A 57,671-nucleotide genomic window follows, 5' to 3' on the forward strand; every position below is an offset into this window, starting at 1 on the left:
GGCCCTTCATGACGGGGTCGGTCCAGGTGCCGGTGCCGGCCATCCGGTCGGCCACTCCGAGGGACAGCAGGATCTCGGTGGAGCCCTGGTTCAGTGAGACGATGCGCTGCGGCGCGGACTCGACGGTGGTGGTGCGGCCGCAGTTCTCGAGCGTGCGGGGGTAGCCGTCGGAGGAGGCGCGGTCGGGATCGGTGTCCTCGGACGCACAGGCGCCGAGGGTCAGCAGGCCTGCGGAGAGCAGGACGAGGGTACGGCGGACAGAGGTACGCACGGGCGTGATCCTTCGAGGTCTGGGGCTCGTTCGCGAAGCCCGGTGGGACCAGACGGCGGTTGCCGTGAGGGCCAGCAGGTCTTCGGACTCGGGATCGACCGGACGGAGCGCCTTCCCAGACCTCTCGGTCCAGTGGCTGTGTGCCCCGCCCGTCACCCTCACCGCTGCGCGTCAGTCCCGGACTCTCACCGGGTTCCCTGGCTCATCGCTGAGTTTGACTGGCGAGCCGACCGTAGCAGTCCCGCGGCCGGACGTGCGGCGGCAGGGCCGGATGGCACCATGTCGGCGTGACCGAACGGACCCGCCGCGACCTGTGCCCCGGCCTGCTGCGCCCCTGGATCGCCGACGACGGCGCCCTGGTGCGCGTGCGAGTGCCGGGCGGCCGCCTCACGACCGGCGCATTGCGCGGACTGCACGAGGTCGCCGAGTCGCACGGGGACGGCGCCGTGCACCTGACCTCCCGAGCCAACCTGCAGGTCCGCGGCATCGCGCACGACGACGGCTGCCTGCCCGACGCCGTCGTCGATGCCGCGATGGCGACCGGCCTGATGCCGTCGGCCTCGCACGAGCGGGTCCGCAACATCATGGCCTCGCCCCTCACCGGGATCGTCGGAGGCCGCGCCGACCTGCGACCTGCCGTGCGCGAGCTGGACGAGCGTCTGTGCGCCGATCCCATGCTCGCCGCGCTCGCCGGTCGCTTCCTGTTCGTGCTCGACGACGGACGCGGCGACGTCGCGGGCCGCGACCTCGACCTGGGTCTCGTGGCGGTCTCGACGACCGAGGCGCAGCTCCGTGCCGGGCGCTCGGCGTGGGGTCGGACCGTGCCCGTCACGGAGGCCGCGGAGGCGCTCGCGGGCCTCGCCCGGAGGTTCGTCGCGGCCGCCGGCGCCCAGCCCGAGTCGCCGTGGCACGTCGACGAGCTGCCCGGCGCCGGAGCCGGCCTCCTCGGGCACGTCCACGAACGCCGTGACGAGACCCGGGTGTCGGCCGAGCCGCCGCCGCTTGGCAGGATCACGCAGGACGACGGCCGGCTCGCGCTGCACCTGGCGGCACCGGGCGGACGTCTCGACCGGCGGCTGATGGACGACGTCCTCGCGCTGGACGCCCCGCTCGTCGTGATCACGCCGTGGCGCACCCTGATCGTCCCCGACCTGGAGAACGCATGACCCTCGCCCCACCCGCCCGCCGGTACGCCTACGAGACCGACGGCGCCCAGATCTACGTCGACTCGTTCGCCACGATCCGCGCCGAGGCCGACCTGACGGGCGTGCCGGCGGGCGCCGAGAAGGTCGCCGTGCGGATGATCCACGCCTGCGGTCAGACCGACCTCGCCCGCGACCTCGTGATCCACCCCGCGCTGGTATCGGCCGCGCGCGCGGCGCTGGAGTCGGGCGCGCCGATCCTCACCGACGCGCACATGGTGGCCTCGGGCGTCACCCGCGCTCGGCTCCCCCGCGACAACGAGGTCCGGTGCCTGCTGCGCGACGAGCGGGTCCCGGAGCTGGCCAAGGCGTGGTCGACCACCCGGTCGGCCGCCGCGGTCTCGCTGTGGACCGAGCACCTCGAGGGCGCCGTCGTGGCGTTCGGGAACGCCCCGACGGCCCTGTTCCACCTGCTCGAGATGCTGCGCGACGGGGCCCCGCGTCCCGCCGCGATCATCGGGACGCCGGTCGGCTTCATCGGCGCCGCGGAGTCGAAGCAGGCCCTGATCGACCTCGCCTCGGACGTGCCCGGGCTCGACGTCCCGTACCTCGTCGTCACCGGGCGCCGCGGCGGCTCCGCGATGGCCGCCTCGGCCCTCAACGCGCTCGCCCAGGAGCGCGAGTGACCGGGCGGCTGTACGGCGTCGGCGTCGGCCCCGGCGACCCCGAGCTGATCACCCTCAAGGCCGCCAGGCTCATCGAGTCCGCGGACGTCATCGCCTACCACCAGGGCGTCGGCAAGCAGTCGAACGCGCGCCGCATCGCCGCCGGCCTGTTGCGCCCGGGCGTCGCGGAGGAGGCGCTGGTCTACCCGGTCACGACGCAGGTCAGCGACCATCCCGGCGGGTACGCCGGCGCGATGGCCGACTTCTACGCCGACTGCGAGCGTCGGGTCCGTGAGCACCTCGCCGCCGGCCGCGACGTCGTCGTCCTGGCCGAGGGCGACCCGATGCTCTACGGCTCGTTCATGTACCTGCACGACCGGCTCCACGGTGAGTTCGAGACGCACGTCGTCGCCGGCGTTCCGGCCTTCGCCGCGGCGACCGCGACCACCGCACTGCCGCTCGTGCGGCAGACCGACGTGCTGACCGTGCTGCCCGGGACGCTGCCCGAGCCCGAGCTGGCCCGGCGCCTCGCGGACACCGACGGCGCCGTGATCATGAAGCTCGGCCGGACCTTCGCGAAGGTGCGCTCGGCCCTCGAGCAGGCCGGCCGCGTCGAGGGCTCCTGGTACGTCGAGCGCGCGTCGATGGACGCCGAGCGGGTGCTGCCCGTGGCCGAGGTCGACCCCGAGACCGTGCCGTACTTCTCGATCGTGCTCGTTCCGGGCGACACCCGCCCCGGAGTCGCGCGGTACGAGAGCCCGGCACCCGAGGCCGTCGCGCCCGCCGTGGACGCCGAGGTCGTCGTCGTGGGCCTGGGCCCCGGGCCGGACGCCTGGCTCTCGCCCGAGGCCACGCAGGTGCTCGCCGAGGTCGGTCACGTCGTCGGCTACGGCCCCTACGTGGAGCGGGTCCCCCAGCGCTCCGGCCTGGTGCGTCACGCGTCGGGCAACACGGTGGAGGTCGACCGCGCTCGTGACGCCCTCGAGCTGGCGCTCGCCGGCGAGCGCGTGGCCGTCGTGTCGGGCGGTGACGCCGGCATCTTCGGCATGGCGTCGGCCGTCTTCGAGGCCGCGGAGGACCCGCGCTACGCCGACGTCGCCGTGCGCGTCGTCCCCGGCATCTCGGCCGTCCAGGCGGTCGCCGCGCGCGCCGGAGCACCGATCGGCGCGGACTTCGCCGTCATGAGCCTCTCCGACCGGCTCAAGCCGTGGGAGGTCGTCGAGCAGCGGCTCCGCGCCGTGGCCGCGGCCGACCTCGTGCTCGCGCTGTACAACCCCCGGTCGCGCTCGCGCACCGAGCAGGTCGCGCAGGCACAGGCAGTGCTGCTGGAGCACAAGTCGCCCGACACCGTGGTGGTCGTCGGACGCGACGTCGGCCGTGCCGAGGAGAGCCTCACGGTCACCACGCTCGGCAAGCTCGACCCCGAGACCGTCGACATGAAGTGCCTGCTGCTGATCGGCGCGTCGTCCACGCGGGTCACGCCGTCCGGACGCGTCTGGAGCCCGCGCTTCGTGCAGTGACGGGTGAGCGGTGAGCTGGCAACCCCACGAGGCCCGGATGCGGTTGCTGACTCACCGCCGCCCCGGCCGAGGTCGCCGCAGGGGTGGTCCTAGGGGCGCTGGCGACGCTCGCGGCTGGCCGCGTAGAGGTACGACTCGCCGCCTCGCACGTCGGGAGCCAAGGCGGGGCCGACGAGGATCACCGCGGCCTGGCGCAGCCCGGCGGCCTCGACCTGGTCGGCGATGTCGGCGAGCGTGCCGCGCAGCACGAGCTCGTCGGGCTGGGTGGCCTTCGACACCACCGCCACGGCGCAGTCGGCGCCGTAGTGCTCGGCCAGCTCGGCCGCGAGCTCGCGCGTGCGCGTGATCCCCAGGTGCAGGGCGAGCGTCGCGCCGGTCGCGGCGAACGCCGCGAGCTGCTCACCCGCCGGCATCTGCGTGGAGCGCGCCTGCGTGCGGGTGAGGACGACGGACTGCGCCAGCTCAGGGACGGTGAGCTCGGCGCCGACGATCGCCGCGGCGGCGGCGTAGGCGGGCACGCCGGGAGTGACGTCCCACGCCACCGAGGCGGCGTCGAGCCGGCGCGCCTGCTCGTGGACGGCCGAGTACAGCGAGGGGTCGCCGGAGCACAGACGCACGACCTCGAGTCCCTCACGGTGGGCGTCGACCAGCGCGGCGGTGATCTCCTCGAGGTCGAGGTGCTGCGTGTCGACCAGCCGCGCCCCGTCGCGGCAGTGGCCGAGGACCTCGGCGTCGAGGTAGGTGCCGGCGTACAGGACCACGTCGGCCCGCTCCAGCAGCCGCACCGCGCGCAGGGTGAGCAGGTCGGCCGCGCCGGGTCCGGCGCCGACGAAGTGGACGGTCATGAGTCTCCCTTGACGATGGACCACTGGCTGACGGCGCGGGCGGGCGTCCAGCCGGTGAAGGTGCCGAGCGGCTCGGCGCGCTCGACGTGGAGGCGGACGAGGTCGCCGCCATGTCGACGGTACCGATCGAGGAGGACGGCCTCGGTCTCGGCCGTGACGGCGTGGACGACGAGCCGGCCGCCGGGCAGCAGCGCCGTCCAGCACGCGTCCAGCACGCCGTCGACCGTGGCGCCACCCCCGACGAAGACCGCGTCGGGTCGCTCGAGGCCGGACAGCGCGGCGGGTGCGTCGCCCTCCACGACCTCGAGGCCCGGGACACCGTGGGCGTCCGCGTTCCGGCGCACGCGGGTCGCCCGGTCGGGACGGGACTCGATCGCGATCGCACGGGCGCTGGGCCACGCGCGCATCCACTCGACGCCGATCGAGCCGCTTCCGGCGCCGACGTCCCACAGCAGCTGACCGGGAGCCGGAGCGAGCCGCGCGAGGGCGCTGGCGCGCACGTCGCGCTTCGTGATCTGGCCGGCGTGGTCGAAGGCGTCGTCGGGCAGCACGCCGCCGACGGCCCAGCCGGGTCCGGCGCCACGGACCTCGACGGCCAGCACGTTCAGGCGCGGGGCGGTCGCGTGCCAGGCGTCCGCGGTGCCCTCGATCCGGGTCTCGTCCGCGCCGCCGAGGTCCCCCAGCACGACGAGCCGCGAGGCGCCCCAGCCGAGGTCGGTCAGCAGCGTCGCCACGGCCGCGGGGGTGGACTCGTCGCTCGACAGCACGAGCAGGCGGCCGTGCGCGGACAGGGCAGGAACGACGAGTCGCACGTCCCGTCCGACGACGCTGACGACGCCCACCGACTCCGCGGGCCAGCCCATCCGGGCGCGCGCCAGCGCCACCGACGACACCGCCGGCACGATCACGACGCGCTCGGTCCCGAGCAGGTCGATCAGCGTCGTGCCGATGCCCGAGACCAGCGGATCACCGGACGCGAGCGCCACCACGGGACCCTCGGCCGCCGCCACGAGATCGGGCAGTCCGTCCCGCAGCGGCGACGGCCACGGACGGCGGATCTGGCCCGGGATCGCGGGGACGCCGGCCAGGTGCCGGTCGCCGCCGAGCAGCGTCCGCGCGCCCTCCACGATCGCCCTCGACGAGGCCGGCAGACCGGCCCAGCCGTCGGCCCCGACGCCGACCACGGTCACGTGCACGCTCATGGTCGAGGACCCTAGCCCGGTCGTCCCGGCCACCGGGCCCCCCCGTCCGGTCCGCCACGGATGCGTCTAGGGTGATCGCGAAGGTTCGAGGTGCCCCACGGCCGTTTGGCCACGGGGAGAATCTGGGAAGCCGGTGAGAATCCGGCACAGGGCCCGCTGCGGTGACTCAGGCACAGATCTGGGAAGTCCGAAGACCGGCCTCGATCCGACCCGGGGCGCAATCCGCGTCCCGGACCGACATGGCAGATCGAGCGGGAGCCCTACATGCCAGCGCAGTATCCGTTTTGTGCCGTCGTCGGCTCCGACGACATGACCCTCGCCCTCACCCTGGTCGCGATCGACCCGCTCATCGGCGGCGTCCTGGTCCGCGGGGAGAAGGGCACCGCCAAGACCACCACGGTCCGCGGCCTCGCCGAGGTGCTGCCCCCGGTGCGCGCCTATGACGGTGATCGGTTCTCGATCGATCCCGCGGACCCCGACGCCGTCTCGCCCGACGGTCCGTTCGGCGCCGTGACGCCGGTCGTCGAGCGCCCGGTGCGGCTGGTCGAGCTGCCCGTGGGTGCGAGCGACGACCGGGTCACCGGATCGCTCAAGCTCGACTCCGCCCTGCGCGACGGCCGCGTCGAGCTCGAGCCCGGCCTGCTCGCGCGCGCCCACCGCGGCCTGCTCTACGTCGACGAGGTCAACCTGCTGCACGACCACCTCGTCGACCTGCTGCTGGACGCTGCCGCCACCGGCCGCGTCAGCATCGAGCGCGACGGCGTCTCCGCCGAGCACGCCTCGCGGTTCGTGCTGATCGGCACCATGAACCCCGAGGAGGGTGAGCTGCGCCCGCAGCTGCTCGACCGGTTCGGCCTCACGGTCGAGGTGGCCGCGCCGCGCGATCCCGCCCTACGGGTCGAGGTGGTGCGCCGCCGGCTGGCGTTCGACACCGACCCCGAGGGCTTCGCGGGGCGCTGGGCCGCCGAGCAGGAGCTGCTCCGCACTCGCCTCGCCGACGCCCAGGGGCGGGTCCGCGACGTCGTCCTCGACGACGAGACCCTCACCACGATCGCCGAGATCTGCGCCGCGTTCGACGTGGACGGACTGCGCGCCGACCTCGTGACCGCCCGCACGGCCGCAGCCCACGCGGCATGGCAGGGCCGCACGCAGGTGACCCGCGAGGACGTCCGGGTCGCCGCGCGCCTCGCTCTCCCCCACCGCCGCCGGCGCAACCCGTTCGACGAGCCGGGCCTGGACGAGGACCGCCTCGACGACCTGCTCGGCTCCGACGAGCCCGACCCCGGTCCGGACGGGCCGGACGACGACGGCCCCGGTGGCGACGGCGGCTCCGACGACTCCCCGCCCGACGGCACCCCACCCGAGACTCCCCCGCAGGAGAGCTCCGAGTCGCCCGACGACGAGCGCCGTCCCGCGCCGGCCGGTGCCGGCTCGGTGGCGTCCGCCGGCGAGCCCAGCCGCGCCCGGCTGCTCGTGGTCCGCGGCACGGGCGAGGGCCAGTCCGGGCGCCGCTCGCGCGCTCGCACCGCGCAGGGGCGTGTCGCCGGCGTCCGGCACGACGGCGAGCCCACCGGCCGGCTCCACCTGCCCGCGACGATCGCCGCCGCGGCTCCGCACCAGCTCGCCCGCCGGGGACTCGTCGACGGCCGGGGACTTGCACTCGACATCTCCGACGTGCGCCGCGCCGAGACCGTCGGCCAGGAGTCGAACCTCGTGCTGCTGTGCGTGGACGCCTCCGGGTCGATGGCCGCGCGCCGCCGGATGGAGCAGGTCAAGACCGCGGTGCTGTCACTGCTGCTGGACGCGTACCGCCGCCGCGACAAGGTCGCCCTCGTGACGTTCCGCCAGCACGACGCCGAGATCGTCCTGCCGCCCACCGGGTCGGTCGAGGTGGCGTCCCGCCGGCTCGCGGACCTGCCAGCCGGCGGCCGCACGCCACTGGCCGAAGGGCTGCACCGGTCCGCCGAGGTCGTCCGCCGCGAGGCGCTGCGCGACCCGTCCCGCCGTCCTCTGCTCGTGGTCGTCACGGACGGCCGCGCCACGTCCGGCCCGAATGCCCTCGCCCGGGCCCACCACGCCGCCCGCCACGTCGCCGCGGCCGGGATCCAGAGCGTGGTCGTGGACTGCGAGTCGGGGCGCTTCCGGCTCGGGCTCGGAGTCGAGCTCGCCACCCACCTGCAGGCCGAGCACGTGCCGCTGGGCGAGGTGACCGCCGACGGCCTCACCGGCGTCGTCCACGCGGCCACCGCGCCGCGCGAGGGGGTGGCCTGACATGCCGCAGGGTCAGCCCCTGGTCGTCCCGGACGACGGCCTCACCACCCGCCAGCGCCGCAACCGGCCGCTGCTGATGGTCCACACCGGGAACGGGAAGGGGAAGTCGACGGCCGCGTTCGGCCTCGCCATCCGCGGCTGGAACCAGGGCTGGGACATCGGCGTCTTCCAGTTCGTGAAGTCCGCGAAGTGGCGCATCGGCGAGCAGACCGTGCTCGAGCGCCTCGCCCGACTCCACGAGGAGACCGGCGAGGGAGGACCGGTCGAGTGGCACAAGATGGGCTCGGGCTGGTCCTGGAGCCGCAAGGGCGGCACCGAGGCCGACCACGCCGCGGACGCCGCCGAGGGCTGGGCCGAGGTCAAGCGCCGGATCCGGGCCGAGCGGCACCGGCTCTACGTCCTCGACGAGTTCACCTACCCGATGCAGTGGGGCTGGGTGGACGTCGACGACGTCGTCGAGACGCTCGCGAACCGTCCCGGCAGCCAGCACGTCGTGGTCACCGGACGCCGTGCCGACGCCCGGCTGGTGGAGGTCGCCGACCTCGTGACCGAGATGACCCACGTGAAGCACCCCATGGACGTGGGCCAGAAGGGTCAGCGAGGCATCGAGTGGTGACCCTGCCACGGGTCCTCGTGGCAGCCCCGGCGTCGGGGCACGGCAAGACGACGATCGCGACCGGCCTGATGGCCGCGCTCGCCGCCCGCGGGCACGTCGTCTCCGGCCACAAGGTGGGCCCCGACTACATCGACCCCGGCTACCACGCGCTCGCGACCGGCCGTCCCGGCCGCAACCTCGACCCGCACCTGACCGATCCGTCCCTCATGGTCCCGCTCCTGCTCCACGGCGCGCGCGGGGCCGACCTCGCCGTCGTCGAGGGCGTGATGGGGCTGTTCGACGGCCAGATCGGTGGCGACGGCTTCGCCTCCTCGGCCCACGTCGCCGCGCTCACCCGGACGCCCGTCGTCCTGGTGGTCGACGTCTCGCACGCGTCGCGCAGCATCGGCGCCGTCGTCCACGGGATGGCCACCTTCGAGCCCGGCGTGACCATCGCGGGCGTCGTGCTGAACAAGGCAGGATCGTCGCGGCACGCCACCGAGGTCGTGCGGGCCGTCGAGCGCACGGGAGTCCCCGTCCTCGGCGTGCTGGGTCGCGACCAGGGCGTCAGCGCTCCCTCGCGCCACCTCGGGCTGGTGCCCGCGGCGGAGCGCGACGAGGCCGCCGCCGCACTCGACCGCCTCGCCGAGCAGGTGACCGCGGGCATCGACCTCGACGCGGTGCTCGACGTCGCGCGGACGGCTCCCGCGCTGACCGAGGACCCGTGGAGTCCCGCGGACCACATCATGCGGGTCGCGGACAACTCGCCCGTCGTCGCCGTCGCGGCCGGTCGCGCCTTCACGTTCCGCTACGCCGAGACCACCGAGCTGCTCGAGGCCGCCGGCTGCACCGTCGTCCCGTTCGACCCGGCCCACGACCGACGCCTGCCCGACGGCACGCGCGGGATCTACCTCGGTGGCGGCTTCCCCGAGGTGCACGCCGCCGCCCTCAGCGCGAACACGAGCCTGCGCGCGGACCTGCGCGAGGCGGTCCTGGACGGCGTGCCGACGGTGGCCGAGTGCGCCGGCCTGCTGTACCTCTGCCGCTCGGTGGACGGTCACCCGATGGTGGGCGCACTCGACGCGGACGCCGTCATGACGCCCCGCCTCACGCTGTCGTACCGGCGTCCCACCCTCCACGGCGATCAGCTGCTGGGCGCCGCCGGCACCGAGGCCACCGCGCACGAGTTCCATCGCACGACCGTGACGCCCGTGCACGGCGACCGACCGGCGTGGTCCGTCGACGGGAGCGCGGTCGGCTTCGCGGGGCCCACCCTCAGCGCCTCGTACCTGCACCTGCACTGGGCCGGTCACCCGCAGCTCGCGCAGTCCTTCGCCGGGGCGGTGGCGGCGGCCGGTCCCCACACGGGCGCCGTGGCGGTCGACGTGCTGCCGCAGGAGCCCGCGACGACCGAGCGCCTCGACGACCCGCTGCGCCACCACGGCGACGCGGAGCTGGGCGACGGCCTCGTCGACCTCGCCGTCAACGTGAGCCGGCTCCCCCGCCCGGACTGGCTGGAACGTGCCCTGGCGGAGGGCGTCGCCGCGTCGACCTCCTACCCCGACGCGACCGCGGCCCACGCGGCGGTCGCCCGTCGTCACGGGCGCGGGATCGACGACGTGCTCGTCACGGCCGGCGCGGCAGAGGCGTTCCTGCTGATGGCTCGCGCGCGCAGGTGGCGTCGACCTGTCGTGGTCCACCCCCAGTTCACCGAGCCGGACGTGGCGCTGCGCTCCGCCGGGCACGACGTCACGCACGTCGTGTGCCGTGCCGAGGACGACTTCGCCCTCGTCCCCGAGGACGTGCCCGAGGACGCCGACCTCGTCGTCGTGGGCAATCCCACGAACCCGACCGGACGCCTCCATCCGGCCGCCGTGCTGCGCGCACTGTGCCGTCCGGGTCGCGTCGTCGTGGTCGACGAGGCGTTCATGGACTTCGTCCCGGGCGAGACGCAGAGCCTGGCTGCGCACCGCGTTCCCGGCCTGCTGGTCGTGCGCAGCCTCACCAAGCTCTGGTCGATGCCGGGCATCCGCGCGGGCTACGTCGTCGGGGATGCCGCCGTCGTCGCCGACCTGCGGGTCCAGCAGGCTCCGTGGTCGGTCAGCACGCCCGCGCTGCACGCCGTCGTGGCCGCCACCGGGCCGCAGGCCGCGGCCGAGACCTACGGGCGCGCCCGCCAGGTGGAGGTGCACCGTCGCGTCCTCGTCGACGGGCTGGCCGAGCTCGGCGTGCCCACCGCGGCGTCCTCCGGCCCGTTCGTCCTGGCCCGCGCCGGGACGGGAGCCCACGCACGCCTGCGCGAGGCGGGGATCGCCGTGCGCCGCGCCGACACCTTCCCGGGCCTCGACGACGGCTGGGTGCGCCTCGCCGTCCGCGAGCCCTCCGTCACCCGCCACCTGCTCACCACGTGGGGAGTCCACACCGCATGCACCTGAACGCCACCGGCCTGTCCGTCCTCGTCCTCGAGGGCGCCGAGCATGCCGTCCCCACCGTCGCGAGCCTCCTCGGCGACGGCGCGTCCGTCACGGTGCGCGCTCCATCCGTCTGCACCGCCCTCCAGGACCTGGCGCAGCGCGGCCACCTGCGCTGGACGCGCGACGAGGTCGATGAGGGCTCGTTCGACCTGGTCGTCCGCCACCTGGCGAGGCCGGTCGCCCGCGAGTCCGCCGGTGCGACGACCGGTCGCGTCACCCTCGTCGGCGCCGGGCCCGGCGATCCCGGTCTGGTCACGGTCGCCGGACGCGCCGCGATCGAGACCGCCGACGTCGTGGTCGCCGACCGGCTGGCGCCGTGGGAGGCCCTCGCCTGGGCGCCCGCCCACGCCGAGGTCGTCGACGTCTCGAAGATCCCCTTCGGACGGTCGACCAGCCAGGACGAGATCAACCGGATCCTGGTCGACCACGCCACGGCCGGGCGCCACGTCGTCCGGCTCAAGGGCGGCGACTCGTACGTGTTCGGCCGCGGCTTCGAGGAGGTCCAGGCCTGTGCCGCCGCCGGCATCGCCACGACCGTCATTCCCGGCGTCACCTCCAGCGTCGCGGCGCCCGAGCTCGCCGGCGTCCCGGTGACGCACCGCGGACTCGTCCAGGGCTTCACCGTGATCTCCGGCCACGTGCCTCCGGGCCACCCCGACTCGACGATCGACTACGCGGCGCTCGCCCGCTCGGGCACCACGCTCGTCGTCCTGATGGGCGTGCGCACGCTTCCCGCGATCACCGAGGCGCTCCTGGACGCGGGACTCGACGGCGGCACGCCGTGCGCGCTCGTCGCGGACGCCAGCCTGGCCGGCCAGCGCAGCCTGCGCACCACCCTCGCGAAGGCAGCGTCCGACGCCGCGACCGCAGGGATCGGGGCACCGGCCGTCGCGGTGATCGGTCACGTGGCGGCGCTCGAGCCGTGATCCGTTGGCTGCGGCACGGCGAGTCGACCTGGAACGCCGCGGGCCGGCTCCAGTACGGCAACCCCACCCCACCCCTGACCGAGACCGGACGACGCCAGGCGCGTGACGCCGCCGACCGGCTGCAGGGCGCACCCGTGTGGATGCTGCTGTCCTCCCCCGCTCGGCGTGCGGTGGAGACCGCTGAGATCGTCGCCGAGGTACTCGATCTCCCGGTCGAGCTGGACGACCGGCTCGTCGAGCGCGGACGGGACGAGACCGTCGAGTCCGTCCGCTCCCGCCTCGCCGATCTGCTCCACGAGCGCGGCGACGGACTGCTGGTCGTGAGCCACGGCGACACCATCGCGATCGCGGTCGAGCAGCTGACGGGGGTGCCGTGCGCCGTCCCGCAGAACGCGCAGGTCCACGTCACGGACCCTCTGGTCGAGGGTCCCCCGGGGCTGCTAGCCTCGTCACGCCTTGCTGACAGGAAGCCGGTGTGATTCCGGCGCAGTCGCGCTACTGTGACGCCCCTTGGGGCGGAGCCAGACCCTCCAGCCGGGCGAAACATCCATCGATGGGACGCAGCATCCCCAAGGAGTGTCACATGCCTCAGGCAACCGCGGCCGTTCCCGCCGCCCTTCCGCAGATTCCCGTCACGGCCCTCGCGCCCTGGACGGTCTTCTTCTCCCTGCTCACCGTCGTGGTGCTGTTCTTCGTGGGCGCCGAGCAGGGTGCGTTCTCGGTCCTCGAGGGAACGCTGGTGCACGAGTGGGTCCACGACGCACGTCACGTCATGGGCTACCCCTGCCACTGACGCGCTCGCGCGTCCTCCTCGCCCGGCTCTCGCCCGGGCGCCCACCGGGACCTCTCCCGGATCCACCCAGCTCCACCGGTCGCGGCGACTCGTGCCGCCGCGACCGGTCCACGAACGGAACCCTCATGAACCCTCGCACCTTCCTGGTCCACGGCCTGATCGCCGGTCTCGTCGCCGGCTTCGCGGCCTTCCTCGTCGCCCACGTCGTCGCCGAGCCCCAGATCGACGCCGCCATCGCGCTGGAGGAGGCCGCCTCGGCCGAGCCCGCCGAGCACGGTCACGACGGCGACGCCGCCCCGCACTCCCACGACGACGAGGCCGGAGGCCACAGCCACGGCGAGGAGGCCGAGGTCTCGCGCGGCACGCAGTCCACGTGGGGGCTGGCCACCGGCACGATCCTGCTGGGCACCGTGCTCGGCGGCGCCACGGCGCTCGCGGCAGCCTTCGCCCTGGGACGTCTGGGCTCGCTCGGCGCTCGGGGGTCCACCGCGGTCGTCGCCCTCGTCGGCTTCGTGGCCACCGGCCTCGTGCCGTTCCTGAAGTACCCGTCGACGCCACCTGCCGTCGGCAGCGGCGACACGATCGGAGAGCGCACCGCTCTCTACTTCGGCTTCTGGGCCGTCAGCCTCGTCGCGGCGATCGTCGCCGTCGTCGTCGCCCGTCGCCTGGCCGACCGACTCGGCGGCTTCAAGGCGGTCGTCCTGGGCGCCCTGGGCTACCTCGTGGTGGTCGTGGCCGTCGGGCTGGCGCTGCCGACGGTCAACGAGGTGGGCGACTTCCCGGCCGACACGCTCTGGTACTTCCGCCGCGAGTCGCTCGTCACCGTCGCCGTGCTCTGGGCGGTCCTCGGAGTCGTCCTCACCGGTCTCGTGGGACGCGACGCCGACCGTGCCATGCACGACCGGCGTCGTCGCGAGGCGGCCGCGGCCCTGTGAGCCGGGCGCGCGCCACCGGGATCCTCCTCGGCTTCCTCCTCGACCGGGCACTGGGCGACCCCGCCCGGCTTCACCCCGTCGCGGGACTCGGCCGGTTCGCCGCCACGGTGGAGCAGGTGAGTCATCGCGACCACCGCGTCGCCGGGGTGGTGCACCACGCCGCCGTCGTCGGCCCGCTCGTCGTCGGGGCGGTCGCCGCGGAGCGGGTCTGTCGCCGGCCGTGGCAGCGCGTCCTGCTGACGTCCGCGGCCACGTGGGCGGTCCTCGGTGGCCGGTCACTCGTGCGCGAGGGCGAGACCATCGCGGCGCAGCTGGAGCGCGACGACCTCGCGGCGGCACGGCGTCAGGTGACGCACCTGGTGGGCCGCGACCCGAGCGGACTCGACGCGGACGGCGTGAGCCGCGCAGCCGTGGAGTCGTTGGCCGAGAACACCTCCGACGCCGTCGTCGCGCCGCTCCTGTGGGGCGCGGCGCTCGGGGTGCCGGGCCTCGTCGGCTACCGAGCGGTCAACACGCTCGACGCGATGGTGGGCCACCGCAGCCCGCGCTACGAGCGGTTCGGCTGGGCCAGCGCGCGGGTGGACGACGTCGCGAACCTGGTCCCGGCGCGGGTCTCCGCGGCACTCGCGGTGGTGCTCGCACCGGTCGTCGATGGGCGTCCCGCGGACGCGTGGACGGCCTGGCGGCGCGACGCCCGGAGCCACCCGAGCCCGAACGCCGGACCGGTCGAGGCGGCCTTCGCCGGAGCGCTCGGGGTGACGCTGGGTGGCGTCAACGACTACGCCGGACGGCTCGAGGACCGGGCGCGGATGGGCGACGGGCCCGCTCCCGACGTGGCCGACCTCCCCCGCGCGACGCGGCTCGCCACCGCGGTGGCGTGGGCCTCGGCCTGCGTCAGCGTGCTGCTCGCGCTCGCACCCAGGCGCGGGCTGCCGCGGCGTCGCGCACGACGCTGACGCCTTCCGGCGCCCCGGCGCGACGCACCACCACCACGGGGACCCCGCGCTCGGCGGCGACGTCCAGCTTGGCCTCGGTGTGGGAGCCGCCCGAGTCCTTCGTGACCAGCACGTCGGCCCCGGTCATCGCCTCGCGCTCGTGCTCGAGGGTGTACGGACCGCGGCTCTGGACGAGCGTCCACGTCGCGGGCAGCTCGATCTCGGGCGGGTCGACGACGCGCACCACACAGGCGAGGTCACGCAGCGGCTCGACGAAGCGGTGCAGGGACTGACGGCCCACGGTCAGGAACGGGCGCTCGCCGAGCGTGGCCGTCACCCGGGCGGCCTCGTCGTGGTCGTCGACCCAGTGCCACGCGCCGGCGTCCGCCCGCGCCGACCAGCCCGGACGCTCGAGACGCACCAGTGGGACGTCAGTGCGCCCGCACGCGGCCGCGGCGTTGCCGCTGATGGTCTCGGCGAACGGGTGGGTGGCGTCCACCACGACGTCCACCCTTGCGTCGCGCAGGTGCGAGGCCAGCCCGTCGATCCCGCCGAAGCCGCCGATGCGGACCTCGCCCTCGGGCAGTCGCGGACGGGCCACCCGGCCGGCCAGCGACGTCACGACGTCGTCGCCGTCCTGCACCAGCAGCTCGGCCAGGGCGCGGGCCTCCCGCGTGCCGCCCAGCACGAGGACCCTCACGCGTGCGGTCCGATCGTGGGCACGGCGGGCGCGCCCTGCTGCGCGAGCTGGAGCAGCGCGTCGACGTCGAGGTGCTGCTCGGCGAGGTCGCCGAGGAGGTCGAGTCGGCACTCGCGCGCGGCCGCGAAGCTGACGCCCGAGGCGCTGAACGAGCCGCCGCGCGATCGTGCCGCGAGGTCGAGGACCGCGGTCCGGAGGTCGTCGGACTCCAGGCTCCCGTGCCACATCGTGCCCAGCACCGCGCCGACGCGCGCACCGCCGAGGAACTCCTCCGCGCCCGCGTCGCGGCTGATCCGGCCGTGGTGGATCTCGTAGCCACCGGCGGCGGCGCCCAGCGCCTCGCCCTCGGGCAGTCGCAGTGTCTTCTCGGCTGCGAACGTCGTCTCGACGGGAAGCAGCCCCAGTCCCGCGACGCTGGTCGGCTCGCCCGCCTCCACTCCCTCGGGGTCGTGCACGTGACGGCCGAGCATCTGGAATCCGCCGCAGATGCCCAGGACGGCGCGGCCCGACTCGGCGTGGCGCGTGATCGCGCGATCGAGGCCGCGCATCCGCAGCCAGGCGAGGTCGGAGACCGTCGCCCGCGTGCCGGGAAGCACCACGAGGTCGGCGTCGGCGAGGTCGCGCGGATCGGCGGTGAACACCACGTCGACGTCGGGCTCGAGGCCGAGCGCGTCCACGTCGGTGAAGTTGCTGATCCGGGGCAACCGGATCACCGCGACGCGCAACGCGCCCTCGGCGCTGGTCCGGCGCCCTTCGAGGTCGAGGGCGTCCTCGGAGTCCAACCACACGTCGGGGCTCCACGGCAGGGTGCCGAGGACCCGTCGGCCGGACAGGTCCTCCAGCTGCCGCAGGCCGGGCGCGAGGAGTGACTGGTCGCCGCGGAACTTGTTCACCACGAAGCCGGCGACGAGCGCCTGGTCGGCGGGCTCGAGCAGGGCCACGGTGCCGTAGAACGCGGCGAAGACGCCACCGCGGTCGATGTCGCCGACGACCACGACGGGCATGTCGGCGTGCCGGGCCAGGCCCATGTTGACGTAGTCGCCGGCACGGAGGTTGATCTCGGCCGGACTGCCGGCGCCCTCGGCGACCACGACGTCGAACCGCGACGCGAGGTCGTCGAACGCGGCGTGGGCGGCTGTGGCCAGGTGGGTCCGGCCGCCGATGAACTCGCGGCTGCTGATCTCGCCGGCGGGCTCGCCCATCACGAGCACGTGGCTGCGGCGGTCGCCGCCCGGCTTGAGCAGGACGGGGTTCATCGCGGCCTCGGGCTCGGCGCCGGCGGCGAGGGCCTGGACCCACTGCGCGCGCCCGATCTCGGCGCCGTCGGCGCACACCATCGAGTTGTTCGACATGTTCTGCGCCTTGTACGGCGCCACGCGCAGGCCGCGTCGGGCGAAGGCCCGGCACAGGGCCGTGGTCACGAGGCTCTTGCCCGCGTCGGACGTGGTCCCGGCCACCAGGATCCGGGCGCTGCGGCGGGGCTCGGGGTGCACGGTTCCAGTATCGCGGAGGCCTACGCTGTGCTCGTGACCGGTTCCCCCACCTCGAAGCCGCTCCTGGCGATGCTGCACCTGCGCACCTCGCGACCCGCAGCACCTGACTTCCAGGTCGCCCTCGATGCGCTCAACGCGCCCACCGTCCGGGTGGCCGAGCAGCTGGGCTGGGAGGTCGTCCCCGTGGCGTCGGCCGAGGTCGACCGCTCGGTCACCGCCGCACTGGTCGCGCGGGCCGACGCCGTGGTCGTGATGGGCGGCGAGGACGTCGACCCGTCGCTCTACGGCGGCCCCAGCACGTATCCCGGCTCCGGCCACCACGAGCCGCTGGCCGACCTCGCCCACCTCGACGCCGTGCGCGCCTGCATCGAGACCGGCACTCCCCTGCTGGGCATCTGCCGCGGGCTGCAGATCATGAACGTCGCGCTGGGCGGCACTCTCGTCCAGCACCTCCCCACCAGCGCGGGGCACCGCGCCACGGGCGACGACCACTTCGTCCGCAACCGCGTGACCGTCACGGACGCGTCGCTCGCCACCGTCGTGGACGCCCGCGAGGACGTCCGCTGCACCCACCACCAGGCGGTCGACCGGCTCGGCGACGGCCTGGTGGTCGCCGCCCTCGCCGCGGACGGCGTCGTCGAGGCCGTCGTGCACGAGACGGCGCCCCTCACCGGCGTGCAGTGGCACCCGGAGCACCCGCAGACCGCCGACGCCCAGCTGGCGCCGCTGCTCCTGCGTCTCGCGTCGCAGCTCGACGACGGCTCGCTGACTACGGTCGCCTGAGGCGCGCCCGGTCGGCGGCGAACCCGGCGACGTCACGCACGGTCGACTCCAGCGCGGCCGGCAGCCAGTGCCGGAAGATGACGTCGGCGCCGTGCACGAGCCCGACGTTGATCCGCGCCGCGACGTCGACGCCGGCCCGTGCCAGCCTCCGGGCGAAGACGAGGCCCTCGTCGCGCAGGGGGTCGAGCTCGTTGACCGCGACCACGAACGGCGGCAGTCCCCGCAGCTCGTCCTCCGAGGCGAAGTACGGCCAGGCGATGGGGTCCTCGGCGTGCTCGCCCGAGGGGTCGTAGGCCCGCACGAGCAGTGCCATGCCGCCGTTCTCGATGAAGTACCCGTCGTTCTCGACGAGCGACGGGAGCTCGGCGAGGCGGCGCTCGTGGTCCCAGCCGTAGCCGCCGCTGATGTACGGGATGCTCGCGTAGACGCCGTCGATGGCGGACAGGCGCCCGCGGCGCTTCGCCAGCAGCGTCGTGGCGATCGCGAGGTTGCCGCCTCCCGACTCGCCCTGCACGACGACGCCGGACAGGCCCAGCGACTCCCGGTGCTCGTCGACCCACAGCACGGCCGCGAGGCAGTCCTCGACCCCGGACGGGAAGGGGTGGTGTCCCTCGGCGGTCCAGGCGTTGCGGAAGTCCACCATCACCACGACGGAGCCGGCGGCCGCGAGATCCGTGCACCAGCGGCGGTGGACGCGGTTGTCGGTGGTGAGGATCGTCATGCCGCCGCCGTGCGTGTAGACCAGGCCGGGCAGCACGCCCTCCACCCCGGCGGGCCGGAAGACGTGCAGCGTGATCTCGTTGCCGTCGACCCCGAGGATCGTCTCGGTCGAGGTCTCGACGTCGTCGCGGTCCGTGGGCAGGTCCAGGGCGATGGAGTCGTAGACGGCCTGGAAGCCGTCGTGGGACGCGCCCACGGCGGCCAGGACGGTCGGCAGGTCGTCGCTCGCCGAGACCGGCGGTGCAGCGGCCACCTCGTCCAGGCCGAAGGTCGCGAGCGCCTCGACCATGGCGGGCGAGAACCGCGGGTCCGTCCGCGGACCGCTGGACTCGTCGCCGAGGCGGCCGGGAGGGGTGTAGGTGGAGCGTTCGGGGGTCACGGTCATGGCGGGCACCTTTGTGGCGTGGGTCACGTTTGGATCGGATCCTAGGACCGAGAATGCAACATGGCAACCCCTTTGTTACATCTGGGCGGTGAGTCCTCAACCTCACTCTGGATGGAGCGGTGAGTCCTCAACCTCAACGGACCCGTCAGAGGTTGAGGAGGCACCGGACCGCCGCGGGAGGGGTTGACCACTCACCGCTCGAGCAGCGGTCCCGGAGGTCGAGCGGGCGGAGTCACGGCCGGAGCAGGGCCTCCAGCACGCGCTGGGCCGCCTCGGGTGCGGGTGGTGCGCCGGTGATCGTCGGCAGGTAGACGTAGGACTCCACGAGCCGCACGCACGCGTAGGCCAGGTCGTGGGCCGGCACCGAGTCGGTGGTGCGACCCTCCGCGACGTCGACCTCGACGTATGCGCGGACGGCGTCGACGAAGCGTGCGTGGAAGCCGTAGTCGGCCGTGGTCATCACCCGCATGAGGAACGCGTTGTTCTCCTCGTTGAAGCGACGGACCTCGGGCCAGGAGAACATCGCGCGCAGGAACCCGCCCAGCACGAGCGGGACCCGCGGGCCGGGCACGTCGCGGGCCGCCTCCCATTCCTGGCGCATCGTCAGCTCGGTCAGCTGCCAGGTCACGTCGACCAGCATCTGCTCCTTGGTGCCCACCCAGCGGTAGAGCGTCACCCGGTTCACACCGAGCTCGGCCGCCATCCGGCCGAGGTCGAGTCCCTCGCCGTTCAGGTAGGCCCGGCGGCCGAGCCGGTACGCATCAGCCTTCGTCGGTCGCGCCCGCGGACCCTCGGCGTCCTCGCGTCCCTTCATGCCCCGCACCCTAGCGGCGCGACGCACACCCTGAGCGCAGGCGGCCCGGACCCTGAGCACGACTCGGGGTGCGGTCAGGGGCTCGTCCGGGGACGGGCCCGATGTGCCGCGAGGCCCTGCGGCACGACGCTGAGCGTCATGATCACAGTCGATTCCCTCTCGAAGTCCTACGGCGGCCACGCCGCCGTGGACGACGTGTCCTTCACGGCCCGTCCCGGCCGTGTCACGGGCTTCCTCGGCCCCAACGGCGCCGGCAAGTCCACGACGATGCGGGTGATGGTCGGGCTCACCCCGCCGTCCAGCGGCGACGTCCAGGTCCTCGGTCGCCGGTTCGGCGACCTCCCCGACCCGGGCCGCGAGGTCGGCGTCCTCCTCGACGCCTCGGCGCAGCACGCGGGCCGCACCGGTCGCGAGATCCTCACGATCGCCGCCATGACCATGGGCCTGCCCCGCACCCGCGTCGACGAGATGCTCCAGCGCGTCAGCCTGACGCCCGTCGAGGCCGGCCGTCGCGTCCGCAACTACTCCCTCGGCATGCGCCAGCGTCTCGGCATCGCCACCGCCCTGCTCGGCGATCCGGAGGTGCTGATCCTCGACGAGCCGGCCAACGGCCTCGACCCGGCCGGCATCCGCTGGATGCGCGACCTGCTCCGCGGCTTCGCGGACGACGGCGGCACGGTGCTGCTCTCGTCCCACCTGCTGCACGAGATCGAGGTCATCGCCGACGACCTCGTCGTCATCGGCAACGGGCGGATCGTCGCGCAGGGCTCGAAGGAGGAGCTGCTGGCCAGCGCGGGCACCCTGGTCCGCGCCGCCGACGGCGCCGCGCTGGCGGCCGCGCTGCAGACGGCCGGCATCGCGGCTCGGCCCACCACCGAGGGAGCGGTGCTCGCGGAGTCCGACCTGACCAGCGTCGGGAACGCGGCCTTCGCGGCCGGCATCCCCGTCCTGGAGCTGCGGGCCGCCGACGGCGCCCGCCTGGAGGAGATGTTCCTCTCCCTGACCGCGGAGACCCAGCGCGACCGCGTCCAGCATCGTTCCGAAGGAGCAGCAGCATGAGCACCACCATCACCCCCGCCGCGGCCGGCGTGGCCGCGAGCCGCCCGGCGCGCCCGGTCCCCGCCCGGACGCCGTTCGCCCGGATCCTGCGCGTCGAGCTGCGCAAGATGTTCGACACGCGCTCGGGCTTCTGGCTCATGGCCAGCGTCGTCCTGCTGTCGATCGTCGCCACCGTCGCGACGCTGATCTTCGTGGACAGCGAGAACCTGTCGTACGAGCACTTCGCGAGCGCCGTCGGCTTCCCGATGACGGTCATCCTTCCGATGATCGCGATCCTCGCGGTCTCCAGCGAGTGGAGCCAGCGCACCGCGCTGACGACGTTCACGCTCGTCCCCCATCGTGGGCGCGTCCTGACGGCGAAGGCCCTCATGACGGTCGTCATCGGCGTCGTCTCGATGCTCATCGCGGGCGCGGCCGGCGTCGTCGGCAACCTCGTCGGCTCCGCGATCGCTGGCGTCGACCCGGTGTGGGACGTCTCGATCCGCGAGTTCTCCCAGATCGTCCTTGCGAACGAGATCGGGATGCTGATGGGCCTGATGCTGGGCATCGTCCTGCGGAACTCCCCCGGCGCGATCGTCGCGTACTTCGTGTACTCGCTCGTGCTGCCCGGCGCCTCGAGCGCCCTGGCCAGCACGCAGCAGTGGTGGGCCGAGCACGGCCCGTGGCTCGACCTCAATTGGGCCACGATGCAGCTCTTCGACAACAAGCTGACCGGAGAGATGTGGGCCCAGCTCGGCACCTCGGCCCTGCTGTGGCTGGTGGTCCCGCTGGCCCTGGGGACGCGGGCGCTGCTGCGCTCCGAGGTGAAGTGAGTCGCTGAGGCGAGGGCCCCGGGTGTCCGCCCGGGGCCCTTCCCGGGGCTCAGATCAGCTCCATCACGCGTCCTTCGTGGACGGCCCGATAGATCACGTTGCGCATCGCATTGGCCTGGTCCGAGGTGAGGGTGCGGTCGATGGGGCGGAGCACGATGCGCAGCAGCAGATTGACCTGGCCGTCCCGGGTGCCGAGCCGAGCGCGTGCCGGCCCGGTCAGCTCGTCGTGCGTCGTGCGACCGAGGACGTCGATGGACTCGACGACGTCCGCGTCGTCGCCGAGCGCGATCCGGATGCGGTCGCCCAGTGTCTCCTCGTCCTCCTCCGCACCGACCACCACCGAGATGTCGCGCCGCGTCGCCGGCAGCAGCGAGACGTGCTGCCACGGCTCCAGGGTCCGCATCTGGGCGGCGATGCGCGGGTCCTCCGCCCGGAGGTAGCGAATGTCGGGGATGCCCTTGCGCAGCATCAGCGCCCGCTCCAACCCCATGCCGAGCGCCAGTCCGGACCACCGGTCCGGGTCGAGACCGGATCCGCGCAGTACCTCGGGATGGATGCGTCCGCACTCGGCGAGCTCGAGCCATGCGCCCTCGTGCAGGACGTCGATCTGCCGGCCGCCCACCGTGTAGGGGTGCGAGACGTCGGTCGTCCTCCACGCGGCGCCCGGGAGCACCGTCTCGACGACGCGGCTGATCATGCTGAGCATGTCCTCATCGCTCGTGGCAGGCGTGCTGCGGATGCGCCAGAGATCGACCTGGTGCGGTTCTCCCACGTGGCTGCGGTCCACGGCGTCACGCCGGTAGACGAGGCCCGGCGCCACGATCAGCTCGTCGACCTCACGACGTCCCGCGTACTCCTCGAGGGCGGCGGGCAGCTCAGCGCTCGTGTGGCTGCGGAGCATCACCGTGGGACTGACGTAGCGGGTGTAGCGACGGGCGCGGGTGACGTCGTCGTGGTGGTAGCCCAGGCGGTCGTAGTTCTCGCGGACGGGCACGATCGGCGAGTGACGTACGTGGCGGACGGAGGCACCCCACGCGGACTCCAGCGCATCCACGACGGATGCGAGGAGAGTCTGCATGACGTGCTCACCTTGAGCGGGATCGGTGAGGTCGCGCAGGTTCAGTGCGCGGCAGAGCTGGTCAGGGGTGAGGTGGTCGGCGTGCGACATGAGGAGGTCTCCAAAAGGTTGCAGGTGGGCGAAGGAGCGGAGCTTCCCCCCGGCCGTGCCTGCGGAGACCTGCGGCGCTACGAGCGCGCGTCGACGACCCCGCGGCCTTCACCCGGCCGGGGGTCGCGAAATCGCTGATGCCTGTGCACGACGCCAGCCTACCGGGGTGCCCGGTGCCGCAGCGCCCACCGCAGCGGCACGTACGCGAGCAGCATCACGACCGCCGTGCCGGCCGACAGCAGCACGCGGTGGTCGGCGTACAGGAGCCCGGCGATCGCTCCGCCGGCCAGCGCCGCGACGCCCTGGTAGGCGGCGAACACGCCGTAGGCGGTGGCCAGGCGCTCCCGCGGCACCAGGTCGGCCACGAGCGCCTTGACCGCGGAGTCCTGCAGACCGGTCGCGGCACCCCACAGCACGATGCCCAGCAGCGCGAGCCCGAGCCCGTCGAGGAAGACCAGGGCCGGCACCGGCGCGACGACGAGCGGCAGCACCATCAGCGTGCCGCCGCCCCACCGGTCGAAGGCCACGCCGGCGACGAGGGCGGCCAGTGCGGACGCGGCCATGGCGCCGGCGTAGACGACCGGCACCGCCGCCGTCCTCACGAGGTCCTGCTCGGCGAGGTGGTAGCCGAACAGGCCGAAGGTCAGCAGGCCCGCCGTCGTGATCGCGATCGCGAGGGCGAAGGCGTGGAACCGCGCGGACAGTCGCTCGCCGTCGCCCAGGGCCGGCACCGGCACCTCCTCCAGGCCGGGGGTCGCGAGACGACGCCGCAGCACCGCCAGGATCAGCAGCGCGATGACGCCGGGGATCGCCAGCACCGCGAGCCCGGCCTGGACGCTCCACACGGCGGCGACGCCGGCCACCACGAGAGGCCCCGCGAACGCCCCGACCTGATCGAGTGCCTTGTGCACGCCGAAGCCCTTGCCGCGGCCCACGGACTGCGCGGCCGAGGCGAGCAGCACCGACTTCGACGGGCTCCGCAGGGCCTTGCCCGTACGCTCGGCGAGGATCAGCAGCGTCGCGACGGCGAGGCCGGCCGAGCCCAGCTCGGGTGCGACGGCCAGCAGCGGCACGCACACCGCGGTCAGGCCGTAGCCGATCCCGGTGAGCAGCCAGTGCCGCTGCGTGCGGTCGGCGACCCGGCCCGCCACGAGGCGCAGCACGAGCGCCGCCGCCTCGCCAGCACCGGTGATCAGACCGACGGTCGCGGCCGAGGCGCCGAGCTCGCCGAGGTAGGGGCCCGCGATCGACCGCATCCCCTCGTAGACCATGTCGGCGAAGAGGCTGACCAGGCCGAACGCGAACACGCCGCGCCACGGCGACCAGGTCCTGGCGGGGGTCGACACCCTCCGAGGGTCCCAGAGGTCGAGCCCCACCCGTGCCTCAGGGCAGGCCGAGCAGCGCGGCGACCTCGCGGTCGCTGACGGCTGTGAAGTCGCGGTACCAGTGCCCGACCGCGGCGAAGTGGAGCGGCATGTGGAGCACGACCACCTCGTCGGCCTCGATCAGGACGTCAGCGACCCCCGTCGGCGCCACGGGCGACGCGACGACCACGCGGATCGCGCCCCGCACCCGCGCCGCCCGGCACGCGACCCGCACCGTCGCTCCCGTGGCGATCCCGTCGTCCACGAGCAGGGCGGTACGCCCGGTGAGGTCCAGCGGTTCCCGGGCGGAACGGAGGCGCCGGACACGCTCGTCCAGCGCCTCTCGCTCCCGCCGCTCCACCTCGCGCACCTGCTGCTCGGTCGTGCCCTCGAAGGCGACCAGCGCCTCGTCCAGCACTTCGCTCCCGCCCTCGCCGATCGCGCCCATGGCCAGCTCGGCATGGAACGGGAAGCCGAGCTTGCGCACCACGACCACGTCGAGCGGCGCGTCCAGCGCGCGGGCGACCTCGAACGCGACCGGCACACCGCCGCGCGGCAGTCCGAGCACGACGAGCTCCGGTCCCCGCAGGTGCCGCACCAGCGGGACCAGTCGACGTCCGGCGTCGGTCCGGTCGGCGAACCGCGGGGAGGCGCGCGACCACATGCCCGTCCTCAGAGCGGCGAGTGGACGAACGGCAGGAACCTCGACACCCAGTCGATCCGGTCGTCCAGCCAGCCGAGCAGTCCGAGTGAGCTGGTGATGGACACCGGCGGGTCCGAGACGAGGGTGTCCGCGCGCAGCAGCCGCTCGAAGTCCAGCTCCACCGGGTCGGCACGCGGGTGGCCCTGCCGGTCGAAGAAGGCGACGCCCGCCGAGCCGAGCACCGAGACGACCTCCTGCGCGAGGATGCCGTAGCCGATCGTCGTCGGGTGGACGCCGTCGAGGGAGAACAGACCACCCTCGGTGCGTCCGTCGGGGCCCGAGCGGAAGAACCGAGTGGTCGGCACCGGGTCCAGCCCCCTCAGCGCCGGCGGGAGCTCGTACGGCTCCCACCACGCCGGACGGGCCCACGGGCTGGCGACGTAGCGGCGGGTCGCGAGCCGGTCGAGCAGGCCGCCCATGTCGAACAGGTGCCAGTCGAGGCCGGACTCCCTGGCGGCCCGGACCGACGCGATGATCGTCTCGTTGTAGGCGTCGATCGCCGAGTCGATCGCGCGGACCTCGTCCTCGACGAGGTGCGGGTCGTGCCGCGGGTCGAAGTCCTCGTCGGTCACCCACGGCCGTGTGTAGAACGGGAAGTACCGCGAGTCGGGGCGCACCTTCTGGTGAGTGCCGCGGGCGATCGGCGCGATCGTGACCGACGGGACCGTCGCCACCACGACGTGCTGGGCGGGGATCCTGCGCAGCCGCGCGACGAGGTCGGCCCAGTCGGCCTCGAACGCGCTCGGTCGCCAGATCGTGCAGCCCGCCCGGGCGTCGCGTCGCTGAGCGAGCGTCAGCTCGGCGTAGCCCTCGGGCGTCCACACGGTCTCGAGCGAGACGATGGAGCCCAGCGCGTTGTTGGACCCCAGGACGACCACGAGCGTCTCGATCCCCTCGTCCACCGCGAGGTCCTCGATCGCGTCGAGGACGGTGCGCCGCGGGTCGTCGCCGGCGGCGCGGCGCAGGACGGGCCACGCCGCTCGCGCGTGGTGGTGCTCGACCAGCTGGCCGAGGAAGTCGTCCGTCGTCGGCGCCGCGAGCGTCCGCTCGATGCGGGCCTCGGTCGTCACCAAGGGGTCCAGGACGTCCCAGCCGTAGACGGCCATGTTGTGGAACGGGGCGCCCCGGCCGGGCGGACGGGAGCCGGTCCCGCGCTCCCAGAAGTCCTCGATGCTGTCCATGTGGTCGCGCAGCCACGGCGCCGCTCGGAGGCTCTCGAGCAGGTCCAGGCGGCTGCCGAACCGGCGGTCGAACTCCCGCGCCAGCCGTTCGAGGTCGACCGGGAGGCCACCGGGCCCGGTGGGCCACTCATAGGTCGGGTACGTGAACTCCTGCGCCGACAGACCGAGCTCGTAGGCCACCATGGCGGGCCACGACAGGTCGGTCCGGTGGATCGCACCGTTCATGAACCCGTGCGTGAGCGAGTCGCCCACCGTGACCAGGCGGTGGCGCGCCTGCCGCGCCGGAGCGGCGGCCGTGACCGAGACACCGAGCGTCGTGTCGGTCTCGGGACGTCGCGGCTCACAGCGGATCTCCACCTCACGCGGAGTCGCCTGCCGAGCCCGCATCGTCCTCACCCTCTCGACGAGAGTCAGCCTCGTCGGACGTGGAACCGCAGCGCTTCCTCCACGACGTCGAACGCATCGGCTGTCGTGATGTGGCGGCTCTCGGGCGTGTAGCCCGCGCACAGCACGCCTCGTCGCACGGCCCGCCTGGCGGACTCGAGAGAGGTGTCGCTGCGGCCAGCCACGATCTCGGCCAGCTCGTCGACGTCCACCAGGTCAAGGGTGGGAAGCCCGTCGTCGGGAGCGCATGCAGACATCAGGAGCGCCATCTCGTCGGCGCCGCGGGGCTCCCGCGCGGGCTTGGCAGGAGGGCGCGCGGGCACCCATGTCCTCGCCACCGCCTCACCTGCGGCGCGGCTCCAGTACCTCATCCGGTTCGGCAAATGCATGGTCACGACCCCCTCCGCACCGCTGTCGCCCACTGCGGTGCCGATGAACCCAGCCTAGAGAGTTCCTGCCGTCCCACAACTGGGGCGCCGATCCATCGTCGTGCGGATCGGGCGAGCCTCCTCAGACATGACGAAAGCCCCGGTCTCCCGGGGCTTTCCGTTGTCGGGCTGACAGGATTTGAACCTGCGACCCCCTGACCCCCAGTCAGGTGCGCTACCAAGCTGCGCTACAGCCCGTGACAACCTGCAAGAGTCTACCGTAGGTCCTCCCGAGGTCGTCAGGGGCCCAGCCGGGCACCAGAATGGGCCCATGGCCGTCATCGAGAACTCCAAGGTCGCCATCGTCGGAGCCGGCAGCGTGGGCACCGCGATCGCCTACGCCTGCCTCATCCGCGGGTCCGCGCGCACCATCGCGCTGTACGACGTGAACCGGCCGAAGGTCGAGGCGGAGGTGCTCGACCTCCAGCACGGCGCCCTCTTCACGGGCAGCAGCCAGATCATCGGCGGAGCCGACCCGGAGGTGGTCGCGGGTGCGCATCTCGTCGTCATCACGGCGGGGGCGAAGCAGGATCCCGGGCAGACCCGCATCGACCTCGCCGGCACGAACGTGAGGATCCTCGAGCAGATGCTGCCGGTCCTCATGGAGCACGCTCCGAACGCGGTCTACGTGCTCGTCACGAACCCGTGCGACGTGCTGACGGTCGCCGCGCAGCAGATCACGGGCCTGCCCGAGGAGCGCGTGATGGCGTCCGGCACCGTGCTCGACACGTCGCGGCTGCGCCAGCTGCTGGCCACCCGCGCCGGCGTCGCCCCGAACAGCGTGCACGCCGACATCGTGGGCGAGCACGGGGACACCGAGTTCGCGCTGTGGTCGCAGGCGCGCATCGGACCCGTGCCGATCCTGGACTGGGCGCCCTCCCCCACGGCCTCGGACCAGAGCCCGTTCTCGCACCGCGAGCTCGACGAGATCACCGACCGGGTCCGCAACGCGGCCTACGCCGTGATCGAGGGCAAGGGCGCCACCAACTACGCGATCGGCGTCTCGGCGACCCGGATCATCGAGGCGGTCCTGCGCGACGAGAACGCCGTGCTGCCCGTCAGCATCGTCCACCGTGGCCACCACGGCATCGACGGCGTCGCGCTCTCGCTGCCCAGCATCGTCAATGCCAAGGGCGTCTCGCGCGTGCTCGACGTGCGGATGTCCGCCCACGAGGAGCGCCAGCTCCACTCGTCCGCCGACGCACTCCGGAAGGTCCAGCAGGACCTCGGTATCTGACCTCGACCCGTCGTGCAGTCGACCCGAGGCGGTGTCGGTGGGCGTCCCTAGGTTGGACGCATGGACCAGGTTGAGCAGCTGCTGCTGCAGAGCGCGGCGCGAGCACAGGCACGCGCCGAGTTCGCGCTGTGGTCGCTCGTCCTCACCTCCCACGAGTCCGCGTGTGCCGAGGTCGACGCCGAGGAGGCGCCCGAGATCGGCAAGGAGCTCGGTCGTCGCGAGGTGACCTTGCACCTCGCCCAGGCGCTGCGGATGACCGAGCACCGTGTGTGGGGCCTCGTCAACGATGCGGGCACGCTACGCGACCGGGCGCCGCGCACGTGGATCGCGTTCGGCGACGGGTCGATCGACGCCACCCGCGCCGGACTGATCGCCACCACGGTCGACCAGCTTCAGACCACGGCGGCCGCCGAGGCGCTCGACGCCTCCGTCGTCGCCTACGCCACCACGCACACCACCGGCGAGCTCCGGTCCTGGCTGCGACGGATGCGCGCCCGACTCGAGCCCGAGCAGGTCAGCGCCGAGGCCCAGCGCTCGGTCGGGACCCGGCGCGTCGACATCAGCCACAACGGCGACGGCACGTCCTGGCTGAGTGCGCTCCTGCCCACCCACGTCGCGATCGCGGTCGGCCACCGGCTGCGGCGTGCGGCGAAGGCACTGCCGAAGATCGACGCCGAGACGGGCGAGATCGACCGCCGCACCCGCGACCAGCGCCAGGCCGACCTCGTGGGCCACTGGCTCACGTCCTGCACCGGCACCGAGACCGACATCCGCGCCGAGATCGCCATCAGCATCGACGCCACCGACCTCGTCGGTCTCACCGATGGTCCGGGCGTCACCCGAGACGGCGAAGCGGCGCTGCCGGCCGAGTGGGTCCGCGAGCTCGCCGCCTCCGAGACCACGCTCTTCCGCCGCCTCGTCCTCGATCCGCTCGGCCGGGTGCTCGACACCACCAGCCTCGGCTACCAACCGCCGGACTCCCTCCGGGCCGCCCTGCACTGGAGGGACGGCACCTGCCGGGTGGCCGGCTGCCGAGCACCGGTGGCCGAGACCGATCTCGACCACGAGCTGGCCTACGACCGGGGCGGCACCACCAGTGCCGCGAACCTGCGCTGCCTCTGTCGCAAGCACCACAACATGAAGTCGCACGGACGACTGCCCGAGAAGTTCATCGCACCCGCGGTCGAGCACCGCGAGCGGTGGCACCTGCCCGCGCCCGTCGTGGCGGAGCTCGACCTGTGGCCGGCGGTCTAGATCAGGCGAGCGTCGTCGTCGAGGTCCGTCACCGTAACGCTGAGGCCGTCGAGCTCGAGCCGGCGTTTGGCCTCCAGCGCCATGCGGCGACCCACGTCGGTGACCTCGTCGACGCGGCGGATGTCGAACACGACCCGCTGCGTCTCCGGCGGGTTCTCCACCAGGTGACGGATCAGCGACTCGGCGCTCGCGAAGAGCAGGTCGCCACCCAGCACGTAGGTCGTGGAGTCGTCCTCCACCCGCACGTCGGCCAGCGCCGAGCGCGACGGACGACCGGGATTCATCAGGTGCATGCCCATGTCGTCCGACAGGCGGCGCATCATCTCCACGCCGCGGGCGCTGTTGCCGTGCGCGTCCAGGCCGGGCGAGAACACCGCGACGCCCACCTGGCCCGGCAGCACGCCGATGATCCCGCCGGAGACGCCGCTCTTCGCTGGGATGCCCACGGTGCTGAGCCAGTCGCCCGCCGCGTCGTACATCCCGCACGTGGCCATCACGCTGAGCACCTGCCGGGCGGTGGCCTCGGCCATCAGACGCTCCCCCGTCTCGGGCTGGACGCCACCGTTCGCCAGCGTGGCGGCCATCCGCGACAGGTCGCGCACGTCCACCGCCAGCGAGCACTGACGCACGTAGCGCTCGACCGCGTCGACCGGGTCCTCGACGACGCCGTAGGCCGCCATGAGGTGCGCGAGCGCCAGGTTGCGGTGCACGGAGCCCATCTCGGACTCGTAGACGGCCTCGTCCAGCTCCAGCTCGCGGCCGGCCAGCTTCGAGGCGAACTCGGCGAAGCGCTCGAACGAGCCCACCAGCCCGGCGGTCGCGATCGCGCCGGCGTTGATCATCGCGTTGTGGGGCCGGCCGGTCTCGGAGTCCACCGATATCTCGTTGAACGCCTCACCCGAGGGCTCGACGTCGATCTTGGCGTGCACGGCGTCCCAGCCCAGGTGTTCGATCGCCACCGCGTACGCGAACGGCTTCGACATCGACTGGATCGTGAAGCGGTGCTCGGCGTCGCCCGCGCTGTGGTGCGCGTCGTCCACCGTGCTGATCGCGATCGCCGACAGGGACGGGTCGACCTTCGCCAGCTCGGGGATGTAGTCGGCGGGCTCGCCCTCGATGCCGCCGCAGGCCTGGAGGACCTCGTCGAGGTAGTCCGGGACGGGCGAGCGCATCAGCGGCGCTCGCGCTTCTTGCGCGGGCGCTGCTGCAGGTGGATCGGGCTGCCCACGAAGCCGAACTCCTCGCGCAGCCGGCGCTCGATGAAGCGCAGGTAGCCCGCCTCGAGCTTGCCCGAGGTGAACAGCACGAACGTGGGCGGAGCGGTGGACGCCTGCGTGCCGAAGAGGATCTTCGGCTGCTTGCCGCCGCGCACGGGGTGCGGGTGCTCGGCCACGAGGCGCCCGAGGAACGAGTTCAGCGCGCCGGTGGACACGCGGGTCTCCCAGCCCTCGAGCGCCGCGTCGAGCGCGCGCACGAGGCGGTCGATGTGCCAGCCGGTGCGGGCCGCGACGTTGATGCGCGGCGCCCACGGGATCTGCACGAGGTCGCGCTCGATCTCGCGGTCGAGGTAGAAGCGGCGCTCGTCGTCGACGAGATCCCACTTGTTGAAGGCCAGCACGACGGCGCGGCCGGTCTCCTCGATCGTGTTGATGATGCGCAGGTCCTGCTCGGTGATCGACTCGCTCGCGTCGATCACCATGACCGCGACCTCGGCGCGCTCGATCGCGCTGGAGGTGCGCAGGCTGGCGTAGTACTCGTGGCCGCTGGCGGTCTTGACGCGCTTGCGGATGCCGGCGGTGTCGATGAAGGTCCACAGGCGCCCGCCCAGCTCGACGAGCTCGTCGACGGGGTCGACCGTGGTGCCCGAGGCGTTGTCGACGACGACGCGGTCCTCGCCCACCAGCTTGTTGAGCAGACTGGACTTGCCCACGTTGGGCTTGCCGACGATCGCCACGCGACGCGGGCCGGCGGGAGCGTCGAAGTCCTCGGGCGGTGCCTCGGGCAGGGCACTCATGATGGCGTCGAGCAGGTCGCCGCTGCCGCGGCCGTGCAGGGCGGAGACGGGGTACGGCTCGCCGAGGCCGAGGTTCCACAGTGCGGCGGCCTCGAGCTCGCTCTTCTGGTCGTCCACCTTGTTCGCCGCGAGGACGACCGGCTTGCCGGCGTCGCGGAGCAGGCGCACGACGCGGTCGTCGACGTCGGTGGCGCCCACGCGGGCGTCGACGACGAACAGGATCGCGTCGGCGACGGCGATGGCGACCTCGGCCTGGGCGGCGATCCGCTCGGCCATGCCCTTGGCGTCGGGGTCCCAGCCGCCCGTGTCCACGACGGTGAACGCGCGACCGTTCCAGACCGCGTCGTAGGGGACGCGGTCGCGAGTCACGCCGGGGACGTCCTCGACGACGGCCTCGCGGCGTCCGATGATGCGGTTGACCAAAGTCGACTTGCCGACATTGGGACGGCCGATGACGGCGAGAACGGGCTGTGTGGACACCCGCACAGCCTATCGGGGCGGTGTCTGCGCCGTGGAGGCGAACTGCGCGGCGTACAGCCGCTGGTACGCGCCCTCCGCCGCGATGAGCTCGTCGTGCGTGCCCTGCTCGACGATCCGACCCTGTTCCATGACGACGATCAGGTCCGCGTCGCGGATCGTGGAGAGCCGGTGCGCGACCACGAAGCTGGTGCGTCCGGAGCGCAGGTCGTTCATCGCCGACTGCACGAGGGCCTCGGTGCGGGTGTCCACCGAGCTGGTCGCCTCGTCGAGCACGAGGATCGCCGGATCGGCCAGGAACGCCCGCGCGATCGTGAGCAGCTGGCGCTGTCCGGCGCTCACTCCCCCGCCGTCGTCGGTGATCACGGTGTCGTAGCCGTCGGGCAGCGTGCGCACGAAGTGGTCCACCGAGGCCGCCTGCGCCGCCGCGAGGATCTGCTCCTCCGTCGGGTCGTCGGCGCCGTACGCGATGTTCTCCCGGATCGTGCCCGAGAACAGCCACGTGTCCTGCAGGACGACGCCGAAGTCGTCTCGGAGCTCGCGCCGGCTCATGTCCGCGATGTCGACGCCGTCGAGCGTGATGCGCCCGCCGTCGACCTCGTAGAAGCGCAGCACGAGGTTCGTCAGCGTGGTCTTGCCCGCGCCGGTGGGTCCGACGATCGCGACGGTCTGTCCGGGCTCGGCCACGAGCGAGAGGTCCTCGATGAGCGGCTCGTCGGTGTACGAGAAGTCCACGTGGTCGAAGACGACGCGGCCGCGCAGCGGATCGGGCTCGGGCGCGTCGACGCGATCGGGACGCTCGCGCTCCTCGTCGAGGAACGCGAACACGCGCTCGGCCGACGCCATGCCCGACTGCAGCAGGTTCACCATCGCGGCGACCTGCGTGAGCGGCTGCGTGAACTGGCGCGAGTACTGGATGAACGCCTGCACCGAGCCGAGCGACAGCGATCCGTTGGCGACCCGCAGGCCGCCCACCACGGCGACCAGGACGTAGTTGAGGTTCGAGACGAACATCATGAGCGGCTGGATCACGCCGGAGATGAACTGCGCCCGGAACGACGCCCCGAACAGCTCGTCGTTCGTGGCCGCGAACTCCTCCTCGGCCACCTTCTGGCGGCCGAACACCTTGACGACCTCGTGGCCGGTGAAGGACTCCTCGACGATCGCGTTGAGGCGGCCGGTCTGCGTCCACTGCGCCACGAACTGCGGCTGCGAGCGCTTCATGACGGCGCCGGTGATCGCGATCGCGACGGGGATCGTCACCAGGGCGATGATCGTCAGCAGCGGCGAGATCCAGAACATCATCGCGAGCGTGCCGATCACCATGAGGATGCTGGTGATCATCTGGCTGAGCGTCTGCTGCAGCGACTGCGCGAGGTTGTCGAGGTCGTTCGTGGTGCGCGACATGATCTCGCCGCGCTCCTGCCGGTCGAGGTGCGCGAGCGGCAGGTGGTTGAGCTGGTCCTCCACGTCGTTGCGCAGGTCGGCGACCATCCGCTGCACCACGGTGGTGGCGAGGACGCCCTGGAGCCACATGAACAGCGACGACACGACGTAGACCACGGTGACGATCGCCAGGATCGTGCCGAGGCGGCCCATGTCGATGCCCTCGCCGGGCCTCAGGTCGATGGCGGAGACGAGCTCGGCCAGCTGGTCCTGCCCGTCCGCGCGCAGCGAGGCGACGGCCTCGGCCTTCGTCATCCCTTCGGGGAACTGGCTGGAGAGGAAGCCGTCGAAGATCACGTCGGTGGCGTGGCCGAGGACCTTCGGGCCGATCACCGACAGTGTCACGCCGATGAGGCCGAACGCCGCCAGCGCGAACACCATCGTGCGGTCGCGCAGCAGACGGCGGAACACGCGGCCGAACGTGGCCTTGAACTCGGTCGCCCGCGCTGGCTTCTGCGGCGCTCCGTGCCAGCTCATCGGGCCTCCTCCGGCGACAGCTGCGACAGGACGATCTCGCGGTAGACCTCGCAGGTCTCCATGAGCTGCTCGTGCGTGCCCGTGCCGACCGCCCGGCCCTCGTCGAGGACGAGGATCCGCTCGGCGTCGCGGATCGTGCTGATCCGCTGGGCCACGATCACCACGGCGGCGTCGGCGGTGACGGGCTTGAGCGCCGCACGCAGGGCCGCGTCGGTGGCGTAGTCCAGTGCGGAGAACGAGTCGTCGAACAGGTAGATGCGCGGGCGCTTCACGATCGCGCGGGCGATCGCGAGGCGCTGGCGCTGGCCGCCGGAGAAGTTCGAGCCGCCCTGGCTGACGGGCGACCCGAGACCCTCGGGCATGGCACGGACGAAGTCCTCCGCCTGGGCGATGCGCAGGGCGTCCCAGAGCTCCTCGTCGGTGGCGTCGGCGCGCCCGAAGCGCAGGTTGTCGGCGATCGTGCCGGTGAACAGCAGCGCCTTCTGCGGGACGAGGCCGATCGCGCTCCAGACGTCGGCCGGTCGCACGTCGCGGACGTCGAGGCCGTCGACCAGAACACGCCCCTTCGTCACGTCGAAGAGCCGCGCGACGAGACCGAGCAGCGTGGTCTTGCCGCTGCCCGTCGAGCCCACGATCGCCGTGGTCTCACCAGGGCGCGCCACGAGCGACACGTCGGAGATGACCGAGCTCTCGGCACCCGGGTAGGCGAACGAGGCGCCGTCGACGTCGACACGCCCCTGCGTGAGCTCGACCGACGGCACCTCCGGGTCGAGGTCGACCGCCGGCTCGGTCCGCAGCACCTCGGTGAGGCGCTCGGCCGAGACCTCCGACCGCGGCCACAGCATGAACATGAAGGTGGCCATCATGACCGCCATCAGCGTCTGGATCAGGTACTGCTGGAACGCGGTCAGCTGCCCGATCTGCAGCTCGCCCGCGCCGATGCGCGAGGCGCCCCACCACAGCGCGAGGACGACCGAGAGGTTCATGATCCCCATCAGGAGCGGGAAGAAGATCGTCATCAGGCGACCCGCGCCGACGGCGACCTGGCGGTTCAGCTCGTTGGCGTGGGCGAAGCGCGCGGCCTCCTGATCCTCGCGCACGAACGCACGGACGACGCGCACCCCGGTGATCTGCTCGCGCATGATCTGGTTCAGGGTGTCGATGCGCTCCTGCATGAGCCGGAACAGGGGCCGCATGCGCGCGATGATCAGGCCCAGCGAGATCACGAGGACCGGCAGCACGATCAGGAAGACGCCCGACAGCTGCACGTCCTCGCGCAGCGCCATGACGAGGCCGCCGATGCCGGTGATCGGCGCGGCGACCATCATCGTCAGGCCCATGAACAGCAGCAGCTGGACCTGCTGGACGTCGTTGGTGTTGCGGGTGATCAGCGTGGGCGGCCCGAACGAGGCCATCTCGCGGCTGCCGAACGACTGGACCTTGCCGAACACCGCGGCACGCAGGTCGCGGCCCACGGCCATCGCTACGCGCGACCCGACGTAGACGGCGACGACGTTGCACACGACCTGGAGCACCGTCACCGCGAGCATGAGCCCGCCGACGCGCCAGATGTGGCCGATGTCGCCCTGGGCGACGCCCTCGTCGATGATGTCGGCGTTGAGTCCGGGCAGGTACAGGGTGGCCAGGGTCTGGACCAGCTGGAAGAGGCACACCACCAGGACCGGGACCCGGTAGGGCCGCAGGTGGTGGCGCAGGAGCGCGATCAGCACCCGATCAGACTACGAGTCCCAGCAAGAGCACGAACACCAGACCGGACACGGACAGCACGGTCTCCATGAGCGACCAGGTCTTGATGGTCTGGCCGACCGTCATGCCGAAGTACTCCTTGACCAGCCAGAAGCCCGCGTCGTTCACGTGGCTGAAGAACACCGAGCCCGCGCCGATCGCGAGCACGAGCAGCGAGACCTCGGGGGTGCTGAGGCCCTCGGCGAGCGGCGCCATGATGCCCGAGGCCGTGACGGTGGCGACCGTCGCCGACCCCGTCGCCAGGCGGATCAGCACGGCCACGAGCCACGCCACCACCAGCACGGAGAAGTCCGTGTCCTCGACCCAGCCCGCCACGACGTCGGCGATGCCGGTGTCGATGAGGGTCTGCTTGAAGCCGCCGCCGGCGCCGACGATGAACACGATGCCCGCGATCGGACCGAGCGAGGCGCCGAGGCTGTCCATGATCTTCTGCCACTCCATGCCGCCCGCCCGGCCGAAGGTGAACAGCGCCACCAGCACCGAGATCAGCAGGGCGACGAGCGGCGTGCCGATGAAGTCGAGCGTCGACCGCATGATCCCCTCGGCCTCGATGATGTCGGCGACCGTCTTGGCCAGCATCAGCACGACCGGCAGCAGGACCGTGGCGAGCGTCAGCGCGAACGACGGACGCTTCTCGTGGGTCACGGTCTCGTCGGTGGAGAAGAGGTCGGGCGCCGGGATGTCGACCCAGCGCGTGGCGACCTTCGCGAACATCGGGCCGGCGACGATGATCGTGGGGATCGCGACCAGGACGCCGAGACCGAGGGTGAGGCCGAGGTCCGCGTCCAGCGCGTCCACGGCGACGAGCGGGCCGGGGTGCGGGGGCACGAACCCGTGCATCGCCGACAGGCCGGCCAGGGCCGGGATGCCGAGCGCGATCAGCGACTTCCCCGACCGGCGCGACACCAGGAAGATCACCGGCATCAGCAGCACGAGGCCGATCTCGAAGAACATCGGCAGGCCGATGAGCGCGCCGATGCCGGCCATCGCCCAGGGCAGCATCCGGTCGGACGACTTCCCGATGATCGTGTCGACGATCTGGTCCGCTCCCCCGGAGTCCGCGAGCAGCTTGCCGAACATCGCACCGAGGGCGATCAGCATGCCGACGCCGGCCACGGTGTCGCCGACGCCCGTGCTGAAGCTCTCCAGCACGTCGGCCATCGGCATTCCGGCCATGGCGCCGACCGCGAGCGAGCCGAGGGTCAGGCTCAGGAACGGGTGCAGCTTGGCCACCGTGATCAGCACGACGATGACCGCGATGCCGATGAGGGCCGCGAGGATCAGCTGGGTCGAGTCGGACATTCAGGCATCCTCCTGGGTGCGCAGCCAGAGCAGGAACGCCGCCGCGATCCGCTCGGGCGTCTCGGTGACGTCGAAGACGACGCCGTTCTCATCGGCCTCGAGCGGCTCGAGGGTGGCCTCCTGCGACTCCAGCAGCGAGGTCGGCATGAAGTGGTCGCGTCCCTCCATGCGGGACAGGATCAGCGCATGGTCGCCCACGAGGTGCAGGAACACCGTGCGCGGGGCGTGCTTCGTGAGGACGCCGCGATAGACGCGACGCAGCGCGGAGCAGCTGATCACGCCGCCGGCCTCGTCGTGCTCGGCGAGCCAGCCGCCGATCAGCTCGAGCCAGGGCCAGCGGTCCTCGTCGGTGAGCGCCTGACCGGCCGACATCTTCTCGATGTTGGCCTTCGGGTGGTAGTCGTCGCCGTCGGCGTAGGGGACGTCGGCGCGGTCGGCCACCGCGTGACCCACCGCGGACTTGCCGACCCCCGAGATCCCCATGACCACGACCAGCGGTGGACTCATGGCCCACACGCTACGCCCGGCGCGGGCGCCCGTCGCGTCAGAGCAGGTCGCGTAGCTCCTTGGGCAGCTCGAAGTCGTCGGCCGCGGCGTTCTGGTCGAACCCGAACGCGCCGGCACCGGCGGGCTTCGCGGGCTCGGCCTTCGCGGCCGCCGCGCGCTTGGCCGGGTTGCCCGACACGCGCTTGCCCTTCTTCTTGTTGGCCTGCTTCGGCTGCTTGGCGCCGGCGCGCTTGCCGGCTCCCATGCCGGGCATCCCGGGCATGCCGCCCATCCCCGGCATGCCGCCGCCCTTCGCCATCCGCTGCATCATCTTGGCGGCCTCGAAGAAGCGGGTGACGAGCTGGTTGACGTCGCTGACCTGCGTGCCCGAGCCACGAGCGATGCGGGCGCGGCGCGAACCGTCGATGATCTTGGGGTTGTCGCGCTCGGCAGGCGTCATCGAGCGGATGATCGCCTTGATCTTGTCGATGTCCTTCTCGTCGAAGTTCGCGAGCTGGTCCTTGAACTGGCCCATGCCCGGCAGCATCCCGAGCATCTTCGTCATCGACCCCATCTTCGACAGGGCCTCCATCTGCTGGAGGAAGTCGCCCAGGGTGAACGAGCCGCCGGCGACCTTCTCGGCCGCCTGCGCGGCCTGGTCGGCGTCGAAGACCTTCTCGGCCTGCTCGATGAGCGTCATGACGTCGCCCATGTCGAGGATGCGCGAGGCCATGCGGTCGGGGTGGAAGACGTCGAACTCGTCGAGCTTCTCGCCCGTGGAGGCGAACATGATCGGGCGGCCCGTGACCGAGCGCACCGAGAGCGCGGCACCGCCGCGGGCGTCGCCGTCGAGCTTGGACAGCACGACGCCGGTGAAGTCGACGCCCTCGAGGAAGGCCTCGGCGGTGCCGACGGCGTCCTGACCGATCATCGCGTCGATGACGAACAGCACCTCGTCGGGCTGCGTGGCCTCGCGGATGTCGCGTGCCTGCTTCATCAGCTCGGCGTCGATCGCGAGGCGGCCGGCGGTGTCGATCACGACGACGTCGTGCAGCGAGCGCTTCGCCTCGGCGACGGCGTCGCGGGCGACCTGGACCGGGTCGCCGATGCTCTGGGTGCCCGACTGGGTCTGGGCGGCGCCGACGTTGCCGGCCTCGGGGGCGAAGACCGTGACGCCGGCCTGCTCGCCGACGACCTTCAGCTGCGTGACGGCGTTCGGGCGCTGGAGGTCGGCCGCGACCAGCATCGGCGAGTGACCCTGGGCCTTGAGCCAGCGACCCAGCTTGCCCGCGAGGGTGGTCTTGCCCGCGCCCTGGAGGCCGGCCAGCATGATGACGGTCGGCGGGTTCTTCGCGAACCGGATGCGACGCGTCTCGCCGCCGAGGATGCGGACGAGCTCGTCGTTGACGATCTTGATGACCTGCTGCGCCGGGTTGAGCGCCTGGCTCACCTCGGCGCCGCGGGCGCGCTCCTTGACGTTGGCGATGAACTCGCGGACGACGGGCACGGCGACGTCGGCGTCGAGCAGGGCGACGCGGATCTCACGCGCGACGGCGTCGATGTCGGCGTCGGACAGCTTGCCCTTGCCGCGGAGTCCCTTGAATGCCGACTGGAGCCGGTCCTGCAGCGAATCGAACATAGGTCCCCAGAGTAGCCGAGCACCCGTCAGGCGAGAGCGTCGCTCACCGCAGTCCGCAGGACCTGTGCCGCATCGTCGTCCAGGGCGGCGCCGTCGTCGTCCGTCACGTAGAACACGTCGCGCGCCTCGTCGCCGTACGTGGACAGGTGGGCCGAGCGGATGTGGTGCCCCAGCGCGGAGATCGTGCGGCACACCGTCCACACCAGCCCGCGCCGGTCGAGCGTGCGGACCTGCAGCAGCGTGGCCGACTGCTCGTGCGTGTCCAGCACGGCGATCCGCGGCTCGTACTCGTCGCGCTCGAGCCGGTAGGCCAGCCGCTGGGCGAGGTCCTGCCGGCCCTGCAGCACCGGACGGATCCGCTCGGCCAGCGCGGTGGCGTCGATCGGCGCCCGCGTGACCTCCCAGAGGCTGGCGGCCACGTCGTCGGCCGTGATGCTGCGGCACGAGCGGATGTCGAGCCCGGCCACCGTGAGCGCGCCGGCGAGGTCGGCCAGGACGCCCTGCCGGTCGGGCACGACGATCGTGACGAGCGAGCCGTCGTGGTGCGCGGTCGCGGTGAGCCGCAGGTCGGCGTCCGGCACCGTGAGGTCGGGCAGCGGCACGTGGGCCGGCCAGCCTGCGTAGTCGTCCGAGGGCGGCGGGGTCGTGCCGCGCAGCCGCGCGCGCACCTTGCCCGCCAGCCCCTCGACGAGGCTGCGCCGCCAGTCGCTCCAGGCCGAGGCGCTCGTCGCGCGGGCGTCGCAGGCCGTGAGGGCGGACAGCAGGTCGAGCGCGTCCTCGTCCGGGACGAACTCGGCCACGTTGGTCACCGTGACGGGGTCCTCGATGTCGCGCCGCGTGGCGATCGTGGGCAGCAGCAGATGTCGTCGGACGAGCCAGCCGATGGTCTCGGCGTCGTGGTCGCCGAAGCCCCAGCGCCGCGCGACGGCCTCCGCCATCGGCTCCCCCACCTCGCTGTGGTCGCCGGGCGCGCCCTTGCCGATGTCGTGGAGCAGGCAGGCCACCGCCAGCACGTCGGGGCGGGCGACGTCGCGGTTGAGCTCGTCGGCGTTCACGACGGCCTCGAGGCTGTGCCGGTCGACCGTGAACCGATGGATCGGCGAGGAGGAGCCCCGCAGCCGGATGCCGGCCCACTCGGGGAAGAACGGGTCGACGAGCCCGGCGAAGTCCAGCTGGAGCCACACCGGCACGAGCCGGCGCCCCGCGGAGAGCAGGTCGATCAGCCAACGGTGCGTCGTGGCCGGGAGCGGACCCTCCGGCCAGCTGATCTCGCGCGCCATCCGGTCGAGCGAGGCCTGGTTGATCGGCAGGTTCCGGCGCGCGGCGGTGGCGGCGACGCGGAAGAGCAGCTCGGGGTCGGTCCGCGGTGTGGCGTCGGCCGTCAGGACGATCTCGCCGTCGAGGACACCGACACCGCTGACGATCCGCTCGATCACCGGGCCGCGGCTGCCGATCGAGCGGTACGGGTTGCGGTCGGTCTCGTCGAGGCGGCGCCACGCGCGCGCCGTGAGGTGGTCGAGCCGGCGCCCCACGTCGCGCACGTGCACGTCGAGGTCGGTCGGCGACAGGTCGAGCCGCGCGGCGATGTCGGGCACCAGCTCGGGCACGAGCTTGTCCGTGCGCTTCCCGGCGACCTCGTGCAGGAGGTCACGCACGTCGAGCAGGTCGGCGGTCAGCTGGGCGACCTCGCGGGCGGGGACGTCGACGAGCCACGTCGCGGCGATCGCCCGCAGCAGGACGGCGTCGCGCAGCCCTCCCCCGGAGGCCTTCAGGTCGGGCACCGCCTCGTAGGCCAGCTGGCCCGAGCGCTCGAGGCGCGCGTCGCGGTCCGTGCGCACGGCCGCCAGCTGGCGCCGGGCGTCCCGCCGCCAGCCCGCCATCACGGTGGAGCGCATCGCCACCACCGCGGCGGCGTCACCGGCCACGCAGCGTGCGTCGACGACGCCGATCGCGACGCGGTGGTCCGCCGCGGCCAGCCGCTCCATCTCGTCGAGCGACCTCACCGCGGGGTCGAGCGGGACGTTCGCCTCCCACAGCCGGCCCCAGAGGTCGGCCGCGCGGGCGTCGACGTCGGCCGGGTCGAGGTGGTCGGAGTGGACCAGGACCACGTCGACGTCGCTGTGCGGCGACAGCTGCGAGCGGCCGTAGCCGCCGATGGCCGCCAGGGCCAGGCCGGTCTCGACGTCCCCGGCCACCGCGGCGAACGAGTCGCGCAGCAGCCGGTCCGTCTCCTCCGCCCGGCCCCGGCGAGCCCGGTCGAGCTCCTCGTTCAGAGCGCCGCTTCGTCCGTCTCGCCGGTGCGGACCCGGACGACCGACTCGACCGGGACGACCCACACCTTGCCGTCGCCGATCTTGCCCGTCTGGGCAGCCGACGTGATCGTGGCGACGACGCCCTCGACGTCGGCATCGTCCACGACGACCTCGAGGCGGATCTTCGGCACGAGCGAGACGTCGTACTCGGCGCCTCGGTAGACCTCGGTGTGGCCCTTCTGCTGGCCGTAGCCGCTGGCCTCCGTCACGGTCATCCCGGCCACGCCGGAGGCGGCGAGCGCCTCGCGGACCTCTTCCCACTTGTGCGGCTTGATCACCGCGGTCACGAGCTTCATACGATCATTCTCTCCGTTCTCAGAAGCTGGATCCGGTGGACCCGGCGATGTCGTAGGCGGACTCTCCGTGCTCGGCGAAGTCGATGCCGGTCGTGGCCTCGTCCTCGTCGTCCACACGCCACCCGATCGTGTGCTTGATGGCCAGCGCGATGAGCGTGGTGAAGACCGTGGTCCACACGACGGCGATCACGACGGCCATGGTCTGGTCGACCAGCGAGCCGAGCCCGCCGCCGTAGAGGAGGCCGTCGATGCCGCCCGGGGCGTCGGAGGTGCTGAGCAGGCCGATCAGCAGCGTGCCCACGAGACCGCCGACGAGGTGGACGCCGACCACGTCGAGCGAGTCGTCGAGGCCCCAGCGGAACTTCAGGCCCACCGCCCAGGCACACAGGGCACCGGAGATCGCGCCGATGGCGATGGCACCGACGATGCTGACCGCGCCGGCGGCCGGCGTGATCGCGACGAGGCCGGCGACGATGCCCGAGGCCGCGCCGAGCGAGGTGGCCTTGCCGTGCAGCAGACGCTCCACCGCGAGCCAGGCCAGGATCGCGGCCATCGTGGCGACGGTGGTGTTCATGAAGGTCACGCCCGTCTCGGACATGAACTGCGCCGTGTCCTTGGCGCCGCCGTCGCCCTCGGTGAAGACGATCGAGCCGACGTTGAAGCCGTACCAGCCGAACCAGAGCAGCGCCGCGCCCATCATCGTGAGGGGCAGGTTGTGCGGGCGCATCTGCTCACGCGGCCAGCCGATCCGCTTGCCGATGATCAGCGCGAGGATGCCGCCCGCGATGCCCGCGTTGATGTGCACGACCGTTCCGCCGGCGTAGTCCTGCGCCGGGAAGTGCTCGTGGATGAAGCCGCCGCCCCACACCATGTGGGCGATCGGGAAGTACGAGAACGTCACCCACAGCGGCAGGAAGACCAGCCAGGCCGAGAACTTCACGCGGTCGGCGATCGCGCCGGAGATGAGCGCCGCGGTGATGATCGCGAAGGTCATCTGGAACGCGACGGCGATGTATCCGTCCCAGGCGACGCCGTCGAGGCCGAACAGCTCGAAGGGGCTGGCGAAGAAGCCGCCCACGCTCTTCGAGCCGAAGGACATCGACCAGCCCCACAGGACGTAGACGAGTCCCACGACGGCCGCGGCCGCGTAGGACATCATCATCATGTTGAGGACCGAGCGGGCTCGGGTCATGCCGCCGTAGAACAGGGCGAGCGCGGGCACGGTCATGAAGAGCACCATGGCCGTGGCCATGAGCATCCAGGCGTAGTAACCATCCATGGCCCTCACTGTGGCCGTCGACGGTTTCGCGGAGCCGCCCGCGACATGTCATCTTCGTTTCGACATCCCGCGTCGTGTTACACGCAGGTTTCGCGGGGTGCGGACCTCAGTCGAGGAGCGCGTCGACGAAGTCCGCGGGCTCGAACGGCGCGAGGTCGTCGGGACCCTCGCCGAGGCCGACGAACTTCACGGGCACGCCGAGCTCGCGCTGCACGGCGATGACGATGCCGCCCTTCGCGGTGCCGTCGAGCTTCGTCAGGACGATGCCGGTGACGTCGACGACCTCGCCGAAGACGCGAGCCTGCGTGAGGCCGTTCTGGCCGGTGGTGGCGTCGATGACGAGCAGCACCTCGGTGACGGGGGCCTGCTTCTCCACGACGCGCTTGACCTTGCCGAGCTCGTCCATGAGGCCGGACTTGGTGTGCAGGCGGCCGGCGGTGTCGACGAGGACCACGTCCGCCCCGGTCGTGATGCCCTCCTTCACCGCCTCGAAGCCCACGCTGGCGGGATCGGCGCCCTCGTCACCACGGACGATCGGCACGCCCACGCGGGCGCCCCACGTCTCGAGCTGGTCGGCGGCGGCGGCGCGGAACGTGTCGGCGGCGCCGAGCAGGACGGTGCGGTCCTCGGCGACGAGCACGCGGGCGAGGCGGCCGACCGTGGTGGTCTTGCCGGTGCCGTTGACGCCCACGACGAGCACGACGCCGGGCACGCCGTCGTCACCCGTGCTGCGCAGCGTGCGGTCGAGCGAGGGCCCGACGAGGCCGAGCAGCTCCTCGCGGAGCACCTGCTTGGCGCGCTCGGGGTCCTTGACGCCCTCGGCGGCCAGGCGGGCACGCAGGTTCGTGACCAGCTCGGTGGTGGGACCCACGCCGACGTCGGCCGCCAGCAGGGTGTCCTCGATCTCCTCCCACTGGTCCTCGGTGAGGTCGCCGCCGCCCAGCAGGGACAGCAGGCCGCGGCCCAGGCTCGACTGCGAGCGCGAGAGGCGCGAGCGCAGCCGCGACAGACGCCCGCGCGGCGCCTCGGGACGCTCGATCGTGGGAGCCGGCGGCTCCTCCTCGAGGACGCCGGCCTCGAGCTCCTCGACCTCGTCGAGGTCGACCTCGCGCAGCTCGGGGTGCTCGATCTCGCGCTCGGTCAGCTCGTCCATCACGTCCGGCGGCGGGAGCTCCCGGCGCTGGTTCGCGATGAGGTACGCCAGGCCGCCACCGAGGACGACGACGGCGACGGCGATCAGGACGACAAGGGTCGTGGTGGTCACGGGTCCACCCTAGACAAGCGGACGACGTCGTCGAACCGGGACAGCACGGCCGGGCTGTGCGAGATCACCACGAGGCTGCGTCCCCCGGGACCCGCGAGGGCCAGGACGTCGTCCATGAGCGCCGCGGCGGTGGGCGCGTCGAGGTGCTCGGTGGGCTCGTCGAGCACCAGCACCCGGTGGTCGGCCAGCAGCAGGCGCGCGAGGCACAGGCGCTGGCGCTCGCCGCCCGAGAGCCGGCCGCCGTGCTCACCCACCGGCGTGTCGAGGCCCTGGGGCATCGCGTCGACCGCCGTCAGCAGCCCGGCGGCGTCGAGCGCGGCACGCAGGCGCTGCTCGTCCGCGTCCGGGTCGGCGATCCGCAGGTTCTCGCGGATCGACGTGTCGAACACGGCGTCGTCCTGCCCGAGGTAGCCGATGCGCGAGCGCACGTCGGCCGCCGTGAGCTCGCTCGTGCCGACCCCGCCCAGCGTGATGGCGCCGTGCCAGGCAGGCAGCAGCCGCAGCAGGGCGTAGGCGAGCGTGGACTTGCCGACGCCGCTCGGTCCGGTGACCGCGATCGTGCCGCCCTCGTCGACCTTGAACGAGACGGGCCGGGTCACCGGTCCGTCCCAGCCCACCGTGACCTCGTCGACCACCAGCACGGACGACGTCGGGAGCGTTCGCGGCGAGCCCGGGTCCGTCACGGGCTGCGGGAGGTCGCCGAGCGCGGCGAGCCGGGCCGCGGCCGCGGTGACCTCGGGACGCAGCCGCTCGGCCTCGGACCAGCCGTCCCAGGGCTCGATCAGCGCGATCGGCGCCAGCAGGACGACGCCCACCAGCACGGGATCGACCCCGCCCGACCACGCCGCCAGGACGGCGACGGTGAGGCCGGCGACGGCGAGCACGACCGCCGAGCCCAGGCCGGCGACGCTCGCTCCGCCGGATTGGGCCGACTGCGCGTCGCGCGTCGCGGACGCTGCGGTCTCACGAGCCCGGTCCGCTGCGCCGAAGGCGACGAGCTCCCGGGCCGCGACCGCAGAGGCGGCGACCTCGGCCGATAGGCGGCCTTGGGCCTCGGAGCGGCCACTGCGTGACGCCCCGACCAGCGCGACGGCTCGTCCCAGGGCCAGCGCGCAGACCGCGACGCCGACGGCGATCACGAGTCCGGACCTCAGGTCGATGGCCGCCACGACCCCGACGACGACCGCCGTGGCGGCCAGACCGACCCACCACGGGATCCGCAGTCGCAGCAGCCGGTCCTGGAGCCGGGCGACATCGGCGACGACGCGGCTGACGAGGTCGCCTCGACGCAGGTCGCCGAGTCCGGCGGGAGCGACGCGGTCGAGATCGGTGTAGGTCGCCACCCGCTGCTCCACCGCGTCGGCGAGCGCGACGTCGTGCGTGGCGAGGCGCTCGACGTAGCGCAGCACCGAGCGCGAGATGCCGAAGAAGCGCACCGACACGATCGCGACCATGAGGTAGAGCACGGGAGGCTGCTCGGCGGCGCGGACGATGAGCCACGCCGAGGCGAGCAGCAGGCCCACGGCGGCCAGCTGCGCGGCCACGCCAGTGGCGAGGCCGAAGCCCAGGCGCGTGCGACGCGAGTACGTGCGGCTCATGCGGCCACCTCCACGACCCGGTCGGCCGCCGCCACGGTCTCGGGTCGGTGGGTCACCACGATGACGGTGGCCCCCGAGTCGCGCAGCGCCGCCAGGACGGTGGCCTCGTGCCGGGCGTCGAGGCCGGCCGTGGGCTCGTCGAGCAGGACCAGCCAGGCACCGGACCGCCGCGCCCGCAGCAGGGCGCGAGCCACCGCGACCCGGCGCCGCTCCCCCGCCGACAGGTCGGTCGTGCCCTCGCGGACGACGCGGTCGAGACCGAGGTCGAGTCCGGCGTCCAGCGCGGCCGACGCGATCTCCTCACGGGAGGCGCCGGGCTGGCCCAGCGCGACGTTGTCGGCGAGCGTCCCGGCGACGAGGTGCGGCGTCTGCGGCACCCACGCGACCGACTCGCGCCACGCGGTGACGTCGAGGTCGGCGAGCGGGGTGCCCCCGACCGACACCTCGCCGGCGTCGAGCCGCTCGAACCCGAGCAGCACGTCCAGCAGCGTGGACTTGCCGCCGCCGGAGCGTCCGACCACCGCGAGGAACTCCCCCGGCTCGACCGTCAGGTCGTCCACCGCGAGCGACGCGGCCGTGCGCCCGGGGTGGGTCAGCCGCGCGGCGCGGACGGCGATGGGCGCGGGACCGGCGGGCGGCGCCAGCGTGCCCTCGTGCCGCTCGTGGTCGAGCAGGTCGAGCAGCTCGGCCGTGGCGGTCGCGCCCTCGGTGCTGTCGTGGAACATCGTTCCCACGCGCCGGACCGGCAGGTACGCCTCGGGGGCCAACAGGAGCACGAACATCGCGTCGCGCAGCTCGAGGTGTCCCTCGACGACCCTCAGGCCCACGCTCACGGCCACGAGCGCCACCGAGATCGTCGCGATGAGCTCGAGCACCAGGGACGAGAGGAACGCGAGACGCAGCGCGCGCATCGTCTCGAGGCGGTGTCGGTCGCCGACCTCGCGGAGGCCGCGCTCCTGGCGGCGGCCGAAGACCTTCAGCACGACGAGCCCGTCGAGCACGTCGGTGAAGTGCCGGGCCAGCCGCTCCATCGCGGCCCAGCGACGCTCCACGCGGTCGCGGGTCAGCACGCCGACGAGCCACATGAACACGCCGATCAGCGGCAGCGTGACGACGATGATGACCGCCGAGAGCAGGTCGGTCCAGGCGATGACCGCGACGACCGCGGTGGGCACGATGACCGCGAGCGCGAGCTGGGGCAGGAACCTCCCGACGTAGCCGTCGAAGGCGTCCATGCCGGGGCCCAGCAGCGCGACGAGGCGACCGCTCTCGGGTCGCGCTCCGACGCGGCGGGGGTCCAGCAGGTCGTCGACGACCTCGGACCGGAGCTCGGCCTTCACGCGGATCGCGGCGCGCTCGCTCACGACGCCGTGGGCCCACGCGATCGCGGCCCGCAGGCCGAACGCCGCCACGATGACGAGCGGGAGCAGCAGCACCTCACGACCGTCGAAGCGACGGGACACGACCTCGGCGATGCACCACGAGACGCCGATGATGAGCACGGCGGTGAGCGCGCCCAGGGCCACCGACCACACCAGGTGGGTGCGGACGGTGGCCGAGCGGCGGACCAGCCGGGGGTCGAGAGGTCTCACGCCGGGATGTGCTGCACGCCGATGCGCTTGCGGAACACCCAGTACGACCACGACTGGTAGATCAGCACGATGGGCGTGAACGCCACCGCGACCCACGTCATGATCTTGAGGGTGTACGGCGTCGACGACGCGTTCTCGGTGGTGAGGCTGAACGCCGGGTCGAGCGTCGACGGCATGACGTCGGGGAACAGCGAGACGAACAGCATGATGACGACGCCCGCGATCGCGACGGCCGTGCCGACGAAGGCCCAGCCGTCCCGCTCGGCGTGACTCGCGGCCAGCGCCCCGAGGAACGCCACCGCGGCGACCGCGCCGATGATCCAGACGGCCGGGTCGCCGTCGCGCGCGGCCGTCCAGCCGATGAAGGCCACGGCGAGGAGCGCGGCGACGACGCCGACCCGCTGCGCGAACGCGTGGGCCCGCACCCGGATGTCGCCGACGGTCTTGAGCGCCACGAAGATCGCGCCGTGCGTCAGGAAGACCGCGGTGGTCATGACCCCGCCGAGCAGCGCGTACGGGTTCAGCAGGTTGAAGAAGCCGCCCACGTACTCGTGCGACTCGTTCAGCGGCACGCCGCGGGCGATGTTGGCGAACGCCACGCCCCACAGCAGTGCGGGGAGGAACGAGCCGACGATGATCGCCCAGTCCCAGCGGTCGCGCCAGGCCTGGTGCTCGCGTAGCCCGCGGTACTCGAACGCGACCCCGCGGATGATCAGCGCCACGAGGATGAGGAACAGCGGCAGGTAGAACCCGCTGAACAGCGTGGCGTACCACTCGGGGAAGGCGGCGAACAGCGCGCCGCCGCCGACGATGAGCCACACCTCGTTGCCGTCCCACACGGGACCGATCGTGTTGACGAGGACGCGGCGCTCCTTCTCGTCCTTGGCCAGCAGGCCGACGAGCATGCCGACCCCGAAGTCGAAGCCCTCCAGGACGAAGTACCCGACGAACAGGAAGGCGATCAGGATGAACCAGACGGTGGTGAGTTCCATGGCGGGTCTCCTCAGTACGCGAACGCCAGCGGGCGGTCGGAGTCGTCGTCGTGCCGGGGCGGGTTCGCGTCGGGCAGGCCCTTGCCGATGTAGCGCAGCAGCAGCTTGACCTCCACCACGGCCAGTGCGCCGTACAGCAGCGTGAAGCCGATCATCGAGGTCCAGACCTGCGCGGCGGACACCGACGGCGAGACGCCGGCCTCGGTCGGCATCAGGCCGAACACGACCCAGGGCTGGCGGCCCATCTCGGTGAAGATCCAGCCGAACGAGTTGGCGAACAGCGGCAGCAGGGGCAGCACGATCGCGGTCGCCAGCAGCCAGCGGGTGGAGCGGGCACCCTGCCGGGGCAGCCGGCCCTTGCGCAGGGTCCACAGGATCCAGGCGCTCGCGGCCATCGCGGCGAAGCCCAGGCCCATCATGAGGCGGAAGCTCCAGTACGTGACCGGGATGTTCGGCGAGAAGTCGGTGAGGCCGGAGTCGGCGTAGGTCTCGGCGTACTCGGCGTTGAGCGAGTTGATGCCGCGCACCTCGCCGTCGAAGCTGCCGGTGGCCAGCTGGGACAGCAGGCACGGCACCTCGAGGCTCCACAGCGGCTTCGAGCCGTCGAGGGTGCCGATCGTGAAGACCGAGAACGGCGCGCACTCGTCGGCGTCCTCGTAGAGCGCCTCGGCGGCGGCCATCTTCATCGGCTGGACCTCGGTCATGACCTTGCCCTGGATGTCGCCCGTGATGACGACCCCGATGCCGGCGATCAGCAGCGTGATGGCGCCGAGCCGCGCGGCGCCGCGGAAGGCGTCGGCGTCACGCTCGGGCCGGCGGATCAGGTGCCACATCGCCACGGCCGCCACGAAGCCGCCGCCGACCATGAACGCGGCGAACAGGGTGTGCGGCACGGTGATCAGCGCGACCTTGTTCGTCAGCACCGCCATGAAGTCGGTCAGCTCGGCCCGTCCGCGCTCGGCGTTCATCGTGTAGCCGACCGGGTTCTGCATGAACGAGTTCGCGGCCAGGATGAAGTAGGCCGAGAGCGCCGTCCCGATCGCAGCGATCCAGATCGTCATGAGGTGCAGGCCGGGCTTGAGCCGGTCCCAGCCGAAGATCCACAGGCCCAGGAACGTCGACTCGAGGAAGAACGCGAGCAGACCCTCGATGGCCAGTGGGGCGCCGAAGATGTCGCCGACGAAGCGGCTGTAGCTGCTCCAGTTCATGCCGAACTGGAACTCCTGCACGATGCCGGTGACGATCCCCATCGCGAAGTTGATGAGGAAGAGCTTGCCGAACAGGCGGGTCAGCCGGAGCCACTGCTCGTTCCCGGTCCGCCACCACACGGTCTGCATGATCGCCACGAGGAACGCCAGGCTGATCGTCATCGGGACGAACAGGAAGTGGTAGACGGTCGTGATGCCGAACTGCCACCGGGCGAGGTCGAGTGCTGTGTCCACACGGGTCCTTCCGACGTCAGGTCACTCCGTTGTGACCTGCCTGCCCGTGATGCTAGGAGCCCAGAGGGTCAGCGATCGCGGTTCAGACAGCGCTTGTGACAGTTGTCACAAGCGGCTCGAGCACCGTCCGGATCTCGTCGGGCACCGGGGTGACCGTGCGGTCCTCCCCCGTCACGTAGACGTGCACGAAGCGGCCGATCGCGGCGGGCTCGGGGTCCTCGCCCTGGTACAGGCCGATCTCGTAGACGACGCTCGAGGTGCCCAGCCTCGTCACCGCCAGACGCGCCTCGACGTCGAGCGGGAATCGCAGCTCGCGCTTGAACTGGCACGAGGTCTCCGCGACGATCCCGTACGCCGGCAGCCGCCGGATGTCGACCCCGGTCTCGCGGATGAGGTAGCCGTTCACGGCGGTGTCGAAGTACGAGTAGTACTTCACGTTGTTGACGTGGCCGTAGACGTCCTCGTCCTCCCACCGCGTGGTGATCGTGTAGGTGCCGGGGCGGCTCATGCGGACTCCTCCTCGCGCAGGCGCTGGCTGATGACGGCCGAGACGCCGTCGCCGCGCATCGTGACGCCGTAGAGGGCGTCGCAGACCTCCATCGTGCGCTTCTGGTGGGTGATGACGATGAGCTGCGAGTTGGCGCGCAGCTCCTCGTAGATCTCGAGCAGGCGCCCGAGGTTGGTGTCGTCGAGCGCGGCCTCGACCTCGTCGAGGATGTAGAACGGGCTGGGTCGCGCCTTGAACAGCGACACCAGGAACGCGACGGCCACGAGCGAGCGCTCGCCGCCCGACAGCAGCGACAGTCGCTTGACCTTCTTGCCGGGTGGGCGCGCCTCGACGTCGATGCCGGTGGAGAGCATGTCGGACGGGTCGGTGAGCACGAGGCGCCCCTCGCCGCCGGGGAACAGCCGTGAGAACACGTCGTTGAACTCGCGCTCGACGTCGGTCCAGGCCTCGGTGAACACCTGCTCGACCTTCGCGTCGACCTCCTGGACGATCTCGAGCAGGTCCTCGCGTGTCTTCCTCAGGTCGTCGAGCTGCTCGGAGAGGAACTGGTGGCGCTCCTCCAGCGCGGAGAACTCCTCCAGCGCCAGCGGGTTCACCTTGCCCAACATCGCGAGCTCGCGCTCGGCGGTCTTGAGGCGCTTGGACTGCTCGGCGCGGTCGAACGGGATGGGCTCGATCTCGCCGGACTCGTCGGCTTGTCCCTCGACGCCGATCGGCAGCACCATCTGGTCGGGGCCGTACTCGGCGACCAGGGTGTCGGGCTCGATGCCGAGCTCCTCGAGCGCACGCTCCTGCAGGCTCTCGAGGCGCAGTCGCAGCTGGGCGCGCGCCATCTCGTCCTTGTGCACGGAGTCGGTGAGGCCCTCGAGGTCGGACGACAGTCCGCGGACCGTGGAGCGGGCCTCCTTGAGGCGCTGGTCGCGGTCGGCGCGGGAGTGCTCGATCTCGACGCGGGTGCGCGTGGCCTCGGCGTACGACTCCTCGAGGCGCTGCAGCGTGGTCTCGGCGGCACGCAGCACCGCCGTGGCGGTCTCGGCCTCGCGGCGGCGACGCTCGGCGCGCAGGCGGGCGCGCTCGCGGGCCTCGCGCTCGGCCTCGGCGGCCTCGAGCAGGGACTGGACCTGGGCACCCAGCGCCTTCGCGCGCTCCTCGGCGGTGCGCAGCGCCAGGCGCGCGTCGGTCTCGGCGCGGCGGGCGCCCGAGGCGGCCTCGGCGAGGCGCTCCATCTCGGTGGTGTCGGGCTCGACGTCCGGGGCCTCCTCGGCCGCGGTCAGTCGCTCCTCGAGCTCGGAGAGGCCGGCGACGTCGCGGTCGCGGGCCTCCTCGGCGGCCACGATCGAGGCCTGGAGGCGCTCGGCCTCGGCGGCGGCCGACCGGCTGGTGGTGCCCAGCTGGGCCAGCTTCTCGGCGACGGCGGACATCGAGGCGTCGGACTCGTGCAAGCGCGCCAGCGCGGCGTCCACCCGGTCCTGCGCGGCCTCCGCCGCGGTCTTGGCCTTCTCGGACTCGAAGCGCAGGGTCTCCAGCTCGCGACCGGTGCGCTCGATCGTCTCGGTGGCCTCGTCGATCGCGGCGGTGACCTCGATCAGGCTGGGCGCCGAGCTGGACCCGCCTTCGGCGAAGTGGGCACCGACGCGGTCGCCGTCGGCGGTGACGGCAGTGACGTCGGGCAGTGAGGCGACGAGCTGCTTCGCCGCGGCGAGGCCGTCGACGACCGCGACCTTGTGCAGCAGCCGGCGCAGCGAGCCGCGCAGCTCGGCCGGCGCCTCGACGAGCGACTCGGCGTAGACCGCGCCGTCGGGCAGCGCGGGCCAGTCGTCGGTGGAGACGTCGCCCGAGCCCAGCAGCAGGCCGGCACGGCCGAGGTCCTCCTCACGCAGCAGGTGCAGGGCGTCGATCGCGGAGTCGACCCGGTCGACGGCGACGGCCTCGGAGGCCGAGCCGAGGGCGGCGCCGACGGCGGCCTCGTGACCGCCGCGCACCGTGATGAGCGCCGCGACGGAGCCCAGCAGGCCGTTGAGGCGGTCGGACGCGGCCAGCAGGGCGCCCGAGCCGTCCTTGCGGTTGAGGCCCAGCTCGAGGGCCTCCTTGCGCGCCGTGGCGGTGGCCACGCGGCGCTCGAGCTCGTCGCGCTTCGTGGTGAGCTCGGCGACGGCGGCCTCGGCCACCGACAGCGTCTCCTCGGCGGCCTCGAGCTCCTCGTCGAGCCCGGACTCGCCGGCGCTCAGCCCGGCGATCGTGCTCTCGAGCGCACTGAACTCGCGCTGCGACTCGTCCGCGCGCTGGCGGGCCTCGGCCTGGGCGGCGGTGAGGCGCCCGATCTCCTCGTCGGCGGCAGCGGCACGGCTCTTGAGCCCGTTGACCTGGCCGTGCAGTCGGGCGAGGCCCTCGCGACGGTCGGCGGCGGCGCGCAGCAGGCCGGCGATGCGGCGCTCCTCGGTGGAGTACGCCTCCTCGGCCTCGCCGCGACCGGCGATCGTGGCTCGCAGCGCCTCAGCGGACGTGGCGACGTCGGCCTCCAGCTCGACGAGCCGCTCCTGGGCGCGACGGGCGTCGGCCTCGAGCTCCTCAGGATCGCGGCCGTCGACCCGGTCCGAGGAGTCGTCGGCGGCCAGGCGGATGCGGTCGCGGGCGACGTTCGCGGTGCCGTGGAACCGCTCACGCAGGCTGCCGAGGGCGTAGACGGTCTCCTGCGCACGGGTGAGCAGCGGGGCGTCGGCGGCGAGCGCCTGCTCGAGCTCGGCCTCGACGGTGCGGGCGTCGGCGAGCGCCTTCTCGACCTCCTCGCGACGGGCGCGCAGCGCGTTCTCGTCGGCGAGCTCGGTCTCGATCGTGGTGCGCGCCGCGACGATGTCGTCGGCCAGCAGGCGGGCCCGGGCGTCGCGCACGGTGGCCTGGATGCCGGCGGCGCGACGCGCGACCTCGGCCTGGCGGCCGAGTGGCTTGAGCTGGCGGCGCAGCTCGGTGAGCACGTCGTTGAGGCGCGTGAGGTTGTCCTGCGTGGCGTCGAGCTTGCGGAGCGCCTTCTCCTTGCGCTTGCGGTGCTTGAGGACGCCCGCGGCCTCCTCGACGAAGCCGCGGCGCTCTTCGGGCGTGGCCCGCAGCACCGAGTCGAGCTGGCCCTGACCGACGATCACGTGCATCTCGCGGCCGATGCCGGAGTCGCTCAGCAGCTCCTGGACGTCGAGCAGGCGGCACGTGTTGCCGTTGATCGCGTACTCGGACCCGCCGCTGCGGAACATCGTGCGGCTGATCGTGACCTCGGCGTACTCGATCGGCAGCGCGCCGTCGGAGTTGTCGATCGTGAGGACGACCTCGGCGCGGCCCAGGGGCGCGCGGCCGGCGGTGCCGGCGAAGATGACGTCCTCCATCTTGCCGCCACGCAGCGTCTTGGCGCCCTGCTCGCCCATGACCCACGAGAGGGCGTCGACGACATTGGACTTGCCGGAGCCGTTGGGGCCGACCACTGCGGTGATGCCCGGCTCGAGCGCCAGCGTCGTCGACGAGGCGAAGGACTTGAATCCCCGCAGCGTGAGGGTCTTCAGATACACGCGGCCAGCCTAGTGCCTGCGATGGCGGCCACCGCAGGGGAAACGCCGCTGGGGGTCAGCGAGCAGCGGACTCGAGCAGCTCGGCGAGGTCACCGTCGTGGACGGTCTCGGCGAGCCGGGCGAGGAGGCCGTCGTTCTCGGCCTTCATCCGCAGCACCTCGTTCTCGAGGTCGCTGATCCGGCGGCGCAGGACCGCGACCTCGTGAGCGTGCTCAGGGGACGGGCCACCGACGTAGCCGTACAGCGCTTTGGCCATGTTCATCCTTGTTCAGGAGAGGTGGGATTCGACGGGCAGCGCGGGCGCTGCGCGTCTACCAGTGTCCCACCGGAGCAGTCCTTCGGTCAACCGGCACGTCGTCCGTCCACCCACGCGGCGGTGACCCGGAGCTCGAGGGGGTCCAGGACCACGAGGTCGGCGGGCGTCCCGGGCGCGAGGGTGCCCAGCTCGGGCGCTCCGAGGGCATGGGCGGGCACCGTGCTGGCGGCGCGGATCGCCGTGGCGACATCGACCCCGGCGTGCCGGACGACGTTCGCGATGCAGGTGTCCAGGCGCACGGCGGCCCCGGCGATCGTGCCGTCGTCGCGACGCGCGGGCTGCCCCTCGTCGATCACGACGCGCGCGCCGCCGAGCTCGTACCGGCCGGGTGGCATGCCGAAGGTGGAGAGGTCGTCCGTGACGAGCATGACCCGGTCGCCCGCGCTGGCGAACGCGACCTGCAGGGCGATCGGGTCGACGTGGTGCAGGTCGGCGATCAGTCCGGGCGTCAGTCGTGGGTCGGTCAGCGCCACGCCGACGACCCCACCGTCGCGGTGCCGCAGGCCGCGCTGGGCGTTGTAGAGGTGGGTCACGAGGGTGGCGCCGGCGTCGACCGCGCGGGTGGCGGTGACGTCGTCGGCGTCGCTGTGCCCGATGCTGACGCGGACTCCCGCCGCGACGAGCCGCTGGATCGCCTCGATCGCTCCCACACGCTCCGGCGCGAGGGTGACGTAGCCGAGGTCCGCTCCCCCAGCCGCCAGCAGCGCGTCGATGCGCTCGGCGGTGGGATCGACGAGGAAGGACTCGTCGTGCGCTCCCTTGCACGCGGCGGCGATGAACGGCCCCTCGACGTGGGCGCCGAGCAGCCGGGTCGCACCGGGACGGCCGGCCAGGCGTGCGCGCTGGCGGCGATACCCGCGCAGCTGCTCCGCGAGGTCCTCGACCGGGGCCGTGATGAACGTCGGGGCGATCGCCGTGACGCCCGTGGCCGCGAGCTCGTCGACGATTCGCTCCCACTCCTCGTCGGTGGCGACCGCGAAGTCCGCCCCGTAGGCGCCATTGATCTGCGCGTCGATCAGGCCCGGGGCCAGGATGCCGTCGTGGTGCTCGTCGGGGTCACGCGGCGGGGCGCCCGTGCCGGACGCCGTGATCAGGCCGTCCTCGACCTCGACCCAGCCGGGCTCGAGGTCCACGTCGACGTCGACGACCGCCGCGGCGCTGATGAGGTGTCCCACGAGACGGGACCGTACACGCTCGGACGGCCCACCCTAGGGTGGAGCGCATGCGTCAGGACCTGTTCACCAGTCCCGAGGGCCAGTGGACCCCGGTCTCGCCCCAGCTCGCCACGGCGCGCGGACTCATCGGCACGGCCTGCGGTCTCGTGCTCGTGCTCGTCTCGGTGGGCGCGTGGCTCCCGCTCCGCGACTCGATGGGCGGCTGGGCCCCCGTCCTGTGGCTGCCCGCCGCACTCGGGCTCGGCCTGATCGCCTGGATCTGGTGGTGGGCGCCGCGGAACCGCCGCAGCTGGGGCTACGCCGAGGCCGAGGACGACTTCGTGGTCCGCGGCGGCATCATGTTCCGGCGTCTCGTCGTCGTGCCCTACGGCCGCATGCAGTTCGTCGACGTGCAGTCCGGTCCGGTGGCCCGCGCGTTCGGCTTCGGCACCGTCACGCTGCACACCGCCTCGACCTCCACCGCCGCGGAGATCCCCGGCGTCCCGCTCGACGAGGCCAAACGCCTGCGCGACCGGCTGACCGACCTCGGTGAGGGCCATGGCGCCGGCGTCTGAGGCGCACCGCACCCACCCCCTGACCGCCCTGCTCCAAGGGCTCATCTGGGGCGCGGGCGTCGCGGTGGCGCTGTCGTGGCAGGCCTTCGACTTCCAGGACCCGAACTGGTGGGCGCTCGCGAGCCTGCCCGCGGGATTCCTGCTGGGGGCCGCGGGCGGCTGGGTCAGCTGGCTGTTCACCCGCTACGTCATCGACGACGAGGAGATCCGCGTCGAGCGCGGCGTCCTGTTCAAGTCGTCGCGCCGCATCCCGTTCGAGCGACTCCAGTCCGTCGACATCAACGAGCCGCTCGTGGCGCGCCTCGTGGGACTGTCGGAGCTGACGATCGAGATGGCCGGCGGCTCGGACTCGCGCACGCGACTGCGCTTCCTGACGCTCGCCGAGTCGCGCCGGCTGCGCCGGCTCCTGCTCGAGCGCGCCCACGGCGCCCCCGAGGAGCACGCGGAGGACGGTGAGCCCGTGCCCCAGGAGCACCGCCAGGTGCTGCACGTCGTGCCCCCGGACCGGATCATCCTCGGCACCCTGCTGTCGCTGGACTTCGTCGGCACGGTCCTCGCGGCGATCGCCTCGATCGTCTTCGCGGTCTTCACCGAGACGGGGTGGGCGCTGCTGGCCATCCTCGTCCCCACGCTGTGGGGCATCGGGCAGATGATCACGAATCGGATCATCGCCCAGTGGGACTTCACGCTCTCGCGCCATCCGCGCGGTCTGCGGATCGAGCGCGGCCTGCTCAGCCGCAGCTCGCAGACCATCCCGTTCGACCGCGTGCAGGGCATCGGCGTGGTCGAGCCGATCGTGTGGCGCCGGTACACGTGGTGCCGCCTCGACGTGGACGTGGCGGGCTACGGCGCGGCCAGCGACGAGAGCGGCGGTGTCTCCTCGACGACCCTGCTGCCGATCGCCGACCGCGACCTCGCCCGCCGGATCGTCGACGAGCTCGTGCCCGATCCTGACCGCGGCACCGGGCGCCGGGTCCGGCCGACCAGTCGCTCGCGGGTCTTCGCGCCGATCGGCTGGCGCTACCGCTGGCTGGCCGCCACCGACCACACCGTCACGACCGCCACCGGGTGGATCACGCGACACCGCTCGGTGGTCCCGCACCACAAGGTCCAGTCCGTGGAGTTCTCCCAGGGCCCGGTCCAGCGGCGCTTCAAGGTGGCGACCGTCAAGGTGCACACGCCCGACGGGCCCGTCTCGGCCCAGGCACACCACCTCGACGAGGACGTCGCCCGCGCCATCACGTTCGACGAGGTCGAGCGCGCGCGAGCGGCGCGGAGGCTCAGCCGCCGCTGATGTCGCTCTCGGCGTCGGCGTCCATGGCGCCGGACATCTCGCGCGAGTCCAGCCAGCCCTCGGGCAGCACGACCTTGCGCGGCGAGCCCTGACGGCCGCGCGGCACGCCGAGCTCGGCGACGGGGAACGGCACCGTCGGGTCGAGCTCGGACAGCAGCTCGTCGAGGGCGCGGTAGGAGCTCACGTGGCCGAGACGGTCGCGCACGCTGGAGCCCGCCGGAAAGCCCTTGAGGTACCACGCGACGTGCTTGCGGAACTCGATGCTGCCGCGCTCCTCGCCGAGCCACTCCCCCAGCAGCTGGGCGTGGCGTCGCATGACGTCCATGACCTCGCCGAGGTTCGGCAGCGTGGCGACGGTGCGGCCGTCGAACGCCGCGGCCAGGTCGCGGAAGAGCCACGGACGACCGAGGCAGCCGCGGCCGACGACGACGCCGTCGCAGCCGGTCTGCTCGACCATCGCGAGGGCGTCGGAGGCCTCCCAGATGTCGCCGTTGCCCAGCACCGGGATGTCGACGGCGGCCTTGAGCTCGCCGATCGCGCTCCAGTCGGCGCGGCCGCTGTAGTGCTGGGCGGCGGTGCGGCCGTGCAGCGCGATCGCGGCGGCGCCGGTGTCCTGCGCGATGCGGCCGGCGTCGAGGTACGTCAGGTGGTCGTCGTCGATGCCCTTGCGGGTCTTCATCGTGACGGGCACGCCGTAGGGCTCCGCCGCCTTCACGGCCTTCGTCAGGATCTGGCCGAGCAGCGTGGCCTTCCACGGCAGCGCGGATCCGCCGCCCTTGCGGGTCACCTTGGGCACGGGGCAGCCGAAGTTGAGGTCGACGTGGTCGACGC

General features: G+C 72.8%; 50 protein-coding genes, 1 tRNA gene and 2 riboswitches (2 of these 53 running past the window's edge). Of the genes, 18 read left to right on the forward strand and 33 right to left on the reverse strand.

The genetic code is table 11. The features are described 5' to 3' along the window. Positions 1-271: the start of an ABC transporter substrate-binding protein gene (locus BJ975_RS16715; protein WP_317628294.1), read on the reverse strand. The gene continues 758 nt to the left of window position 1, outside the view; the window shows 271 of its 1,029 coding nt (coding positions 1-271); it begins with the start codon at positions 269-271; its stop codon lies beyond the left edge, outside the window. Between the two features lie 56 nt (positions 272-327). Then, a riboswitch (cobalamin riboswitch) is annotated at positions 328-509 on the reverse strand. Positions 510-558: 49 nt separating this feature from the next. On the opposite strand from BJ975_RS16715, the gene BJ975_RS06755 reads away from it, so the two are divergent. The 3 genes from BJ975_RS06755 to BJ975_RS06765 are packed head-to-tail and all read left to right on the forward strand — an operon-like array spanning position 559 to position 3,598. After that, positions 559-1,437: a sulfite reductase subunit beta gene (locus BJ975_RS06755; RefSeq protein ID WP_179424404.1), complete on the forward strand. Its 879-nt coding sequence runs from the start codon at positions 559-561 to the stop codon at positions 1,435-1,437. After that, entirely contained in the window at positions 1,434-2,099 is a 666-nt protein-coding gene (locus tag BJ975_RS06760; protein ID WP_179424405.1) for a precorrin-8X methylmutase, read from the forward strand. Before BJ975_RS06755 ends, BJ975_RS06760 begins: the two co-directional genes overlap by 4 nt. After that, positions 2,096-3,598 (forward strand): precorrin-2 C(20)-methyltransferase, encoded by a 1,503-nt coding sequence (locus BJ975_RS06765; protein WP_179424406.1) that lies wholly within the window; start codon positions 2,096-2,098, stop codon positions 3,596-3,598. The genes BJ975_RS06760 and BJ975_RS06765 overlap by 4 nt, the downstream gene beginning before the upstream one ends. Positions 3,599-3,687: 89 nt before the next feature. Here the strand turns inward: BJ975_RS06765 and cobM are convergent, their stop codons facing one another. Both cobM and cbiE read right to left on the reverse strand, forming a co-directional pair. Continuing rightward, a complete protein-coding gene (gene cobM, locus BJ975_RS06770; protein WP_179424407.1) occupies positions 3,688-4,443 on the reverse strand; it encodes a precorrin-4 C(11)-methyltransferase in 756 nt (251 codons plus the stop codon). Beyond that, positions 4,440-5,645: a precorrin-6y C5,15-methyltransferase (decarboxylating) subunit CbiE gene (gene cbiE / locus BJ975_RS06775; protein WP_179424408.1), complete on the reverse strand. Its 1,206-nt coding sequence runs from the start codon at positions 5,643-5,645 to the stop codon at positions 4,440-4,442. Before cbiE ends, cobM begins: the two co-directional genes overlap by 4 nt. A gap of 71 nt (positions 5,646-5,716) precedes the next feature. Continuing rightward, a riboswitch (cobalamin riboswitch) is annotated at positions 5,717-5,862 on the forward strand. A 47-nt stretch (positions 5,863-5,909) separates the two neighbouring features. On the opposite strand from cbiE, the gene BJ975_RS06780 reads away from it, so the two are divergent. The 8 genes from BJ975_RS06780 to BJ975_RS06815 all read left to right on the forward strand — a co-directional run bounded on the left by BJ975_RS06780 (position 5,910) and on the right by BJ975_RS06815 (position 14,595). Further along, positions 5,910-7,916 carry a VWA domain-containing protein gene (locus BJ975_RS06780; RefSeq protein ID WP_179424409.1) on the forward strand — a complete coding sequence of 669 codons (2,007 nt, stop codon included), beginning with the start codon at positions 5,910-5,912 and terminating at the stop codon, positions 7,914-7,916. A 1-nt stretch (position 7,917) separates the two neighbouring features. Next, the gene (gene cobO, locus BJ975_RS06785) at positions 7,918-8,532 is read left to right on the forward strand and encodes a cob(I)yrinic acid a,c-diamide adenosyltransferase (RefSeq protein ID WP_179424410.1); all 615 of its coding nucleotides are present in this window, start codon (positions 7,918-7,920) and stop codon (positions 8,530-8,532) included. Further along, positions 8,529-10,946 (forward strand): cobyrinate a,c-diamide synthase, encoded by a 2,418-nt coding sequence (locus BJ975_RS06790; protein ID WP_325064600.1) that lies wholly within the window; start codon positions 8,529-8,531, stop codon positions 10,944-10,946. The genes cobO and BJ975_RS06790 overlap by 4 nt, the downstream gene beginning before the upstream one ends. A 203-nt stretch (positions 10,947-11,149) precedes the next feature. Then, positions 11,150-11,911 carry a uroporphyrinogen-III C-methyltransferase gene (gene cobA, locus BJ975_RS06795; protein ID WP_223303294.1) on the forward strand — a complete coding sequence of 254 codons (762 nt, stop codon included), beginning with the start codon at positions 11,150-11,152 and terminating at the stop codon, positions 11,909-11,911. Then, a complete protein-coding gene (locus tag BJ975_RS06800; RefSeq protein ID WP_179424413.1) occupies positions 11,908-12,390 on the forward strand; it encodes a histidine phosphatase family protein in 483 nt (160 codons plus the stop codon). The genes cobA and BJ975_RS06800 overlap by 4 nt, the downstream gene beginning before the upstream one ends. Before the next feature lie 104 nt (positions 12,391-12,494). Continuing rightward, positions 12,495-12,704, forward strand: coding sequence for a CbtB domain-containing protein (locus BJ975_RS06805; protein WP_179424414.1), 210 nt, complete (start codon positions 12,495-12,497; stop codon positions 12,702-12,704). Positions 12,705-12,829: 125 nt separating this feature from the next. Beyond that, entirely contained in the window at positions 12,830-13,639 is an 810-nt protein-coding gene (locus tag BJ975_RS06810; protein ID WP_179424415.1) for a CbtA family protein, read from the forward strand. Beyond that, positions 13,636-14,595, forward strand: a complete 960-nt coding sequence (locus BJ975_RS06815) for a cobalamin biosynthesis protein (protein WP_179424416.1) — start codon at positions 13,636-13,638, stop codon at positions 14,593-14,595. The genes BJ975_RS06810 and BJ975_RS06815 overlap by 4 nt, the downstream gene beginning before the upstream one ends. On the opposite strand, the gene BJ975_RS06820 is transcribed toward BJ975_RS06815, so the two are convergent. Together BJ975_RS06820 and BJ975_RS06825 are read right to left on the reverse strand one after the other, a co-directional pair. Further along, on the reverse strand, positions 14,534-15,274 hold the full coding sequence (locus BJ975_RS06820; RefSeq protein ID WP_179424417.1) for a cobalt-precorrin-6A reductase: 741 nt from the start codon (positions 15,272-15,274) through the stop codon (positions 14,534-14,536). The two genes, BJ975_RS06815 and BJ975_RS06820, sit on opposite strands and share 62 nt — an antisense overlap. After that, complete coding sequence (locus BJ975_RS06825) at positions 15,271-16,767, reverse strand: cobyric acid synthase (RefSeq protein WP_317628295.1); 1,497 nt, start codon at positions 16,765-16,767, stop codon at positions 15,271-15,273. Before BJ975_RS06825 ends, BJ975_RS06820 begins: the two co-directional genes overlap by 4 nt. Positions 16,768-16,800: 33 nt before the next feature. Here BJ975_RS06825 and BJ975_RS06830 point away from each other — a divergent pair, with 33 nt between their 5' ends. Beyond that, positions 16,801-17,550, forward strand: coding sequence for a gamma-glutamyl-gamma-aminobutyrate hydrolase family protein (locus BJ975_RS06830; RefSeq protein ID WP_179424418.1), 750 nt, complete (start codon positions 16,801-16,803; stop codon positions 17,548-17,550). On the opposite strand, the gene BJ975_RS06835 is transcribed toward BJ975_RS06830, so the two are convergent. Next, the gene (locus BJ975_RS06835; protein WP_179424419.1) at positions 17,537-18,655 is read right to left on the reverse strand and encodes an alpha/beta hydrolase fold domain-containing protein; all 1,119 of its coding nucleotides are present in this window, start codon (positions 18,653-18,655) and stop codon (positions 17,537-17,539) included. The genes BJ975_RS06830 and BJ975_RS06835 overlap by 14 nt on opposite strands. Before the next feature lie 232 nt (positions 18,656-18,887). Beyond that, complete coding sequence (locus tag BJ975_RS06840; RefSeq protein WP_179424420.1) at positions 18,888-19,469, reverse strand: QsdR family transcriptional regulator; 582 nt, start codon at positions 19,467-19,469, stop codon at positions 18,888-18,890. Positions 19,470-19,607: 138 nt separating this feature from the next. Here BJ975_RS06840 and BJ975_RS06845 point away from each other — a divergent pair, with 138 nt between their 5' ends. Next, the gene (locus tag BJ975_RS06845) at positions 19,608-20,528 is read left to right on the forward strand and encodes an ABC transporter ATP-binding protein (protein ID WP_179424421.1); all 921 of its coding nucleotides are present in this window, start codon (positions 19,608-19,610) and stop codon (positions 20,526-20,528) included. Then, the gene (locus BJ975_RS06850; protein ID WP_179424422.1) at positions 20,525-21,340 is read left to right on the forward strand and encodes an ABC transporter permease; all 816 of its coding nucleotides are present in this window, start codon (positions 20,525-20,527) and stop codon (positions 21,338-21,340) included. Before BJ975_RS06845 ends, BJ975_RS06850 begins: the two co-directional genes overlap by 4 nt. A 49-nt stretch (positions 21,341-21,389) precedes the next feature. Here the strand turns inward: BJ975_RS06850 and srmL are convergent, their stop codons facing one another. The 6 genes from srmL to BJ975_RS06880 all read right to left on the reverse strand — a co-directional run bounded on the left by srmL (position 21,390) and on the right by BJ975_RS06880 (position 26,766). Next, positions 21,390-22,508, reverse strand: coding sequence for a PheS-related mystery ligase SrmL (srmL, locus tag BJ975_RS06855; RefSeq protein ID WP_179424423.1), 1,119 nt, complete (start codon positions 22,506-22,508; stop codon positions 21,390-21,392). Positions 22,509-22,666: 158 nt separating this feature from the next. Next, a complete protein-coding gene (locus BJ975_RS06860; RefSeq protein WP_317628296.1) occupies positions 22,667-23,854 on the reverse strand; it encodes an MFS transporter in 1,188 nt (395 codons plus the stop codon). A gap of 37 nt (positions 23,855-23,891) precedes the next feature. Next, positions 23,892-24,536 carry a phosphoribosyltransferase gene (locus BJ975_RS06865; RefSeq protein ID WP_179424424.1) on the reverse strand — a complete coding sequence of 215 codons (645 nt, stop codon included), beginning with the start codon at positions 24,534-24,536 and terminating at the stop codon, positions 23,892-23,894. Positions 24,537-24,544: 8 nt separating this feature from the next. Beyond that, the gene (locus BJ975_RS06870; RefSeq protein WP_179424425.1) at positions 24,545-26,143 is read right to left on the reverse strand and encodes a hypothetical protein; all 1,599 of its coding nucleotides are present in this window, start codon (positions 26,141-26,143) and stop codon (positions 24,545-24,547) included. Positions 26,144-26,166: 23 nt separating this feature from the next. Then, positions 26,167-26,352 (reverse strand): hypothetical protein, encoded by a 186-nt coding sequence (locus BJ975_RS06875; RefSeq protein WP_179424426.1) that lies wholly within the window; start codon positions 26,350-26,352, stop codon positions 26,167-26,169. A 340-nt stretch (positions 26,353-26,692) separates the two neighbouring features. Beyond that, positions 26,693-26,766, reverse strand: a tRNA-Pro gene (locus BJ975_RS06880). Between the two features lie 73 nt (positions 26,767-26,839). Here BJ975_RS06880 and BJ975_RS06885 point away from each other — a divergent pair. Together BJ975_RS06885 and BJ975_RS06890 are read left to right on the forward strand one after the other, a co-directional pair. Beyond that, a complete protein-coding gene (locus BJ975_RS06885; RefSeq protein ID WP_179424427.1) occupies positions 26,840-27,805 on the forward strand; it encodes an L-lactate dehydrogenase in 966 nt (321 codons plus the stop codon). A 60-nt stretch (positions 27,806-27,865) separates the two neighbouring features. Beyond that, a complete protein-coding gene (locus BJ975_RS06890; protein WP_179424428.1) occupies positions 27,866-29,059 on the forward strand; it encodes an HNH endonuclease signature motif containing protein in 1,194 nt (397 codons plus the stop codon). On the opposite strand, the gene glsA is transcribed toward BJ975_RS06890, so the two are convergent. The 19 genes from glsA to nagA all read right to left on the reverse strand — a co-directional run bounded on the left by glsA (position 29,056) and on the right by nagA (position 54,992). Beyond that, positions 29,056-30,231, reverse strand: a complete 1,176-nt coding sequence (gene glsA, locus BJ975_RS06895) for a glutaminase A (protein ID WP_179424429.1) — start codon at positions 30,229-30,231, stop codon at positions 29,056-29,058. The genes BJ975_RS06890 and glsA overlap by 4 nt on opposite strands. Next, positions 30,231-31,553: a ribosome biogenesis GTPase Der gene (der, locus tag BJ975_RS06900; RefSeq protein WP_317628297.1), complete on the reverse strand. Its 1,323-nt coding sequence runs from the start codon at positions 31,551-31,553 to the stop codon at positions 30,231-30,233. The genes glsA and der overlap by 1 nt, the downstream gene beginning before the upstream one ends. Positions 31,554-31,562: 9 nt before the next feature. After that, positions 31,563-33,473 (reverse strand): ABC transporter ATP-binding protein, encoded by a 1,911-nt coding sequence (locus BJ975_RS06905; RefSeq protein ID WP_179424431.1) that lies wholly within the window; start codon positions 33,471-33,473, stop codon positions 31,563-31,565. Beyond that, positions 33,470-35,203, reverse strand: a complete 1,734-nt coding sequence (locus BJ975_RS06910; protein ID WP_179424432.1) for an ABC transporter ATP-binding protein — start codon at positions 35,201-35,203, stop codon at positions 33,470-33,472. The genes BJ975_RS06905 and BJ975_RS06910 overlap by 4 nt, the downstream gene beginning before the upstream one ends. A 4-nt stretch (positions 35,204-35,207) precedes the next feature. Then, positions 35,208-36,542: a GntP family permease gene (locus BJ975_RS06915; protein ID WP_179424433.1), complete on the reverse strand. Its 1,335-nt coding sequence runs from the start codon at positions 36,540-36,542 to the stop codon at positions 35,208-35,210. Then, a complete protein-coding gene (locus BJ975_RS06920) occupies positions 36,543-37,049 on the reverse strand; it encodes a gluconokinase (RefSeq protein WP_179424434.1) in 507 nt (168 codons plus the stop codon). A gap of 37 nt (positions 37,050-37,086) precedes the next feature. Beyond that, positions 37,087-38,667, reverse strand: a complete 1,581-nt coding sequence (gene ffh, locus BJ975_RS06925) for a signal recognition particle protein (RefSeq protein WP_179424435.1) — start codon at positions 38,665-38,667, stop codon at positions 37,087-37,089. A gap of 26 nt (positions 38,668-38,693) precedes the next feature. After that, the gene (locus BJ975_RS06930; protein ID WP_179424436.1) at positions 38,694-41,003 is read right to left on the reverse strand and encodes a [protein-PII] uridylyltransferase; all 2,310 of its coding nucleotides are present in this window, start codon (positions 41,001-41,003) and stop codon (positions 38,694-38,696) included. After that, positions 40,937-41,275, reverse strand: a complete 339-nt coding sequence (locus BJ975_RS06935; protein WP_179424437.1) for a P-II family nitrogen regulator — start codon at positions 41,273-41,275, stop codon at positions 40,937-40,939. The genes BJ975_RS06930 and BJ975_RS06935 overlap by 67 nt, the downstream gene beginning before the upstream one ends. 19 nt (positions 41,276-41,294) lie before the next feature. Then, on the reverse strand, positions 41,295-42,554 hold the full coding sequence (locus BJ975_RS06940) for an ammonium transporter (RefSeq protein WP_179424438.1): 1,260 nt from the start codon (positions 42,552-42,554) through the stop codon (positions 41,295-41,297). A gap of 106 nt (positions 42,555-42,660) precedes the next feature. After that, positions 42,661-43,818, reverse strand: coding sequence for a signal recognition particle-docking protein FtsY (gene ftsY / locus BJ975_RS06945; protein WP_179424439.1), 1,158 nt, complete (start codon positions 43,816-43,818; stop codon positions 42,661-42,663). Beyond that, positions 43,815-45,416, reverse strand: coding sequence for a thiol reductant ABC exporter subunit CydC (cydC, locus tag BJ975_RS06950; protein ID WP_179424440.1), 1,602 nt, complete (start codon positions 45,414-45,416; stop codon positions 43,815-43,817). Before cydC ends, ftsY begins: the two co-directional genes overlap by 4 nt. After that, positions 45,413-47,008, reverse strand: coding sequence for a thiol reductant ABC exporter subunit CydD (cydD, locus tag BJ975_RS06955; protein ID WP_179424441.1), 1,596 nt, complete (start codon positions 47,006-47,008; stop codon positions 45,413-45,415). The genes cydC and cydD overlap by 4 nt, the downstream gene beginning before the upstream one ends. After that, positions 47,005-48,000 (reverse strand): cytochrome d ubiquinol oxidase subunit II, encoded by a 996-nt coding sequence (gene cydB, locus BJ975_RS06960; RefSeq protein WP_179424442.1) that lies wholly within the window; start codon positions 47,998-48,000, stop codon positions 47,005-47,007. Before cydB ends, cydD begins: the two co-directional genes overlap by 4 nt. 11 nt (positions 48,001-48,011) lie before the next feature. Beyond that, a complete protein-coding gene (locus tag BJ975_RS06965; protein WP_179424443.1) occupies positions 48,012-49,442 on the reverse strand; it encodes a cytochrome ubiquinol oxidase subunit I in 1,431 nt (476 codons plus the stop codon). Between the two features lie 82 nt (positions 49,443-49,524). Beyond that, positions 49,525-49,950, reverse strand: a complete 426-nt coding sequence (locus BJ975_RS06970; RefSeq protein WP_179424444.1) for an acyl-CoA thioesterase — start codon at positions 49,948-49,950, stop codon at positions 49,525-49,527. After that, positions 49,947-53,501: a chromosome segregation protein SMC gene (smc, locus tag BJ975_RS06975; protein ID WP_179424445.1), complete on the reverse strand. Its 3,555-nt coding sequence runs from the start codon at positions 53,499-53,501 to the stop codon at positions 49,947-49,949. Before smc ends, BJ975_RS06970 begins: the two co-directional genes overlap by 4 nt. Positions 53,502-53,556: 55 nt before the next feature. Continuing rightward, positions 53,557-53,757: a hypothetical protein gene (locus BJ975_RS06980; RefSeq protein WP_179424446.1), complete on the reverse strand. Its 201-nt coding sequence runs from the start codon at positions 53,755-53,757 to the stop codon at positions 53,557-53,559. Positions 53,758-53,843: 86 nt separating this feature from the next. Beyond that, positions 53,844-54,992 carry an N-acetylglucosamine-6-phosphate deacetylase gene (gene nagA, locus BJ975_RS06985; RefSeq protein ID WP_179424447.1) on the reverse strand — a complete coding sequence of 383 codons (1,149 nt, stop codon included), beginning with the start codon at positions 54,990-54,992 and terminating at the stop codon, positions 53,844-53,846. A gap of 47 nt (positions 54,993-55,039) precedes the next feature. Between nagA and BJ975_RS06990 the strand changes: the two genes are divergently transcribed. Together BJ975_RS06990 and BJ975_RS06995 are read left to right on the forward strand one after the other, a co-directional pair. After that, complete coding sequence (locus BJ975_RS06990; protein WP_179424448.1) at positions 55,040-55,546, forward strand: PH domain-containing protein; 507 nt, start codon at positions 55,040-55,042, stop codon at positions 55,544-55,546. Further along, positions 55,530-56,840, forward strand: coding sequence for a PH domain-containing protein (locus BJ975_RS06995; protein ID WP_179424449.1), 1,311 nt, complete (start codon positions 55,530-55,532; stop codon positions 56,838-56,840). Before BJ975_RS06990 ends, BJ975_RS06995 begins: the two co-directional genes overlap by 17 nt. Here the strand turns inward: BJ975_RS06995 and dusB are convergent. After that, positions 56,827-57,671: the 3' portion of a tRNA dihydrouridine synthase DusB gene (gene dusB / locus BJ975_RS07000; RefSeq protein WP_179424450.1), read on the reverse strand. Its footprint extends 292 nt past the window's final position; 845 of the gene's 1,137 nt are visible here — the last part of the coding sequence; its start codon lies off the right edge, out of view — the gene reads right to left on this strand; its stop codon occupies positions 56,827-56,829. The genes BJ975_RS06995 and dusB overlap by 14 nt on opposite strands.

Source organism: Aeromicrobium tamlense (genome assembly GCF_013408555.1).
In the GTDB taxonomy this organism is placed as follows: Bacteria; Actinomycetota; Actinomycetes; order Propionibacteriales; family Nocardioidaceae; genus Aeromicrobium; species Aeromicrobium tamlense.

Excerpts from the sequence above, each read along its gene's own strand:
- BJ975_RS06885 (WP_179424427.1), top strand. The coding sequence starts at position 26,840 with ATGGCCGTCATCGAGAACTCCAAGGTCGCCATCGTCGGAGCCGGCAGC.
- cydB (WP_179424442.1), bottom strand. The coding sequence starts at position 48,000 with ATGGAACTCACCACCGTCTGGTTCATCCTGATCGCCTTCCTGTTCGTC.
- BJ975_RS06850 (WP_179424422.1), top strand. The coding sequence starts at position 20,525 with ATGAGCACCACCATCACCCCCGCCGCGGCCGGCGTGGCCGCGAGCCGC.
- BJ975_RS06915 (WP_179424433.1), bottom strand. The coding sequence starts at position 36,542 with ATGTCCGACTCGACCCAGCTGATCCTCGCGGCCCTCATCGGCATCGCG.
- BJ975_RS06890 (WP_179424428.1), top strand. The coding sequence starts at position 27,866 with ATGGACCAGGTTGAGCAGCTGCTGCTGCAGAGCGCGGCGCGAGCACAG.
- BJ975_RS06980 (WP_179424446.1), bottom strand. The coding sequence starts at position 53,757 with ATGGCCAAAGCGCTGTACGGCTACGTCGGTGGCCCGTCCCCTGAGCAC.
- BJ975_RS06780 (WP_179424409.1), top strand. The coding sequence starts at position 5,910 with ATGCCAGCGCAGTATCCGTTTTGTGCCGTCGTCGGCTCCGACGACATG.
- BJ975_RS06805 (WP_179424414.1), top strand. The coding sequence starts at position 12,495 with ATGCCTCAGGCAACCGCGGCCGTTCCCGCCGCCCTTCCGCAGATTCCC.
- cobM (WP_179424407.1), bottom strand. The coding sequence starts at position 4,443 with ATGACCGTCCACTTCGTCGGCGCCGGACCCGGCGCGGCCGACCTGCTC.
- BJ975_RS06935 (WP_179424437.1), bottom strand. The coding sequence starts at position 41,275 with ATGAAGCTCGTGACCGCGGTGATCAAGCCGCACAAGTGGGAAGAGGTC.
- BJ975_RS06970 (WP_179424444.1), bottom strand. The coding sequence starts at position 49,950 with ATGAGCCGCCCCGGCACCTACACGATCACCACGCGGTGGGAGGACGAG.
- BJ975_RS06940 (WP_179424438.1), bottom strand. The coding sequence starts at position 42,554 with ATGGATGGTTACTACGCCTGGATGCTCATGGCCACGGCCATGGTGCTC.
- BJ975_RS06920 (WP_179424434.1), bottom strand. The coding sequence starts at position 37,049 with ATGAGTCCACCGCTGGTCGTGGTCATGGGGATCTCGGGGGTCGGCAAG.
- glsA (WP_179424429.1), bottom strand. The coding sequence starts at position 30,231 with ATGCGCTCGCCCGTCCCGGACTACCTCGACGAGGTCCTCCAGGCCTGC.
- ffh (WP_179424435.1), bottom strand. The coding sequence starts at position 38,667 with ATGTTCGATTCGCTGCAGGACCGGCTCCAGTCGGCATTCAAGGGACTC.
- BJ975_RS06760 (WP_179424405.1), top strand. The coding sequence starts at position 1,434 with ATGACCCTCGCCCCACCCGCCCGCCGGTACGCCTACGAGACCGACGGC.
- BJ975_RS06835 (WP_179424419.1), bottom strand. The coding sequence starts at position 18,655 with ATGACCGTGACCCCCGAACGCTCCACCTACACCCCTCCCGGCCGCCTC.
- cbiE (WP_179424408.1), bottom strand. The coding sequence starts at position 5,645 with ATGAGCGTGCACGTGACCGTGGTCGGCGTCGGGGCCGACGGCTGGGCC.
- BJ975_RS06810 (WP_179424415.1), top strand. The coding sequence starts at position 12,830 with ATGAACCCTCGCACCTTCCTGGTCCACGGCCTGATCGCCGGTCTCGTC.
- BJ975_RS06840 (WP_179424420.1), bottom strand. The coding sequence starts at position 19,469 with ATGAAGGGACGCGAGGACGCCGAGGGTCCGCGGGCGCGACCGACGAAG.
- BJ975_RS06845 (WP_179424421.1), top strand. The coding sequence starts at position 19,608 with ATGATCACAGTCGATTCCCTCTCGAAGTCCTACGGCGGCCACGCCGCC.
- BJ975_RS06870 (WP_179424425.1), bottom strand. The coding sequence starts at position 26,143 with ATGCGGGCTCGGCAGGCGACTCCGCGTGAGGTGGAGATCCGCTGTGAG.
- BJ975_RS06990 (WP_179424448.1), top strand. The coding sequence starts at position 55,040 with ATGCGTCAGGACCTGTTCACCAGTCCCGAGGGCCAGTGGACCCCGGTC.
- BJ975_RS06995 (WP_179424449.1), top strand. The coding sequence starts at position 55,530 with ATGGCGCCGGCGTCTGAGGCGCACCGCACCCACCCCCTGACCGCCCTG.
- srmL (WP_179424423.1), bottom strand. The coding sequence starts at position 22,508 with ATGTCGCACGCCGACCACCTCACCCCTGACCAGCTCTGCCGCGCACTG.
- BJ975_RS06905 (WP_179424431.1), bottom strand. The coding sequence starts at position 33,473 with ATGAGCTGGCACGGAGCGCCGCAGAAGCCAGCGCGGGCGACCGAGTTC.
- cobO (WP_179424410.1), top strand. The coding sequence starts at position 7,918 with ATGCCGCAGGGTCAGCCCCTGGTCGTCCCGGACGACGGCCTCACCACC.
- cydC (WP_179424440.1), bottom strand. The coding sequence starts at position 45,416 with ATGAGCCGCACGTACTCGCGTCGCACGCGCCTGGGCTTCGGCCTCGCC.
- BJ975_RS06865 (WP_179424424.1), bottom strand. The coding sequence starts at position 24,536 with ATGTGGTCGCGCGCCTCCCCGCGGTTCGCCGACCGGACCGACGCCGGA.